Origin of the sequence: Pseudomonas sp. B21_DOA, from assembly GCA_030544685.1 — a bacterium.
Lineage (GTDB): Bacteria > Pseudomonadota > Gammaproteobacteria > Pseudomonadales > Pseudomonadaceae > Aquipseudomonas > Aquipseudomonas fluorescens_AO.
In genome coordinates, this window is sequence record CP086683.1 from 3,739,867 (window position 1) to 3,797,537 (window position 57,671).

Here is a 57,671-nt window from a genome sequence, read left to right on the forward strand (position 1 = left end):
AGCATTCCGACCAGCGCGGAAAGCGAGCAGAACCTGCGCATGCAAAAGGGTGAAAAATCCCTCGCCGACATCAAGCGTCACGCCGCCGAGTGGATCAAGGCCAATCAACAGGCTTATGACGGCTGGCTGAGCGACGCACGCGCGGCTGCAAAGTAAACGGTTCGTCTGCTGTTGGCGGCGGCTCAGCCAGTCGCCAACAAGCGATCGCAGGTGTCAGTGAACGGTAGCGAGTGAGCGAAGATGGAAACCTTTCAGAGTCCGTTGAAGCAGCAAAACATTGGCTTTCGCCAGTCTGCGTCAGTGTCCGGACAAGCGCGGGTGGTGCGAGTGGCGTTTGTGCTGCTCGAGCATTTCTCCCTGACGACCCTGTCCACGGCGATGGACGCGCTGGCCACCGGCAACCTGATCAACGCCGAGACGCTGTACATGGTCTCGACCTGGTCGCTCAAGGGCGGACAGGTCGAAAGCGATGTCGGCGTATCGGTGTCTTCACAACGACTGGTCGCAGAAGGCTTCAACCAGGATGCACTGATCGTGATCGGCGGTCAGCGCGTCCGCCTGGCGCCGCAACCGCTGCTGCGCCGAGTGCTGAAGAGAACTGCCGGCAAAGGCATCGTTGCCGGCTGCTGGAATGCGGCGTTCCATCTGGCTGATGCAGGTTTGCTCGGCGCTGAGGAATTCGCCTGTCACCGCGACAGCTGCGGTTTGATCAGCGAGTACTTCCCGCAGTTGAAAGCCTCCAGCCGTGAATTCATCGTCGCTCAGCGCCGAGCCACTTGTGCCAACGCTCATGCGGCACTGGATATGATCCTGGCGATCATGCAGGAACTGGGTTCGCACAACGATGCGGCGCTGCTCGATGAAATCAAACGGGTCCATCAGCCGGCACAGGGCAAACCTGTGGGAGCTGCCGACAGTGTTCGGCCTGCAGCGATTCCCAAGCCGCTGAACGTCGCCATCGACCTGATGGAAAACAACATCGAGGAGCCGATGGAAATCGATGCCATCGCCAGTCACGTCGGAGTCTCGCGCCGACAGCTGGAGCGCCGCTTCGCGCGCTATCTGAACGCTGCGCCCAACCGCTATTACCTGGAGTTGCGCCTGACCCGAGCGCGGCAACTGATTGTGCAAAGTGATCGCTCGATGACCGACGTGGCACTGGCGACCGGTTTTGTCAGTTATCCGCACTTCTACAAACGCTTCAAGGATCTGTTCGGCTTACCGCCGATGACGTTCAGGGATTACCACTACGCCAGCGACTCTGCCAGCAGCGAGCGCTATGCCGTAGCCGCCACCTACTGAACAGCGCGCGAACTGACTGTTTGCGCCGGTCACGGTTTTTATCAGTTCCGGATCAACGCCACTGCGTGCGTTCGCTTTGTGCCGCGTGCGTTTTGCAACTTCAACGATTAACGGTTCAACACTATGAAAGTCAGTTCATTACCCGCCGATGATGACAGTTGTGGCTGGTTTCATCTGAGCAAACCGCGCAGCCCCGAGCCTGCGCACCGTGGGCAGCGTTCGGCGCGGTGGGTGATCATCGGCGCCGGTTTCACCGGACTCGCCTGCGCGCGGCAACTGGCGTTGAATTTTCCCGATGACGAAGTGGTACTGGTCGAAGCACAGGAAGTTGGATTGGGGCCATCGGGGCGCAATGCCGGTTTCGCGATTGACCTGCCGCACGATATCGGCGCCGATGATTACATCGGTGACATCGCACTGGCGCGCACCAGTCTGAAACTCAATCTGGCCGGCCAATCGATCCTGCGTGATCTGGTCGATCAGTACCGTATCGACTGCCAGATGAAGGCGTGCGGCAAATATCAGGCCGCCGTGGAGAATCGCGGTATCGCCGTGCTCGATGCCTATCGCCGGGGCCTGGAGAAACTCGATCAGCCGTTTCAAATGATCGATGCGGAGGAGTTGCCTGAACATCTCGGCACGCATTTCTATCGCAAGGCATTGTTCACGCCGGGCGCGGTGTTGCTGCAGCCATCCGGGCTGGTCAAAGGCTTGGCCGATAATCTGCCGGCCAATGTCACGCTGTATGAGCGCACGCCGATCCTCGAAGTCGAGTACGGGGCGAAGACTGTGCTCAAACATGCCCACGGCAGCATCACGGCCGACAAACTGATTCTGGCGAACAACTCGTTCGGCATGCGTTTCGGTTTCCTCCAAGGGCGCATGTTGCCGATCTACACCTACGCCAGCATCACCCGGCCGCTGACCGAGGAAGAGCAGGCGCGCCTGGGCGGCAAACCGTTCTGGGGCGCCATTCCGGCTGACCCGTTCGGCACCACAGTGCGCCGCACCCCCGACAACCGCTTGCTGATCCGCAACAGCTTCACCTTCAACCCCGATGGTCGCAGCAACCGCAAATACAACGAGCGTTTCGTGCGCCGGCACAAGGCGTCGTTCGACCAGCGTTTCCCGATGCTGCCGGACGTGACGTTCGACTACACCTGGGGCGGCGCGCTGGCCATGTCGCGCAATCACAACGGCTTCTTCGGCGAGCTGGCGCCCAATGTCTATGGCGCGCTCGGCTGCAACGGCCTCGGCGTCACGCGCGGCACGGTCACCGGCAAGTTGCTGGCCGACTGGCTGGCCGGGCAGCGCGACGGGTTGATCGATTTCCTTCTGCAAACCCCGGCCCCAACAGCAACCCGCCCGAACCATTCCTTTCGCTTGGGGTGAACATGAACCTCAAGTGGGGGCAGTACCGCGCCGGCAGAGAAAGCTGAATTACCTGAAGCCCGAAATCCTGAATATTGACCCCTGGAGAAAACGCGATGAACTTTGATGGAATCTTTACCCCGGCCATTACGCCGTTGTCCGCCGATGGCCAGATCGACTATGCGGCGTTCTCCGAGGTGATCGAATACCTGATCGAGTCCGGGGTGCACGGCATCGTGATCGGTGGTTCGACCGGCGAGTATTACGCGCACACGGCAGAGGAACGGGTCGCCGTGGCCCAACGCGCGAAAGAGGTGATTCGCGGGCGCCTGCCGCTGGTGGTTGGCACCGGCGGCATCCGTACCGAGGATTCGGTGTATTTCGCCGAGCAGGCCAAGGCACTGCAGGCAGACGCGATCCTGGTCGGCTCGCCGCCGTATGCCTTGCCGACGCAGAAAGAGATCGCCGTCCACGTGCTCGCCGTGGACAAGGCCGCCGGTCTGCCGATCATGCTTTACAACTATCCGTCGCGGATGGGCGTGGCGATGGGCGATGAGTTCTTCGCCGCCATTGCCGATTGCAAGAATATCGCCGCAATCAAGGAAAGTTCAGGCGAGACCAGCCGCCTGCATCGCTTGGCTCACTCACACCCGGACATCCAGTTGTCCTGCGGCTGGGATGATCAGGCGCTGGAATTCTTTGCCTGGGGCGCACGCAGCTGGGTCTGCGCCGGCTCCAACTTCATACCGTGTGAACACATTGCGCTCTACGAAGCCTGCGTACTCGAGAAGAACTTCGACAAGGGCCGGCGGATCATGTCGGCGATGTTGCCGCTGATGGATGTCCTCGAGAGCGGCAAGTTCGTCCAGTCGATCAAGCATGGCAGCGAACTCAGCGGCCTGCGTGCCGGTGGTGTACGTGCGCCGATGCAAGCGCTGGAACCTGCCGAGAAAGAACAACTGAAAAGCGTGATCGAAACCCTGCAGAAGAACGTCGCACGCATTAATAAGGAGGCTTGAAATGGCAGACCTGCTGAGTAAAGAGCAATACCGTGAACTGGCGGCGCGGCTGGAGTTTCGCCATCAGGCATTCATCGATGGTCGGTTTTCCCCGGCAAAATCCGGCAGGACGTTCACCACCACCAATCCGGCCACCGAGCAGGTGCTGACCGAGATTGCTGCATGTGATTCCGAAGACATCGATCAGGCCGTCGCAGCAGCAAAAGCTGCGTTTGACGACGGCCGCTGGCAGTCACTCGCACCCTCGGCGCGCAAGTCGGTGTTGCTGCGCTTTGCCCAGTTGCTGGAAGACAACGCCCATGAACTGGCGGTGCTGGAAAGCCTGGACAGTGGCAAGCCAATTCGTGAGTGCCGGACCATCGACGTGCCGGAAACCATCCATACCTTGCGCTGGCACGCCGAACTGATCGATAAGATCTACGACGCCACGGCGCCGGTCGGTTCCGGGGCGGTGACCATGGTCGTACGCGAGCCGATCGGCGTGGTCGGGCTGGTGTTGCCATGGAATTTCCCGCTGCTGATGCTCGCCTGGAAAATCGGCCCGTCGCTGGCCGCCGGCTGTTCGATCGTGGTCAAACCGGCCAAGGAAACCACCCTGAGCACCTTGCGTGTCGCCGAACTGGCGCATCAGGCGGGGTTCCCGCCGGTGTTTTCAACGTCGTGCCCGGCGGCGGCAAAGAGGCGGGCGAGCCGCTGGGGCGTCACCCCGATGTGGCGATGGTCAGCTTCACCGGCTCGACCGATACCGGCCGGCTGTTCCTCAAATACTCCAGCGAATCCAACCTCAAACGCATCGTGCTCGAGTGCGGCGGCAAGAACCCGGCGGTGGTGATGAACGATGTCGAAGACATCGATGTGGTCGCGCAGCATGTGGTCAATGGCGCGTTCTGGAACATGGGCGAAAACTGCTCGGCCTCGTCGCGCCTGATTGTCCATTGCGACATCAAGGATGAACTCCTGCAACGTGTGCAGGTGCACCTCGGCGACTGGAAAATGGGCGATCCGCTTGACCCGGAGAACCGCTTGGGATCGATGGTCAGCAAGGCACATTTCGACAAGGTGCGCTCGTATCTCGATATCGCCCGCGACGAGCATCTCAGCGTTTTGGTGGGCGGCCAGACCCGCGACGATATTTTCGTCGAGCCGACCATCCTCGATGGCGTAAGCCCCGACAGTCGCCTGTTCCAGGAGGAGATCTTCGGCCCGGTGCTGAGCGTCACCACCTTTCAGACAGTCGACGAAGCCATCGCTCTGGCCAACGACACCGCCTATGGTCTGGCCGCTTCGGCGTACACCGGCAACCTGCGCAATGCGCTGAAACTGTCACGCGGCATTCGCGCCGGGATCGTCACCGTCAACTGCTTCGGCGAGGGCGATGCCTCGACGCCATTCGGCGGTTACAAGGAGTCGGGATTCGGCGGGCGCGACAAGTCGATCTGGGCGCACGACCAGTACACTGAACTGAAAACCATCTGGATCGACGCATCGTAATTGGCGTCTGGATCTACACAAGGGCCTGCCAGCGAAAGCTGATCCAGGCCCTTGTTCATTTCAGCCCCTAGGTATGCGAAATCAACAAATCACTAATGATGCAGATCGAACCATCTTCAGGCGGCGTGGCTTCGGTGTAGTCGATCTGGTTGTAGACCCCGCCATGGAAGTTGAACACCTGTGAATTCCACGAGGCATCCAGCTGCAAGTCACCCGATGTGCCGATGTTGCCGTTGTAGTCGACGGTGACTCGAGCCACGCCGGCAGAGTTCGCTCGAATGGTCACCTTGAACTTCGCACCCAGCGGCACGCCTTTGAGCACCGTGGTGTTGATCGGAGTGGTCTGATTGAAGCTCTGGCGGAAGCCCATGGTGATGTTGCCTTTTTGCCAGAACACCTTGATGGCCGGGCTGTCGTCGTTTTTCACATGCATCTGCGAGATCACCACTTTCTGCGCTGAGTTGACCTTGGTCACGGTCATCTCCTGATAGTTGAGGTGGTCAGCGGCGCTGGCCAGCGACCAGTAGGTCGCTTCCTTCCATTCGCAGCGGGTGCGGTGAGTGCTCTTGCTCGAGGCGCCTTTGGTGGGGGCGGACAGTTGCAGTGATCCGTCCGGCAGGATCGTGACGATACTGGGGAATTGCGCGATCGCCTGGGCTCCGTTGAGCTCCAGTGCCACCGGATTGGTCGCCGAGACGGGAACCGGAGTGGAGAGGGTGAGATTGCTGATGTTTACGGCCATGGTTTCTACTCCTGACGATAAAAATCATTGGCGCTCCAAGTCTCAGGCCATTCCTGATCCGCACATTTGCCTGCGCGGATTTTCACCACCTCGGGGGCTCAGGAGCATGGCGACGCAGGCGGCCGCCGCAAAAACACACAGGGCAACGGTCACACCTGTCGCCTCCAGCACTGCTCCGAAAATCGGTGTGCCGGCGGTCTGACCGAGTGCCAGCACCAGAAACGGGATGCCCAATCCCAAGTCCGGGCGATCCGGGAACAAGCGGATGCCTTGCAACAGATAAACGCCTGAAGAAACGATGTAGGCCGCGCCAAACAGGCTCATCGCGGCGAGGCCGTAAATGGCAGAAGCGCCAGTGGCGACAAGTCCCAGCGTGCCGGCCGCGATCCCTGCGAGCGCCAGATGTTGCATGCGCGCGACACCAAAGCGGTCGGTCAGCACACCGGTTGCGCAACCACTGATGCCCGCGGCGCCCAACACGATCCAGGCCCAGGCAATCGACTGATCGGAAAATCCAGCCTCGCTGCGCAAAATGTCAGCGCCGAATGTCCAGATCGCCGTGCTCGCCAACCCCATCAGAAAGGCACTGACGCACAGCGGCAGTACGCCCGGCCGACGCAACATTGGCAGAGAAAAATTCTGCGCGACGTCATGTACCACCCGGCGCGGTACCGCAAACCAGAGCCACACCGTTACGCCGACGCCGATCAAGGCGAAAAGCGCGTAGAGCTGCCGCCATTGTCCTGCAGCCACTATCGCTGCCACGCCGGAAAAGACAATCCCGGCCGCCGTCCCGGCATTGATGAAACCATTGGCCCGCGGACGGTCGGCATCATCAAGACGCGCCGCCACTGCGCTGGCCAATGGCGGCGAGGTCAGACCGGTGCTCAATCCCGCCAGCGCCACGCCGCAGCCCAACGCCAATCCGGACGCCGCGAGCACAATCAACCCCATCCCGAGCGCCGCCGCCGCGCCGGCCATGACCGTCAACCCGCGTGGGCTGACTTTGCCACTGCACACAAACGTCGCGACGATGCCCACGCAATACGCCGCAAACGCACTGCCGCCGATCCATCCGGCAGCGGACACACTCAAGGCCAGATCCTGACGAATCTGCGGCAGCAGCAGTCCATAGGCGAAGCGCGCCAGACCGTAGGACAACGCCGTCAGCGCGAACGCCGCCAGCACCAGATTGATGCCGCGCTTCACGAGCCCATTCCTCCCGCCAGCACGCGGCTTTGAAGATCGATCATTTGGCAGCAGACGTGGTTTTCTTGCGCGTCCTGGTTGCAGGAGCAGCGCTGGCTGCCTTGGCCTTTTTCCGTGGTGCCGGCGGCGCTACGCTGCTGGCGACCGAACCCGGCAAGCCATCGGAATCGAACGCATCCAATTCGGCGCGCGCCTGCAACCAGTGCTCGAAATCATTACCGTGCGGCCGACCTTGTTCTTCCCAAAGCCTGTAGGCGATTTTGCGGATGGTTTCCTCGTCCATTTCGTTGTCTCCTGCTGATGTAAAAAAGTGCCTCGAAGGCGAGCAACCGGGGCGGATCAAGGTGAAATCGGATCGCTGGCGGGGAAGGTTTCTTCAACCGCTTGATCCAGTTTCGAGTCACTCACATTGCGCTCATCGGCCCCAAGGTTCTGCTCGCAATGGCAAGCCGAAGAGGGGCAGGGTTGGCCCTTTGGGTGCAGATCCGCGCAGGCCTGACTGCAAAACTGCTTGCCGTCACGCTCGAAGGTTTGCTCGCCGCTGCATTTGCAGGTGCAGCCCGGGCAGGCGCAATCAATTGTTGAAGGATCGTTAGCCATGGGTTTCCTCCAGGTGGTCTGTAAAGGCAGTCGTTACCGATTCTGATAACCCGCCCCGCACCTGCGTTTGATGATTTTCCCCACGCCCGATGAGTGGTAGAGCGCAGAGGGCGAGGGCAGTACGGCGTTCAACGCCAGGGAAAGATTCAGCGCCAGAATCAGCAGGATCGATACGCTGAAGATGCGTCGCGCCCAGACTTTCGCATTGGCATTGCGCACCGGTCGCAACGTCAGATAAAACCAGTAGCCGCCCAGCCCGAGCACCACCAGCGGATAGGAAACATTGATAGCCGCCACCCAGCCCAATATCGCCGCGCTGATCAGGAATGCGACCATGTAGAGGTTGATCTCGCGTCGGGCTTGGCTGAGGGTCAAGGTCGGTAACCCGGCGGCGCGAAAGTCTTCGTGGCGCATGACGGTGATCGCGTGGGAGTGGGGCATCTGCCAGCAGCAAAACACCACGATCAGCATCAGCGCCGTGGCATCGAAGCTGCCGGTGACCGCGCAATAACCGACCACCGGCGGCATGGCCCCGGACAGGCTGCCGACCAGCGTGCCCCAATGCGAACGGCGTTTCATCAGGCAGGTATAGACGCCCGCATAAACCATCAGACCGACTGCCGCCATGGCGCAGGCCAAGGCTGTTGTGCCGACCCACAACAAGCCGAAGCCGATCACACCCAGTACCGCCGCGTAGCAAAACGCACTGGGCAACGACACAGCGCGAACCGCCAAGGCCCGATGACAGGTGCGCACCATTCGCCGATCGATGTCGCGGTCGACGCAGTTGTTGATCACGCAACCGCAAGCAATGACCAGCGCGGTGCCGAGCAGGGCGGCCAATAAATGCGCCAGGGACACCGGGCGGCCACCGGCGGCAAGCAGATAGCCGCCGAACACCGAAGCCAGATTGCCGACGATGATGCCGGGCTTGGTCAGTTCCAGCCCGACATTCAGCGACAGCCGCCATTGCTTCAGTGCGCCAGCATGTTGTGGTGAATGCTGTCCATGATCCATAGCGAAAGCCCAACCAGCAGAAGAATGATCACCACCGAGAAGATCAGCGCTCTGAGGTTCCAGCGTTGCTCCTTGGCGGTGTCCAGATGCAGGAAATATTTCAGGTGGGCGAAGACCTGCACTACGCCAAGTGCGACCACCACCCAAGCGGTGACGCTGCGTGGCAACGTCGGGTACATGACCAAACCAAAGGGAATCACCGTCAGAATCACCGAAATGATGAAACCGACCATGTATGAACGACTGGTGCCATGGCTGGTGCCGGCACTGCTATGAATCGGGCTCTGGTTATACATGTCACACCACCCCCAGCAGATAAACCACGGTAAATACGCAGATCCACACCACATCGAGGAAATGCCAGAACAGACTCAGGCAACTCAAGCGCGTGGTGTTGGTATTGGTCAGGCCACGGCTGCGCACTTGCAGCATCAACACCGCCATCCACACCAGCCCGCTGAGCACGTGCGCGCCATGGGTGCCGACGAGGGTGAAGAACGCGGTGAGGAAACCGCTGCGATCCGGCCCGTAGCCTTCTGCGATCAGATGATGGAATTCATTGATCTCCATGGCGATGAAGCCGCAACCGAGCACGAAGGTGACGCCGAGCCAGCGCAGCACGTGGGATTTGTCATTGCGGTTCATCGCCAGCATCGCGTAGCCGTAGGTGATGCTGCTCAACAATAGCAACGCAGTTTCGGCAAGGACGTAGGGCAATTCGAAAATGTCGACGGTCGAGGGCCCGCCAGCGACGCTGTCTCGCAGTACGGCATAGCCTGCGAACAGCGTCGCAAAGAGGATGCAGTCGGTCATCAGGTAGATCCAGAAACCGAAAATGCGCATCGAGCCCGCGTCTTCATGGCCATGTTCATGGCTGTGCGCGATGTCTTTATCCAGAACGATATTGGACATGTTCAAGCCTCCGCCAAGTCTTTGAGACGCGCTTTTTCAATCCGCGCCACTTCCTGCGCCGGGACGAAATAATCGATGTCTTCGTCGTAGCTGCGCACGATCATTGCCACCACCGAAGCGACCAGACCGAAGATCGCCAGCCACCAGATATGCCACACCAGGGCGAAGCTGCAGATCAGCGCGAAGACACTGATCACCAGGCCGGCGGAGGTGTTGCGCGGCATGTGAATGGCGCGGTAGTCGGTGTGACTGAGGGTGCTGACGCCGCGCTCCTTCATGCCCCAGTAGGCGTCGAGGTCGTTGACTTTCGGTTGCTCGGCGAAGTTGTAGAACGGTGGCGGCGAGGCCGTGGCCCATTCCAGCGTACGGCCGTCCCACGGGTCGCCGGTGAGGTCGCGCAGTTTCGCGCGGTTGCGGATGCTCACGTAGAGCTGCAGCGCCTGCGCGGACACACCGCAGAGAATAATGCCGACGCCAAACAGTTCCAGCAGCAGCCACGGTTGCCAGGCCGGGTTGTCGAAATGGTTGAGGCGCCGGGTCATGCCCATGAAACCGAGCACGTAAGACGGCATGAACGCGAAGTAGAAACCCACCAGCCAGCACCAGAATGCAATGCGCCCTAGCCGGTCGTTGAGGCGGAAGCCGAAGGCTTTCGGGAACCAGTAGGTCAGCCCGGCCATGTAGCCGAACACTGCGCCACCGATGATCACGTTATGGAAGTGCGCGATCAGAAACAGGCTGTTGTGCAACAGGAAGTCGGCACCGGGCACCGCCAGCAGCACGCCGGTCATGCCACCGATACTGAACGTGACGATAAAGCCCAGCGTCCACAGCATCGGCGTTTCGAAGCGCACGCGGCCGCGATACATGGTGAACAGCCAAGTGAAGATTTTCACCCCGGTCGGCACTGCAATGATCATCGTCATGATGCCGAAGAACGCGTTGACGTTGGCCCCCGCGCCCATGGTGAAGAAGTGGTGCAGCCAGACGATGAACGACAGGATCGTGATCGCAATCGTCGCCCACACCAGCGAGACATAGCCGAACAGGCGCTTGCTGCTGAAGGTCGCGGCGATCTCCGAGAAGATCCCGAACGCCGGCAGGATGAGGATGTACACCTCCGGATGCCCCCAGGCCCAGATGAGGTTGACGTACATCATCGGATTGCCGCCGGCCTCGTTGGTGAAGAAGTGCATGCCCAGATAACGATCGAGGGTCAGCATCAGCAGGGTCGCGGTCAGAATCGGGAACGCAGCGAGAATCAGGATCGAGGTGCACAGTGCATTCCAGGTGAACACCGGCATCTTGAACAGGGTCATGCCTTCGGTGCGCATCTTCAGGATGGTCACGAAGAAGTTGACCCCGGTTAACAGCGTCCCTATACCGGATATCTGTAATGACCAGATGTAGTAATCCACCCCGACGCCGGGGCTGTAGCCAAGTTCGGACAGGGGCGGGTAGGCGACCCAGCCGGTACGGGCAAACTCACCGACGCCCAGGGAAATATTCACCAGCGCCGCGCCAACCACGAACAGCCAGAAGCTCAGCGCGTTGAGGAATGGATAGGCGACATCGCGGGCGCCGATCTGCAGCGGCACGACGATATTCATCAGGCCGACCACGAACGGCATGGCCATGAAGAAAATCATGATCACACCGTGGGCAGTGAAGATCTGGTCGTAGTGTTCCGGCGGCAGATAACCCGGCCCACCACTGGATGCCATGGCCTGCTGGGTGCGCATCATGATCGCGTCGGAGAAACCGCGCAGCAGCATCACCAGCGCGACGATGATGTACATGCAGCCGATCTTCTTGTGGTCGACCGAAGTGAACCACTCGCGCCACAGGTAGCCCCATTTGCGCTTCCAGGTGACGGTACCGACCAGGGCAAAACCCATCAGGCCGACGATAGCCAGGGTGTACATGACAATCGGCTCGTGCAATGGAACCGCGTCCCATGAAAGTTTCCCGAACATGATTTAACGCTCCTCGGCCAGCAGACTCGGTTGTTGATTGACGCGCACATCGTCGCTGTTGCGTTGCACCTGGGTTTGCTTCTTGCGTGGTGCTTTGTTCATCCCTTCATACTTGTCGACGATGTCGAGAAACAGTCGCTCCTGCACAGCCGAGTAATAAGTAATCTTGTGCGCGACAGAGGGCTTGGCCAACTCGGCGTAACTGGCCTGATCAAGTTGCCCGGGCGCCGCTTTGACTTTGTTGACCCACGCTTCGTAATCCGCGCCGCTGAGTGCCAGGGTGCTGAAGTGCATGTCGGAGAAACCGTGGCCGTTATAGTTCGCGGCAATCCCGCGGTACTGACCGATTTCATTGGCGATCAAGTGCAACTTGGTCTGCATGCCGGCCATGGCATATATCTGCCCACCGAGTGCAGGAATAAAGAATGAAGTCATGGCAGCGTCAGAAGTGACGGTGAAACTTACCGGCGTATTCACCGGTATCGCCAGTTCATTGACCGAGGCAATGCCCAGATCGGGGTAAATGAACAGCCATTTCCAGTCCGTTGCCACTACTTGCACATTGAGGTGCGGCACGTCGGAATCCAGCGGGCGGTAGGGATCGAGTGCATGGGTGGTTTCCCAGGTCACCCAGCCGAGTACGCAAATAATCAGGAACGGCACACCCCAGACCACCGCTTCGATCTTGTGCGAACTGGCCCAGCGCGGCGAATAACGCGCCTTCTTGTTGGTCGCGCGGTAGCGATAGGCGAACAGGAAGGTCATGACGATGACCGGGATCACCACCAACAGCATCAGGCCCGTGGCGAGGATGATCAGGTCGCGTTCATCTCGGGCGACATCGCCCTTGGGGTTGAACACCACCAGATTGCAACCGGCGAGCAGAACGCTGGTAGCGAGATAGACCAGGCAATAGCTGATTGTTCGCTTCATACATGCTCCTGTTCTTTATATCGATCCTTGTTTTCTTCGGGCAACAGTTGGCCATGGACAGAAAACCCTGTTTCTGTACCGGCTAATCACGCTGGGCTGAATAACGAGTTGTACTTGAGCTCGCCTGGGCCTCGAACTTTTTGAATGAGCATTCCGGCGTTGGTTTTACAGAATGTTACGCAAGCTGACGAACGGTTGAACTAGCGAAACGGCGGGCGCGAATCAACGCGCTATGCTGAAAATGCCTCTTGGCAATCCGTGGAATTATTCCGCCAAAGGAAAGATCTTTGACGTGAGCGAGTTGAGTTCAGGAGTACGACATGTTCAAACGCGGCGAAACCTACAACAAATGGAAGGCGACGGAAAAGGCGGAAAAGTGCCATACCGAAGAAGTTGAAAACGGCTGTCATATCGAGGTACGGGCACGGGAAGCCGATGATGGCGACGTCGAAATGTTCATCAGCGTTTACACCGCGACCGGCGAATGCGCTTACGAACGCATCAGGAAATTGCCCGGCGTGGAATGGGAAGTCGAGGACGCGCTCAAACGTGGCATCGATCAGGCAGAACGAATTGCCGGCGGCGAGTCCGGACGATTGTCCTGTGCCGATGCGCACGGCCACGAGAATGAGTGACCGTGCGCAGCTTTCAATTGGCCTGGCGAACGTCAACCTGGCCGAGTTGATTGCACTGCCAGCGCCAGGCATCGGCGAGCATGCTGTGCAGTGAGCGGCTCGCCTGCCAGCCCAGTTCTTCGAGGGCTTTTGCGGGTCCGCCCAGCATCGCGCGATGTCGCCGGGGCGCCTTGCTTCAATCCGCAAAGGGATCTTGATACCGGTCACTTGCTCGAAGGCGCTGACTACCTCCAGCACCGAATAGCCGCGCCCGGTACCGAGGTTCCAGATGCTCACACCATGGCGATCGCGCAAGGCGTCGAGCGCGCAGACGTGCCCGAGCGCAAGGTCGACGACGTGCAGATAATCACGAATGCCGGTGCCGTCCGGGGTCGGGTAATCGTTGCCGAACACTGACAGCTGCGCGCGCTGGCCACTGGCAACTTCCAGCAGATAGGGCAGCAGATTGTTCGGCGTGCTGGTGGGGGCCTCGCCGAGCAGGCCGGAAGGGTGCGCACCAATCGGATTGAAATAGCGCAGCAGGCCGATCGACCAGCGCGGGTCGGAACTGGCGACGCTCTTCATGATGTTTTCCGACATCAGTTTCGACATCCCGTAAGGGTTGGTCGGCTGGCCGGTGGCACAGGCTTCATTGATCGGCAGGGTAGCGCAGTCGCCGTAAACGGTCGCCGAAGAGCTGAATACCAGATGGAATACACCGGCCTGGGCCATGGCTTGGCACAGCGTCAGGCTGCCGCCGACATTGGTGTCGAAGTAGCGCAGGGGTTCACGCACGCTTTCGCCGACCGCTTTCAACCCGGCGCAATGCACCACGGCATCAATTGGATAATCGTGCAGAAGATTGTCGAGCAGTCGTCGATTGCGTACATCGCCCTGGATGAACTCCGGTCGTTTGCCGGCCAGCGTACTGATGCGCTCGATTGCCGCGCGCTGGCTGTTGCACAAATTATCGAGGATCACCACATCCTCGCCGTTGCCCAGCCATTGCAATGCGACATGCGCACCAATGTATCCCGTACCACCCGTAATCAAGATCATGCGCCCGCCCTCACCAGTGACGCCATCGGCCGATGGCTTTGTGCATGGTTTCGAGGCGCCTGTGCGGCGGCAAAAACCATGTTGTCCTGGACGGTAGGGGATGGATTGTGCGGCGAGTTCAACCTTGTTTGCCAGCCGGTATGTGCAGTTCATCGGCTGCGTTCAAGGTTGGGCTGAACGTCGCGTGAACACCGCGATTCCAACCTTCAAGAGCCTTACGGCCTCATCGAGAAATGCCCTGCACTTGCAGTGTCGACAAGTGTGACGGCCCGGTGGCTCGTCACTGAGTCTTCTTTTATTCCTTGATGAGGATCTGGCCATGAACCTTGCAGAACAAACCGAGGCGCTCGCACGGGCGAGCGCGCAAAGCGCAGTTGAGGCATCGCTGCAGGTGCGCCCAACGTTGGTGTGCCTGTCGCATCTGCGCTGGGGCTTCGTCTATCAGCGGCCGCAGCACGTCATGTCGCGATTGGCCAAGCACTACGACGTGGTGTTTTTCGAAGAGCCGGTATTTGTCGAAGACGCAATGCCCGGACTCGAGCTTTCGAATCCGGCGGCGGGAATAGAAGTGGCGGTGCCGCACTTGCCTATGGGCATGAGCGGCGAGGCGATCGAGCAGGCGCAGAGACAATTGCTCGATGAGCACCTCGCCGGGCGCGTTCAGGGCGATCTGCTCCTATGGTATTTCACGCCGATGAGCCTGCTGTTTACCGAGCATCTCGATGCACGCGTCACCGTTTACGACTGCATGGATGAACTGTCCGCCTTCATGGGCGCACCTGCGCGATTGATCGACCTGGAGCAACAACTGCTGGCCCGGGCCGACGTGGTATTCACCGGCGGCGTCAGTCTGTGGGAGGTCAAGCAGCGCCAGCACGGCAATGCTTATCCGGTGCCGAGCAGCGTCGACATCGCGCATTTCGCAGCCGCGCGGCAAGCTTTGCCGGAACCGCCAGATCAGGCATCCATAGCGCGGCCACGCCTGGGCTTTTTCGGCGTGATCGATGAACGCTTTGATATCGAATTAATTGATCGCGTGGCGGCGATGCGCCCCGACTGGCAGATCGTGCTGATCGGCCCGGTGGTGAAGATTGACCCGCAAACCCTGCCGCAACGGCCGAACATTCATTATCTGGGGGCAAGCAATATGCCGAGCTGCCGGATTACCTGGCGGGATGGGACGTCGCGCTGATGCCATTCGCACTCAACGCTTCCACGCGCTTTATCAGCCCGACCAAGACTCCGGAATATCTGGCCGGCGGTTGCCCGGTAGTGTCGACGCCGATTCACGACGTGGTCAGCGGCTACGGCCAGAGTGGTGCGGTGTTCATTGCCGACACCGCCGAGGCCTTCGTCGAGGCGATCGAAAAAGCTTTGCCACTCAAAGGCACCATCGAATTTCTGCAGCGCGCCGATGCCGCCATCGCCGGCATGTCGTGGGACAACACCAGCCGCTTCATGCAGGAGCAGATCGAATGCCTACGATAAGCCTTGAGCGTACAAAGTCCGGCCAAACCTACGACTATCTGATCGTCGGCGCCGGGTTCGCTGGCAGTGTCATTGCCGAGCGTCTGGCTGAAGGATTGGGCCGACGTGTGTTGCTGATCGATCGGCGCCCGCACATCGCCGGAAACGCTTACGACCATTACGACGAGGCCGGGGTGCTGGTGCATCGTTACGGCCCGCACATCTTCCATACCAATGCGCAGCGAATTGTCGATTACCTGTCGCGCTTCACCGAATGGCGACCTTACGAGCATCGAGTCCTCGCCCAGGTCGACGAGAAACTGGTGCCGATTCCGATCAATCTGACCACGCTGAATGCGCTGTACGGATTGTCGATGTCCTCCGAAGAGGCCGAGATATTCCTCGCCGAACGCGCCGAACCGGTGGCGACCATTCGCACCTCCGAAGACGTAGTGGTCAATCAGATCGGCCGTGAACTCTACGAGAAGTTCTTTCGTGGCTATACGCGCAAGCAATGGGGGCTGGATCCCTCGCAGCTGGACAAATCGGTGACCTCGCGGATCCCGACGCGGACCAGCGACGACGACCGCTATTTCGGCGACACCTTCCAGATCATGCCCACGGATGGCTACACGAAAATGTTCGAACGCATGCTTGATCACCCGAACATTGATCTGTTGCTCAGCACCGATTTCAAGGAAGTGCGCGACGAGGTGAAGTACGAGCATCTGATCTACTGCGGCCCGATTGACGAATACTTTGATTTCCAGTTGGGCCGCTTGCCGTATCGGTCATTGCGCTTCGAACACCAGACGCTCGAGCAGGAGCACTATCAGCCGGTGGCGGTGGTGAATTATCCGCACCCGGATGTGCCCTATACGCGCATCACCGAATACAAACACCTCACCGGGCAAACCCACCCGTGCACCAGCATCACCTACGAATATCCGTGTGACGACGGCGACCCGTATTACCCGGTACCCCGCGCGGAAAACGCCGAGCTGTACAAACGCTATCGCGCACTCGCCGAGCAAACGCCGAACGTCACATTCCTTGGGCGACTGGGCACTTACAAGTACTACAACATGGATCAGGTGGTGGGGCAGGCGCTGGCCCTGTACCGGGATATTCAAACAGCGCAGGCAGAAACCACCGCTGAAACCGAGATCGATGCTCCATGACCGCGCAGCCGAAAGGCGACGAGGCCGGTGCAGGCATCCCTTCGATTTTCAGCAGCTGGGTGATGGCCGGTTTCGAATGTTCCAGTCAGCGCCGCCAGGACGGTCGGCGCCTGGATCTGCTGGCCGACACCGGGCATGCGCGCTGGGCCACCAAGGACTACAAGCGACTGAGCGAGTTGAACATTCGTTGCGCCCGCGACGGCCTGCGCTGGCACCTGATCGAACGCAGCCCCGGGCGCTATGACTGGAGCAGTTTTCTGCCGATGCTCAAAGCCGCGCAAGCGCAGCGGGTGCAAGTAGTCTGGGACTTGTGCCATTACGGCTACCCGGATGATCTGGATATCTGGCGCCCGGCGTTCGTCGAGCGCTTCGCCCGTTTCGCCGCTGCTGCAGCAAAGCTGATGATGAACGAAGGCGTAAGCGTGCCGTTCTACTCGCCGATCAACGAGATTTCCTTCTGGAGTTGGGCGGGAGGCGAGGTGGCGTACTTCAACCCGAATGCACGCGGGCGCGCGCAGGAACTCAAGCATCAACTGGTGCGAGCCAGCATTGCTGCGATCGAAGCGATTCGCGAGCAGGCGCCGAATGCGCGATTTGTACAGTGCGACCCGTTGATCAATGTCATCGCGGGCTCCCGGCGCAGTGACGAAATCGAAGCCGCCGAAGCTTATCGGCTGTCGCAATTTCAGGCGTGGGATTTGCTCACCGGGCGCGAGTGGCCCGGTCTCGGTGGGCAGGAGCATTATCTGGATATCATCGGCGCGAATTTTTATGCGCATAACCAGTGGTATTTCCAGGGCCGGCGGATCCTTCGCGGCGAGCGAGACTTCCGTCCGCTGTCGGGCATGCTCAAGGAACTGCACCAGCGTTATCAGCGGCCCGTGCTGATCGCCGAAACCGGTGCCGAAGATGATGAACGCCTGCCGTGGCTGGCTTACATCGTCGAGCAGACGCTGCAGGCACTCGAACGCGGTGTGCCGGTACAGGGGATTTGCTGGTACCCGTTTCTCGATTATCCAGGTTGGGACAATGGCCGGTATTGCCCCACTGGTGTGTTTGGCTATCCCGATGGCGAGGGCGAGCGCGCGGCGTTTCACCCGTTGCACGTCGAGCTGGCGCAGGTGCCCGAACGGATTGCCGCGTGTCTGCGCCGGGTCAATGGCCGGCGCATTGAGGGGCAGGGGAGATGAACTTTCAGCGCAGGCGCGATGAACCGTTGCCGGCGTCAGCCGCCGCGTTTCTATGGCGCTACATAAGCATCCGCCCGGCGCACTTCGTCGCCATGGTCGCACTGGTGACCGGCGCGGCGTGCTGTGCGGTGGTGGTGCAGTACGGCATGAAACTGCTGGTGGATGCCATGGCTGCCGGCTCGGCGGCGGAACAGGTGTGGCACGCGTTCGGCCTGTTCATGGCGTTGATCGTGATGGAAAACCTGCTGTGGCGCCTCGGCGGCTGGGTCGGTTGCCACACCATCGTCGGCAGTTGCGCCGATCTGCGCGTGGACCTGTTCCATCACCTGACTGGCCACCCGATGCGTTATTTCCGCCGACATTTCTCCGGTTCTCTGGCCAATCGCGTCTCGGCAATCGGCGCTGCTGCCGACAAGGTCTATGGCGGGCTGACCTGGCGCATCGTGCCGCCGTGTGTGGACTTCATCGGCGCCGTGGCTTTGCTGTTGTCGGTGCATGGGGCGATGGCGCTGGCGCTGGTCGGTTGCGTGATAGTCGTCGCCGCGCTGATTACGCTATTCGGCGTTCGCGGTCGCAGCCGCCACATCGCGTTCGCGTCGCAGTCGGCGCGGGTCGGTGGCGAGATTGTCGATCTGGTCTCCAACGTGTGGACGATCAAGGCCTTCTCCGGCCGCGAACGCGAGCGCCTGCGACTCGAGCGCGAGATCGGCATCGAGGCCGACTCCCACCGCAGCAGCTGGATGTACATGGAAAAGGCCCGCGTGCTGCACGACATCTGCCTGACCGTGATGGCCGGCGGCATGCTCGGCTGGGCGATTCTGCTCTGGCGTGCGGGGCAAGTCACGGCGGGGGACGTGGTGATGGTCAGCGCGTTGACCTTCCGCATCCTGCACGGATCGCGCGAACTGGCGCTGGCCCTGGTGGAAACCAGCCAGCAGATGGGCGTCATCAGCGAAACCCTGGGCATCGTCGCCCAGCCCCACGAGCTCAGCGACGCCCTGGAGGAACTGGCGCCGACGCGCGGGCACATCAAAATGCTCGACGTCAGTTACGCCTACCCGGACGGGCGCAAGGTCTTCGAGCATTTCTTTCTCGATATCCCGGCCGGGCAAAGCGTCGGCATTGCCGGCTCCTCGGGCTCAGGCAAATCGACCTTGCTCGGCCTGCTGCAACGTCTGGATGACGTGCGCAGCGGGGTGATCCTGATCGACGACCGCGACATCCGCTCGGTCAGCCAGGACAGCCTGCGTCGGCAGATCGCCGTGGTGCCGCAGGATCCGGCGCTGTTCAATCGCAGCATTCTGGAAAACATCGGCTACGGCCAACCGCACGCCACCGAGCAGCAGATCATCGAGGCGGCGCGTCAGGCGTTTTGCGATGACTTCATCCAGGCGTTGCCGCAGGGTTATCACACACTGGTGGGTGAACGGGGAGTGACGTTGTCGGGCGGGCAACGCCAGCGTCTGGGCTTGGCGCGAGCGTTTTTGAAAGACGCACCGATCCTGATTCTCGACGAGGCGACGTCGGCACTGGATTCCGATTCCGAAGCGATCATCCAGCGTGCGCTGAGTAATCTCATGCGCGGCCGCACGGTGCTTGCCGTGGCCCACCGGCTCTCGACCATCGCCAACTTCGATCGGGTGCTGGTGCTGGAGGACGGCGAGATTGTGCAGGACGGCACTCCCGAAGACCTGCGCGAGAGCCAAGGACGGTTCCGCACGCTGTGGCAGATGCAGGCGATGGTGCACAACCGTTGAACGCGCTGCTATTGCGCTGAGCGCGTCCAGACCCTGACGTAGTCGATGCGAAACACCGACGGCAGGTCAGCATCGTCGACCACGCCGAACCAGTCCCACATCGCTTCACTGTCGAAGACGATCTGCATGGGAAAGTGCCAATAGTTGTTCTTCGCTTCCCGGACCAATACGCCGTCGACGTACCAGCGCAAGGTTTCAGGTTGCCAGTCAAAGCCGTAGACATGAAAAGTATTGGCCAGCCGCCACGGTGCGATCCAGGTACTGCCGGAACTCAGGTGTTGATCATTCTGCGGTCTGGCCCAGACATGCGCATTCATGTTGTAGCGACGATCAAACGCCTCGTTGCGGGTCTTGCCACCGATTTCAAAAATGTCGATTTCCGTGGCATTGTCCGGCAGCCCCGTCCAGGCCAGCCAGAAGGCACTGGAGCCGGCGGAATTCATCGGTTTCGCCCGCGCTTCGTAATAGCCGTAAAGCCCCCGTTCGTTGGTGCGGACCATCGCCGAGCTGTAATCCTTGTAGCCTAGCGCTACGTATTTTTCCGGGAGGGTCTGCTTGCGGAAGGTGATGTTCAGGTTGCCGCTGCCGACCTTGGCGTTCTCCGGCAGAAACAGCGCCGGTTTGCGCCCGAGGGAATCGGTGCCGGTGGCGTTGTTGACGTGCCAGCGTTCGGCATCGAGGGTGCTGCCGTTGAACTCATCGGACAGGCGCGTATCGAGCTTCCAGCCGCCGCCATTGGCCTGATCCGATAACGGCAGATCGGGCGTAACGGGTGTCGGAGTCGGGCCTAGCGGGCCGACGCGGGTCCAGGCATCAGCCTGTTGAGGAACGCTGACCGCCCATTTCTGCGCCAGATAATCGAACACATTGCGACGTTCGTCCTGGTTGCTGAATGGGCGGTCATACACCAGCACTTCGGCGATGTCGCCACGCAGGATTTCCGAGGTGCCCACCACGTTGCGCGCCACCGCGAACGGGCCGATCGGCACGTCACTGGTTTCCAGCAATGCCAGTGCCGGCTCGTACGCGCTGGTCTGCTGCACGCTGATGCCGAAATTCGGCGCGACGTTATCGTTATCCGCCAGTTGCGGCCGCGAGCTGAACAGGCGCTGCCAGGCCTTGCCGCCGGCCTGCTCGGGCAAGCGCCTCGAGACGACGAAGACGGTCACCGGCCCCTTGCTGGTGCGAATCGCCTGACCCATGAACGCCGCCGTGCCACTGAAACGCACCACACCGTGGCCGTTGAGCGCGTTATCGACGTGCGTCGGTAAAGTCGTCGCCGCGCGGTTGTCGACGGTGACGTCGTTGCCCTTGCCGGATTTATCCAGCCAGCGCACGACCTGATTTTGCCCCTCCAGAGTCATCGAGGCGGGATCATTGCCGTCGAGCCACAGCACCAGTCCTTCAGTGACCGGTCCTGGAATGTTGGCGTTGGCGCCAGCGCTCAGCAGCAGCAAAACCAACAGCAAGCAGCGTGATCTGTTCATGAGTCGTCCCTAACTTGGATTGCGCCGTTACTACGTGCCTACCGCCAGCAACGGCGTCGGTTGCGGGCGATAGCCCCATGGGTTGTGGGTCTGCCAGCGCCAGCTGTCGACAAGCATTTGCGTCAGCTCGCGCTGTGCTCGCCAGCCCAGCTCGCGCCCGGCCTTGCTCGCATCGGCGCGGCACTCGGCGACATCACCGGCGCGGCGCGGCGCGAAGCGGTAGGGAATGCGCAGGCCGGTGACGTCCTCGAAGGCGCTGATGATCTGCAACACGCTATAGCCGCTGCCGGTGCCGAGATTCCACACGTGCAGGCCATGTTCATCGCCCTGCAAAACATGCAGCGCCTTGAGATGACCTTCAGCCAGATCCAGCACATGGATGTAATCGCGAACGCAGGTGCCATCGACGGTCGGATAGTCGTTACCATAGACGGTCAACGCAGCGCGCTGGCCGCTGGCGACTTCGCTCAGGCACGGCAGCAGGTTGTTCGGCCGACCGTTGGGCGCTTCGCCGATCAGCCCGCTCTCGTGTGCGCCGATCGGATTGAAGTAGCGCAGCACAGCGATGTTCCAGCGCGAATCGGCGAGGGCGAGGTCGCTGAGCAGTTCTTCGATGACCAGCTTCGAGCGCCCGTACGGATTGGCCGGTTTGCCGGTGCCGTGCGATTCCACGATCGGCATCACGCTCGGCTCGCCATAGACGGTGGCCGAGGAACTGAACACCAGATTGAACACGTGGGCGCGGGCCATCGCCTGACACAGGCTCAGGGTGCCAACGACATTGTTGGCGTAGTAATCCAGCGGCCGGCGCACGCTCTGCGCAACGGCTTTGAGGCCGGCGAAATGCAGCACTGCATCAATCGCGTAGGTGCTGAAAATCTCGTCCAGCAGCGCCGCGTCGCGGATATCGCCCTCGATGAAATCGATGTTCGAGTGACTCAACAGCTCTAGCCGTGCGACTGCTTCGCGGCTGCTGTTGCACAGATTGTCGAGGATCAGAACCGAGTGTCCAGACTCGATCAATTGCAGTGCCGTGTGCGAACCGATGTAGCCGGCACCGCCCGTGATCAACGTGGTTTTGCGCATGACGACGTGCTCCATTGCGAGGAAATCCGGCTCAGCGGGCGGTGAACACCAACTTGAATTCTTGCGGCCAACGCGGGTGCAGCAGGCTGTAGGCCAGGGCGTAGGTCAGCGCGCCGATGGCGATGTCACCGGCCAGGTGGGCGTTGCCGGACAGGCCGGTTAGCCGCGACGTCCACGTCACCACGGCGACCATCACCAGTGAGGCGAACAGGCTGCGGTAGCTGGACTGAAAGAAGCCGCGCCATTGATAACCGATGGCGGCGTGCAGGCCGCGCACCTGCAGCGGCGTGATCAGCAGCATGCGCAGCAGCAATGCCAGCGCCGCCGCCATGCCGCCGTAGCTCGCGCCGAGCAGATAGACCAGCGCCAGCGCGAGCAGGGTGGTGGCGACTTCCGCCCTGAGGGTCAAGTGCGTGCGATTGACCGCCACCAGCGCGGTGGTCGCGTACAGCGCCAGATTGCCCAGCGCTGCCGTGCAGGCCAGCACTTGCAGCAAGGGAATCGCTTCGGCCCATTTCGCGCCGAAGATCAGCAGGATGATGTCTTTGGCGGTCAGGGCGATGCCGAAGAACAGCGGTGTCAGTACGAAACCGCTGATCGCCGTGGAATCGCCGATCACCCCGATCAGCCGCGCCGGTTCGGCACTGCGCCGGGCGAACACCGGCAGGGCGTAACTCATCAAGCCGTTGTAGATCGCCGAGCGCGGCAGGTCGATGATGCGCATCGCCAGGTTGAACATGCCCACCGCGTGGGCCCCGGCAGTCAGGCCGAGAATCAGATTGACGCCACGTTGCAGGGTTTGCGAACTCATGACGTTGACGCAGACCGGGAGGCCGGCGCGCAGCAGTTCGCCCAGCACCTGACGGTCGATAAGAAAGGGAATGCGCCGACGCTCGCTGCGCATCAGTACCAGTGTGGAGATGCCGTCCATGATCAGCGCCTGAGCGATCACCGCCCACGGCCCGAAACCCAGCAGCGCCACCGCCACGCCGCCAACACCGCCAGCGACTTTGCCGAGCAACGTGCGCGAGGCCAACAGCTTGAAATTGCCTGAGCGGCGCATCTGCGCGACGTACACCCGCGCCATCAGGGTGAAAAGGATTTTCACCGAGGCCACCGCGGTCATCCAGCGCAGCGTGGTGGACGGCGTATACAGCACCACCGCCAGTGAAATCAACGCAATCGACAGCAGACTGACCAGCACGGCAGACCAGAACACGCTGCTGATGTGTTTGTCCTCGACACGTTGCAGGCGCACCAGCGGGTCTTCGAGCATCGACGAGAACAGAATGCCGATCACTTCGACCACGGCGATGATCAGCGTGCCAATGCCCAGCTCTGTCGGCGTCAGCAAATGCGCGTAGACGACAAAGGTGATCATCGACAGGAAAATCAGGCCGAACTTCTCGGTGAAAATCCATACGAGGGTCATCAGGCGACGGTTGGCCATGGCGCGATCCCTGAAATTCAGCGGCTATTGCCCAGGCTTTTCAAGCAGGCGTAGAGGTAGCGCAGGGTCGGTTTGCCCTGAAAGAAAAACAGCGTCTGCCACGAATGCCCGAGCATCTGCCGGAACACCTCGATAACCCGTCGATGATCGCCGCGCCGGGAAAACGCATTGAGAAATTCGGCGTGGTTGGCGAGGACGAAGTAGATCCGCTGCTGTTTGTTCAGCCGCGTGCCGTAACGCGCCAGGTACAGCTGGATGAAACGCAGTTTGTGCGGGTAATACTTGTGCGGTTGCGCGGTGATATTGGCGGCGTTGACGGCGCGCCAGTGCAGGATCTGCGGCACGCTGTGGATCTCGCTGTTTTCGGCGATGCGCGTCCACAACAGGCGATCCTCGGCAAAGCGCAGGCTCTGATCGAAGCCGCCAATGGCGACGATGATCTCGCGCACGGCGAGCACGCCGGAGGTGCCGTTGATGATGTTCTCGCGCATGAAATCGGCAAAGTGCTCGCCGTGTTTGCAGCGATCCTCCAACTGCCGTTTGCCGTCACTGAATTCGCTCATCTGAAAGCAATCGATCAAACCGACTTTGCGTCCCTGTCGGGTCAACTCCGCGTGCAGCGCCAGTTGTTTTTGCAGTTTTTCCGGATGCCAGCGGTCATCGGCATCGAGGAAGGCGATGAAGGTTTCTTCGGCACTGAACACGCCGCGATTGCGCGCACTCGCCGGGCCTTGATTGGGCTGCGGCAACAGCACGATGGGGAAAGGCGCGGCGTAGTGCTTGACGATCTCTGGTCCGGCATCGCTGGAGCCGTCATCGACGACAATGACTTTGTCCGGCAGGCGAGTCTGTGCAGACACCGAATCCAGTGTGCGCTGAATGCTGGCGGCGGCGTTGTACAGCGGAATCACCACACATACGGTGACGGCCGAGGGATCATTCAGCATGGGCGTTGCTCCCGGAAAGTGGTGCGCATAGGCCGAGGTTTAACGACTGGAAGCGGCTGAGTACGGGTGACGAGGTGATGGCGGAAGGTCAGGCTGAGCACGCAGAAAATCAGAAACTCGCCCGAGCGATAGTTGGGGATCACGTAGGCGACGTAATTGGTCACCACAAACAGGCCGATGACCACCAGCGCACACGCCTGATAGCGCGCCGACTGATCTGCAGTGATTGCCCGGTAGCGCTTGCTCAGGGTCTGGGCAAACATCAGCAACAGCGCGATCAACTGAATCAAGCCGCCATTGAGCAGGGTTTCGACGTAGCCGCTGTGCGCATTGCCGATGTAGCCCCAGCGCGTAATGAACGCATCGGCATCGGCACTGGCCCAGAACGCACCGAAGCCATAGCCCTTGAGAAATTGCGCATCGATCAGCGGCTGCAACAGCTCCCAGATCAGCGTGCGGTCGGTCAGTGACGGGTCACGGCCCACCAGTTCCAGCAGCATCGCGTAGTTGGCGTAGAGCACGCCACACAGGAGGAAGAACACCAGCGTCGCCGCCATGAACGCCAACAGTGAGCGGTTGATGCGCAAGCGGATCAGGGTGATGAAGTACGCGTAACTGGCGGTTCCGGCGACGATCAAGGCAATCGCCGTGGCCGACTGCGCCAGGCCGATGGCGATCAGCGCGAACAGGCCGTAGAGCATGGCCATTGGGTTGCGCTGGCGGATCATCGGCAGCAGCAACAGGATCGCAATGGCGTTAAGGCGTGCGCCGGCATTCTTTTCCGCAAACACCCCGCGAAACGCACCATCGCGAATGCCTCCGGAAATGAAGGCGATGTCGGGGCGAATCAGGGCGAAGATCAACCCGACCAACGCCGCCGCGCCGATCACACAGCCGAACAGAAACGCAATGCGTTCCAGGCTGTAGCGCCAGGCAATGAAACCGGCGAAGAACACCACGCTGAGCAGCGCGGCGAAACGCTTGAGGCTGAGCATCGGCTCGCTCGACCAACTGATCGAGGCCGCCACGCAGCCGAGAAACAGCAGCAGAAACAGGTTCTGCCGGTAGAAGCTCTTGCTGAGGAAAACCTTGTGCCGAATGAAGAAAAACAGCGGCACCAGCAAGGTCAGCAAGCCGCAGACCTGATTGGCCAGATTGCCTTCCAGGTCCTGCTGGGCATCGTCCAGCGTGCTCACATTACCCAGGCGCAGAAAGAAGCCGATCACTTGCGTATAAAACAGCACACCGAACAGGGTGAAGGCGTCGGCCAGCGTCGAATAACGCACTTGCAAACGGTTCATCTCAGCGCCTCCCGAGCAACGCCTTGAGGTAGGTCTGCACCGCGCGAGCATTGACAAAGCGCGAGGCCGCCTCGATGCGCCGCTGGCGATGCGCGGCTCGCGGCGTGGCCAATTGTTGGCTGATGGCGGCGGCGAGCGCGGCGGGGTCGTCGACCTCAACCAAGGGCGCAACGGCGCCATCGGCGAGAATTTCCTGCGGGCCATACGGGCAGCGTGTCGCTACCACCGGCGTGCCGGTCGACAGGGCTTCGACCAGGGCGTTGGGGCTGCCTTCGAAACGCGACGACAAGACGAAACAATCGGCCCGAGCGATTTCGGCGATGGGGTCGCTGGCGTACCCGGGCAGATCGCAACGCCCTGCAACGCCGAGCGCTGTCGCCTGGGCAAGCAGTTCGCCGCGCAAGGCGCCTTCGCCGAAGATGATCAGCCGCGCATCGCGTTGCGGCAGGCGGGCGAAGGCGTCGATCAGAGTGTCGAAGCCTTTTGCTGCGCCAGGCGACCCACGGCGACGATCACCGGGGTGATTTTGTCCTTCAGCCAGGGATGGCTGGGCGCGGCGGCTGGTTTGTCGCGAAAATCGTTGTCGAGCACTGGGTTGTCGGCGGTGGTCACGTCGCGCGGTCGGGCGATGGTGGTGTCGACCAGATCCTCGGCGACACCTCGCGACACGCAGATCACCGGGTTTGGAATCAGCCGGTACAGCCACGGCGCCAGCCAGTAGGCGAGCTTCACCGACAGGGCCGGGTTGACGTGCTTGTCTCGCGAAAAGGCATTGCGCTCGCTGACATGCAGGCGCGCCAGGGTACCGGACAGTGCGGCGGCGGCAATCGCCACGACGTTGACGTGAGTGAGCACCGCCAGTTGCGCGTCGTAGCGGTTGCTGCGCAAAAGCGCATCAAAGCGGGCACGGCAGCGGCGCTGCGCGGGCTGTCGAGCAGCACTTGCCTGACCCGTGGGTCGAGCGCCGGTTGATTGATGCCGGCACCGGTGAGCATCAGCAGCGTCACTTCGTTGCCGGCCTCAACCAAGGCACCGGCGAGGCGCACCATCATTTTCTCCGCGCCACCGGCGCCGAGGTCCTGGAGGATGATCAGCAGCTTTTTCATCGGTTCCACACCTGGTAATAAGCCTGGGCGGCGTATTGGCTGGTATAGGGCAGGATCGCTTCGCTGACTGAACGGCGCGCCGGGGAGGCAGGTTCGCGGTTGGCCAGACTGTCGAGCATTGCCTCGGCCAGTGCCGGAATATCATTCACGCTGACCAAACGGCCGAGGCGTCCATCATCGAGCAACTCGCGCGGTCCGCTGCCGCAATCAGTGGAAATCACTGCCGTGCCCAACGCCAACGCCTCGACCAGCACCGTCGGCAAGCCTTCGTGCAATGAGCTGAGCACCAACAGCTGCGCATGGCGGATCAACGGATAGGGATTGCGCAGATGCCCGGTGAAATGCACCAAGCGTTCGATGCCCAGCCGTTGCGCCTGCGCCTCAAGCTCTTTGCGCAACGGGCCGTCGCCGGCAATCACCAGATACGGCAGCGGGCGTTGTTGTGCCGCCAGCGCATAGGCTGCGAGCAGCAGATCGAAGCCCTTGGTTTGCACCAGTCGGCCGATCCCCAGCCAGTAGTGATGGGGCACGCCACCGGGCAGCGGCGCTTGTGCCGCGTGCATCAACTGCTCGCTGATTACCGCGTTCGGGCAATAACGGATGCGCGGTCGCCCCCACGGCATCAACCCGGCAAGCGACTGGCGCAAACCGTGGGACACCGCGACCACCTTGCCGCTGCCGCACAGGTACAAGGCGTACAACAGCCGCAGGCTGGCGCGCCCGGTGTTCTGCTCGGCGCAATCCAGTGCGGCATGGCGGGTGTAAATGACTTTGCAGGGACTGCCCAAGGTGGCGAACCAGGTGCACAGATTGGCCTGCTCCTTGGCGCCGATCAGGTGCGTTACGCCTTCGCGGCGAATCAGCCGGCGCAGCAGCACGATCGACTTCAGCCAGCCCGCCAGCCCGCTGCCACCACCGGCCATGCTCGGCGCGCCGTCGACGTTGGGCGAGTCGCCGTTCATGACGAAAAACTCACCCGTCGACCGTCCGCCAGAAACTGCTCGGCGAGGCGTTGCTGCACGCACTCGACGCCGCCGCCAGTCTGGTAATCCTTGAGCGTGAACAGAATATGCATCGGCACAATCCTCATGGGGCAGTGACATTGATTGCCACTTGCTGGCGCAGAATCAATTCGGTCAGGCGCAGGGCGTTGCTCGGGTAGTCGAGCAGATAACGCTTGATCGTGTGCGGCTCGCGGTACATGCGGTAGAAGGCGCGCAGGTGCAGGCGATTGATGGCGGCGGGGTAGTAACGTTCGCTGGCATTGGCCTCCTGACGAATGAAACCGCCGCAGGTAAACGCCACGCCGCTGAAACCGCCGCGCAGTGCTTCTAGGACAAAGCGTTCCTGCAGACCGGCGCCAAGGCCGACCAGCAACACGTTGCTCCGTTGTCGGCGAATGTCAGCTTGAATTGCTGCACCTTGTTCGGCGTCGAAATAACCGTTGTGCGCGCCGACCAGTTGCAGGCGCGGATACTGCATACCGAGTTTTTCCACGAAGCGATCAAGCTCTGCCTGCTTCGCACCGACCACATAGACGCGCTTGCCTCGCTGCTCGGACTCGCGCAACACCGGGTCGGCAATCGAGGTGAAATCGAAACTGACCCGCTGCACCGCGCGCCCGGTGATGCGCGACATGAACCCGGACATCAGCATGCCGTCGCAGAAATACGCCAGCGACGGCGGCGGCTGGCGAATGAAACTGCCGATCGAGGCGAAGTTGAGAAAGGAGAACGCCCGGTTCGAGTCCAGCAGGGCCGGCGAATAACGGTCCAGCAGCTCGAGGCGGATCATGACGCGAGATCCTGTGCTTCGGCGGCGCTGGTCGGTCGGCCGACACTGATGTAGGTGAAGCCGCGTGCGCTGAGGCGTTGCGGATCGAACAGGTTGCGCCCGTCGAAAATCAGCGGATTTTTCAGCTGACGGGCGAGCAGTTCGAAGTCCGGCGCGCGAAACGATTGCCACTCGGTGACAATCACCAACGCCTCGGCATTTTTCAGCGCCGCCTCTTTGGTGCCCGCCAGCGTGAGGTCATCGCGCGGGCCGTAAAGCTGCTGCGCCTGCTCCATGGCTTTCGGGTCGAACGCCTGCACATTGGCGCCGGCACGCCACAACGCTTCCATCAGCACGCGGCTGGGGGCTTCACGCATGTCGTCGGTGTTGGGCTTGAAGCTCAGGCCCCACAGCGCAAAGGTTTTGCCTTCCAGCGCGCCGTTGAAGTGCTCGGCGATCTTGTGGAACAGCGTGCTTTTCTGCTCGTTGTTGCGCGACTCCACCGCGCGGAGCAGGCGCGCATCGATGTCGACGCCGTGGGCGGCATGGATCAGCGCTCGCACGTCCTTGGGAAAACACGAGCCGCCATAACCGATGCCGGGGTAGATGAACTGGTAGCCGATGCGCGGATCCGAGCCGATGCCGTGGCGGACCATTTCGATGTCGGCGCCGAGTTTTTCGGCGAGCCCGGCCATCTCGTTCATGAAACTGATCTTCGTCGCCAGCATGCAATTGGCCGCGTACTTGGTCAGCTCGGCGCTGCGCACGTCCATGACGATGATCTTTTCGCGGTTGCGATTGAACGGTTCGTACAGCTCGCGCATCAGCGCTTCGGCGCGCGGGCTGTCGGTGCCGATGATGATCCGGTCGGGGCGCATGCAGTCGTCGACCGCGCAGCCTTCCTTGAGGAATTCCGGGTTGGAAACCACATCGAAGGTCAGTGCACCACGGCCGCTGTCGCCGAGGATGGCGCTGATGCATTCGCGCACCCGGTCCGCTGTGCCCACCGGCACCGTGGATTTGTCGACGATGATCTGCTCGCCGCGCAAGTGCTCGCCGATGGTGCGAGCGACGCTGAGCACGTGTTTGAGATCCGCCGAGCCGTCCTCGTCCGGCGGCGTGCCGACGGCGATCAGCAACACGTCGCCGTGTTTTACCGCAGCGGCCAGATCACTGCCGAATTGCAGGCGACCGCTGTGATGATTGTCCCGCACCAGGCTTTTCAGACCCGGCTCGTAGATGGGCAGGCTGCCGTCATTCAAGGCTTGCACCTTGGCCGCGTCGACATCCACACACAGCACGTTGTGGCCGACCTCGGCCAGCGCGGCGCCCTGGACCAGTCCGACATAACCGATACCGAATACACTCACATTCATGGGAAAACCTCATGCGTGGCGGGGTGGGCCAGAGCGCTGGCCGCTGTCAGTAGATGTTTTTCGAGAACAGGGTGAAGGGCGTCTTCAGCAGGATCTTGATGTCCAGCCACAGCGACCATTGATTGATGTAATTGAGGTCCTGGGCGACCCGGCGCTGCATCTTTTCCACGGTCTCGGTTTCGCCGCGATGCCCGGTGATCTGCGCCAGCCCGGTGATGCCAGGCTTGAGCCGATGCCGCGCCATGTAGGCGCGCACCTTGCCGGTGTAATAGATGTTGTGCGTGACCGCGTGCGGACGCGGGCCGACCAGCGCCATGTGGCCGAACAGCACGTTGAACAGTTGCGGCAACTCATCGATGGAGCTGCGCCGCAGAAAGCGTCCCAGCGGTGTGACGCGGTCGTCGTCGCGGGTGGCCTGGCGCACTTGCTGATCGTCGTGCACGCGCATCGAGCGGAATTTCCATACTCGGATCACTTCGCCGTCGCAGCCATGGCGGTTCTGCTTGAACAGCACCGGCCCCGGCGACGTCAGCTTGACCGCGATGGCGACGCCGAGCAGCAGCGGGCTGAGCAGAATCAGCGCTACCGCGGCGACGCTGCGTTCGAACAGGTCCTTGCAGAACAGGCTGCCGGGGTGCGAGGTGAGCAGGCTTTCGTTGAGATAAATCGCCGGCATCCGCTCGATCTCGGAGATCGAATGATTGAGCAGGACCATGCTGCCCAGATCCGGAATCCACACCACGTCGACGTTCATGTCGAGCAGGTTGATGTACAACGCTTCGATGGTCGCTGCCTCTGCCATCGGTAGCACGATGTACACGCGCCGCGCCTGCAGGCGGGTGATGATTTCGCGGATGTTCTCGACCTCACCGAGCAGCGGCAGGATGCTCGGCGCCGGGCCGCTGTCGGCTTTCGCCGCGACAAAACCGAGCAGCAGCGCACGATCCGGGTCGAGCAGTTTGCGCGCCAGTTCATGGGCGGTCGGGCAGGTGCCGATGATCACCGCGCGGCGCTCGTTGCTGATCATCTTGGTGTAGAGGCGCACGAACAGGTGCAGCGGCAGAAACGTCGCCGCCTGGGCGAGAAAACCGACCACGGCCCAGACAATCACCACCTGGCGGGAGAACAACGCGCTGGTCTGGGTGACGAAGGCGATGCTCATCAGCAGGCCGAGCAGAATCAGCCAGCCGGCCAGCAACCGCCCCAGTCCGACCAGCAGGCCATGGCGCTTGTGGTAGACCTGCACCAGGCCGTAAACCGGCATCGAACCGAGCACCGTGAGGATGATCAGCAGCCGATATTCACTGGGCAACTCGCCGATGCGCCAGTGCACCAGCACGATCAGCAACAGGTTGACCAAAGTCATTGCGCACAACCATTGCACCCAGAAGGTGAGGCCGCGACGGTGTGCCATTTGCGCGGAATATTGCGAGGTCATCGGCGCGATCTCCGATTCGTCGAGCAGGGAAGGATTTGCTGTTGCCGGGCGGCACGGCCCGGAGGATCAGCGCGGGGCGAAGTCGTAGTCGTAGAAGGAACGGGAATGGCCATGGCCGTACTTGCGCGCCTTGCGCAGATCGACCTGATTGAGCACCACGCCGAACACCGGCGCTTGGCTCTGCTGCAACACGGCAATGCTCTTGCGCACCTGGCCGACCGGCGTGCTCTGCGCCTTGACCACGTAGATCACCGCATCGGAATGCTGCGCCAGCAACAGTGCGTCGCTGACGATTTCTGCCGGCGGCGAATCGATGATGATGTGCCGGTAGCGCGACTTGAGAATCTGCAACAGCCGGCCGAGGCGTGGAGAGCTGAGCAAATCCTGAGCGGGCGCCACGGCGTTGCTCGAACTGCTCGAGGCTTTCAAACGCGGCGCCTCGAACGGGTCCAGCGCCGATGGCGACAGGCAGCCGGCTGGGAGCATGTCGAGATTGCCCACGCTGCGGATGCAGTCTTCCAGCCGCGCTGTACCGGCCATGAGGTTGGCGAGGCCGGGGCTCTGGGGCGGGAAATCGAAGTTCAGCGACAGTGTCGGCTGACGCATGTCGGCATCAATCAGCAGCACCCGTTCCAGCGGCGCCAGCGATGAAGCGAGGTTGTTGGCGATGGTGCTTTTGCCTTCACCGGACACCGAAGACGTGACCAGCACCACCTGCGCCGGGCGTTCGTTGTTTTGCAGCATCAGCCAGGTGCGCAGGTTACGGATGGTTTCGCAGAAGCGCGGGTGGTCGTTGTCCTCGAACAGCCGCGCCAACTGCCGCCGGCTCTTTTTCATCACCAGCGGCACGACGCTGAGCAGCGGCACATTGAGCAGGCTCTCGACGGTGTCGTCGGTCTTGAAGGTGTTGCTCAGGGTATCGAAGAGGAAGGCAAGGGCGACGCCGACGACCGTAGCCACCAGCGCAACAATTGCGAGAATCAGGTTCTTGCGCGGTTTGCTCGCTTCCAGCGGCGCGATCGCCGGGTCGACGATGCGCGCCTTGGCTGAGTCCATGTCCGAGGTGGCAGCGGTTTCCTTGAGGCGGGTGACGAAGGTTTCGTACAGCGCCCGGGTGCTGTCGACTTCACGCTGGAATTCGCGCAGCTGGAATTCCTTGCGTGAAATGTCCTGAATCTGCGCCTTGTTGCTGTTGAAGGATTTGCGCAACGCGTCTTCGCTGGCCACTGCCAGTTGATACTGGCGCTCGATTCCGGCGACCACTTGCTGCACTTGCAGACGCAGACTGTTGGCGGCGGTGCGCTGTTCGGAACGGGCGGATATCAGCGCCGGGTGTTTCGGCCCGTAGCGGCCCGACAACTCTTCGACTTTGGCCTGAGCCTTGGCCAGATCAGCCTGGAATTGCTGGATCAGCGGATTGCTCAGCACTGCCGGCACGCTGGACAAACGACTGATGTCGCCATTGCTCAGGGATTGCGCCTGACGGAACTGGCTCTCCGCTTCGGCGCGATCGCGGCGCGCGTCGATCATGCGGTTGCCGGTCATTTGCAACTCGTTGGCACTGATGGTGGCGACGCCGTCGACGTCAACCAGACCCTGTTCTTCGCGGTAGGCCTGCAACTTGTTTTCGGCTATGCGAAGGTTGTCGCGCAGTTCGACCAGGCGGGTGTTCATCCAACTGGTGTTGTTTTGCGAAGACTTCAGGCTGGTGTCCTGCTGGCTGTCGATAAAGCCCTGGGCGAGGGCGTTGGCCACCGCCGCAGCGAGGGTCGGGTCGGGCAGTTCGACGTCGATTTCCAGCAACTGACTTTTGCCGACAAACTTGACGCTGGTGTGCAGCATCAGGTTTTGCGTGACGTCGTTGAACACTTGTTCTTCGGTCGCTGGCGGCTTCGGCGGCGGCAGCAGATCCAGCAATGGCAGCCATTGGTCACGATTGAGGTCGGCCAGCCATTGGCGCGGGGTGAACCAGCTCTGCGCCTGCTGACGTGGATCGGTGATCGGGTTGGTAGTCAGGCCAAGTTTGCGCACGGCGCGCTCGGCCAGCTCCCGGGATTGCAGCAGTGCTTGCTGGGTCTGCAAGTAATCAGTGGTGGTGGCGCCGCCGGATTCGGCGGCTTGCTGAAAACTCAACACCGGCGGCGTCTTGTCCTTGATCAGGAGCGTCGCACTGCCGACGTACTGTGGCGTGATAAACGACAGCGCCACCACGGCCAGCGCGCAACTGAGCAGCACCAGCCAGGCGATGTTCCACTTCGCCGACCAGATCACTCGCCACAGATGCAGCAGATCAAGGGTGTCCGACTCCTCGGCGGCTTGCGTTGGCAAGTGGCCCTGGAGCGGACGTTCGAGGTAGGTGCTTGGGCTGTTGTCCATGATCAGAAAAAGCCTTGTGCAATGGAAATGGTGTCGCCGGGGGCGATGACGGTGGTGCGCGAGATGTTCTCGGTGACCGGCGGGCCACCGCTGCCGCGCAAGATCGTCACGCGTTTCATCGAGGCCCGTTCGGTCAGGCCGCCGCCCAGCGCGATGGCTTTTTCCAGGGTCAGCCCGGGCTGGAACGGATAGCTGCCGGGCTTCTGCACCTCGCCGTTGATATAGAACGGGCGGTATTCGATCTGGCTAAGGCTGACTTTCGGATCGACCAGATAGCCTTGCTTGAGACCGTCGACGATCTTTTGTTCGACCTGATTGGGCGTCAGGCCCTTGGCGACGATTTCGCCGAGAAACGGGTAGGAGAAGGTGCCAGCGTCATTCAGGCGAATCTTCTTGAAGCTCAGTTCCGGCTCGCCGAACACGATGATGCGCAAGACATCGCCAGCGGCCAGGCGGTAATTGGTGTCGGTGTCTGCCGCCTCGACCGTGGGCACTGTCCAGAGCAGCAACAACAGCAGAATCAGGCGCGTGTGCATGGCCAACCCTCCTACAGACTGACGTCAAACGTGATCTGGAAAACATTGCGGGTGAAGCTTTCGTTGTCGGCATCAGAGTCGTTGTCGCGGTGGCGGTAGGCGACTTCGACGTCCAGCCAGCGGCGCATTGCGTAATTCACGCCGAGTTTGTAGTCCTGCAAATCGTCGCTACGGTCCTGGCCTTCGTAGACGTAATGGCCCATGCCGACTTCGGCAATGCTGGTGATGCGTTCGGTCCAGCCGTGACGCCAACCGATCTGGGTGAAGGTGGCTTTCACCGCGTCGGAGCCGTCGTCGCCCTCGGCCATGGCCTGGCGGGCGAGAAAGGTGAAGGTCGAATAGGTGCGCGGTTTCCACGCCAGATCCACTTGCCAGGTCGGGTTGCTCAGGTCGTCGGAACCGCTCTGGTCGAAATTCTTGCGCTCGTAACCGACGCGCAATTTGCCGGTGGTTTTCGCCGTCATGTCCCACTCGGCACCGGCCAGCACTGCGTCGGAGCGACTGCTGCGCGGGCTGTTCGATTGCAGGTAGTCGAAGCGGGTGTGGTCGTATTCGAGCAAGCCACGGGTCTTGCTGCCGAGGCGGTGATACCAGGTGCTGGTCAGATTGCTGGTGTTGCGCTCCTTGTCATCGTTGATGCCATCGGAGTTGTCGTAGCGCAGCTGTGCGTAGCTGGCGCCGAGGTCGATCTGGTTCAGCGCACTGCGCGCGCCAAAGGTGTAGACGCCGCCGACGCGCTGACTCTCGATCTTGTCGTTGATGCCGTCGACGGCGGTCGAGGTGGTGCGCTCGTATTTGCGCGCCTCGGCTTCGAGTTTCAGACGATGCCGATCAGTGAACTCCATGATGCTGTCGGCGCGCAGGCGCTGGGCGGTGTTCGAAGCGTCTGAGGCACTGTGATAGATGTAGCGGGTCGGTTCCCAGATCACCCGCGTGGCGCTGTTGCGGTCCTCGGCCTTGAGCTCGAAGGCCGGCGCCAGACGGGTGACCATGGTCGATTCGACATCGTGTTCGACTTCGCGAAAGTTGTCGTCGTAGCTTTCCGACAAGGCAAAGGTCGGGGTGAAATCGAAGCCGTAGACATTGATCGCTTGCGGCTCAACGCTCCAGGCAGCTTCGGGGGCACAGCAGGCGACGACTAAAACCAGGGAACAGCGAGGCTTCAGAGCCATGGATCACGCTCCTGATTAAGGGGGTCGGGGTCAGGGCGAAGCGGATCCGGACTATTGTCGCTGGCGTTCGAGGTAACTCAGCGGGACGCTGACGTGCTGTTGGCGGTTGAGAAAATTGAGCAGGATCATCACGCGCTCATCGCCCTGCATGGACAGGAACACGCCTTCGAGCGGGGACAGTGGGCCCTGGACGATTTGCAGAGGTTCGCCGGGCTTGAGTGTCGGTTCGGCAGGAAAACCGAGCGACTCCTGGCTGCGTTCGCGTAGTTGCGCAATCACATCTTCGTCGACGCGGGCGGGCACATGGTTGAATTCGACGATGCGGCTGACACCGCGGGTCGAGCGAATCGGTGCCCAGTTGTCGTCGCGGCTCAGTTGAATGAACACGTAGCCGGGAAACAGCGATTCCAGTGTTCGTTGGCGTTTGCCACGAATACTGCGCTCGCTCATCAGCTGCGGCCGAAAGGTCGAATAGTTCTGTTGCTGCAGATTGAGTTGTGCCCGTTCATCCTGGCGGGGCTTGCACTGCAATAAATACCAGTTAGAACCGTTGCGGCAAACCGTTAGCATGCTGGAGTACTCCATACATAGCGATCGTTTAAGCAGGGCGGCCGATAGCGTGGGACGAGCCGTCATGCTTGCTAGTAGGTAGTAGGCTGATCAAGGCAAGGTGCCGAGCCAGATGCATCAATGTTTATTGGCAGAAGAAGTGTTTCAAAAATGAATCAATCGGGTTCGGTTATTGTTATATCCGTGGCCGTCTTGGCTATAACGAGTCCGTGCTTTTGTTTGAGCAAAGCTACCGCACGGTTCGCAGTTGCGACCTTCAGGATCCAATTACATAAGTAGCCAGAAAGCAGGAAAGTGCGCGTCGGCGCGAGCTCATCGGGCAGTGCTAAGTTATCGGCCAGTCTGCGCTAGCTGTCAATTGATAACAGTCAAAAACATTACCTTTCATCCGCTGATGATGGCCATGTTTTGTAGGTCATTGATTCACAAGAGCAAATTCTGTTCGTCGGATTTTTTAAACTTTTATAAGTTATTGAAGTCGTGCCAGCTAGATGAAGCGGGTGATAGCAAATTAGTTTCAACTGTACATCTTTCGGTTCGTAAGAAGTTGGTTTGTTAAACACCTTGCGTCGGATGCTGCTGGCCCTGGCAACTAAGCTCGTCTATGAATAGTTTCCGTCTTTTACGGGCAAATGTTCGACGGTGTGTATCCCGCTGAAGTAAAACCGGTGAGCCGAGGTGATCATGAGTGTTCTGGTAACGGGCGCAGCAGGCTTTATCGGTTACCACACGGTCAAGCGTTTATGTTGCGAAGGTTTTCAGGTTGTTGGTGTCGACAATCTCAACACTTACTACGACGTCGAACTTAAACAGGCGCGTGTACAGAGATTGCAAACGCTGGCCAACTTCACTTTCCATCGGCTGGACATTGTCAACCAGGCTGCGTTGACCGCGTTGTTCGCGCACGGCCACTTCAAACAGGTCATTCACTTGGCCGCGCAGGCTGGAGTGCGATACTCGCTGGACAATCCTGATGTTTATGCGCAATCGAATCTGGTCGGGTTTCTCAACGTTTTGGAAGCGTGCCGTCGTCACCATCCAGAGCACTTGATCTACGCCACGAGCAGTTCGGTGTACGGCGCCAATACCAAGATGCCGTTTGCTGAAGATGACCCGGTCGACCAGCCGGTTTCGTTATACGCCGCGAGCAAACGCGCCAACGAACTGCTCGCGCACAGTTACTGCCATCTCTACGGTTTGCAAGCCACCGGCCTGCGCTTCTTTACCGTGTACGGCCCGTGGGGTCGACCGGACATGGCGTTGTTCAAATTCACCGAAGCCATGCTGCACGGGCGCGCCATCGACCTCTACAACCAGGGGAAATGGCGCGGGATTTCACCTATGTCGACGACATCGTCGAAGCGATTTTGCGCTTGCTCGACAAACCGCCCGCACTCAGCGCCGAGCGCGGCACCAACCGGCTGTTCAATATCGGTCGCGGCAGTCCGGTGGCGCTGATGGGCTTCGTCGAATGCCTGGAGCAGGCATTGGGCATCAAGAGTCAGCGCCGTTATTTGCCGATGCAGGAGGGCGACGTACTGAAAACCTGGGCCGACGTATCGGCGCTGGCACGCTGCATCGACTTCAGCCCGCAGGTGCCGATCGAGCAGGGCGTGCAAGCGTTCGTGCAGTGGTATCGCGAGTTTTATCAGGTCTGATTCAGTGCAAGGTGACGGCCCTGCGACTTTCACCAATGCGGATCCGGTCGAGGGCGCGGTTCAACGCATCCAGCGCATCGAGCAACGCCTTGGCCTCGGCTTCACGCCCGTCGCCCCACAGGCGTTCGGCCATTTTATTCAAGGCCAGAATCGCACGCTCGATGTCTGCAGCGCTGGCGGTGTCGTTAGTTGGAGATGGTTTTGTCGGCATTCAGGGTTCCTCGGCGGTCGGCAAACCACCATACCGCCAAGGCACCGAGCAATATAGTCAGGAAGTGATCCTTGCCTCAGCCAACCAGGCAGTCTTGAAGCCGGCTATGGAGTTACTTCCCGTTGGTAGAGCAAGCCAACCGGTATTGCTCGTAGTTCAAGCCTTCGACCTTTTCCGGCAGCTTGTACGGCACGGGGCAGCTTTTGCCCTGCCACTTGATGGTGATGACACCGTGATCTTCAGTCACCAGCGCCAGGGCTTTGCCCGTCGGGTCTGAGAGGGCCAGTTGTTTGCCTTCGCTATCGAGTAGTACTGCGCCGAATGGAATAGCCTGGCCGTTGGCATCGTACAACTCAAACTGGACGCGTCTGCCTTTGCTGCCTTCGAAGCGTGCGAGAACCACCGAACCGCGTCTTGGCACCAGTTGCTGAGTGGCGTTGTCCAGCTCGATCTCGCCGCCCAGGTTACGCGTGTCCAGCGTTACCCAGTTCACGCGGTACGGTTGCGCGTTAGGCAGAACCGCATAGCCGTTCAGGCCGGTTTTCACACCCGAATAGCTGCTGACTTCGACGCCCGACATGCCGGGGACTTCCACCAGGCCGAACGTTTCACCGACGGTCTGGCCCATATTGATGCCGCCGGCATGAGCCACGATCGATCCGGCCGCACTCAGGTTCTGCGACTCATAGCCGCTGCCTCGGTTGTAGCCAAAGCCCAGATCGCCCATCGACGTACGGGTACTCAGACTGAGCGAGCCAGAGCGCTCGCCCTGGACGCTGCGCCCGGTCTGCACGGAATAGTAGGTGTCGCTGTCCTCGGTCAGATAACCATTGATCCCGGCTTGCGTGCTGGTACCGGCGTTCTGATGGTTACTGGAAACGTAGGCACGCGGTGCGCGTGGTGTCGATCCGAGCGGGAACGAAATTGAAACGCTTAATTGCGTGTCGTTGCTGGTGTCACCGCGTGCGCCGAATTCCTGGGTTTTGCTCAGGCTGATGTTGTAGTTCAGGTCGCGCCAATTGTTGTTATAGCCGGCGGAAAAGCTGCGCGAGCCACCGCGATCCCAATAGCGCTGGTCACTGGCATTCAAATACAGCGAGCCGAACTGGCGCGCTTCGCCAAGGGTCTGGTTGACCGTGAGATCTGTACGGGTTTTGGCATTGCCCGCGCGCCGCGTAGCGCCGGCGCTGGTGTCCTGCACATGGTCGGTCAGCGTGCGGTAACCCTCGGTCGAATAACGATAGGCGGCGAGGGTGAAGCTGGTATCGGTACCGGTGAAGGTCTTTGCATAGAGCGCGCGGACACTGCTGCCCTGGGTGGTTTTGCCGAATGCCTTGCTGGACGATTGCGTAACGTCCAGGGACATCGCGCCAATCGAGGTGTTCTTCGCCGCACCGACGGAAAGCGCCTTGAAGCCGTTGCTCGCCTGAATGCCGGCAATGCCCGTCAGATTGCTGGTCAAGCCGTAGGCGAAAGTGCCCCCAAGGAAAGCCGGTTTGTCATAGCCCTCGCTGTTGTTGTTGAACTTGCCGCTCGACAGGCTGTACTTCAGTTGGCCCTCACGCACCATCGTCGGCAGGGCGGAGAACGCCTGCCGGGTGACCTTGCGCCGACCATCCGCTTCGACAATGGTGATTTCCAGGTCACCGTTGGAGCCCGATGGATAGATATCACTGATCTCGAACGGACCCGGCGGTACATTGGTGGTGTAGAGAATGTAGTTATCCTGGCGGACCTCGATCTTCGCATTGGTTTCCGCCACGCCACGAATGATCGGTGCATAACCGCGCTCACTGTCTGCACGCATGCCTTCATCAGAAGCGATCTTGACGCCTTGGTAGCGCACGCTGTCGAACAGATCCGAGTCGGAAAAGATTTCACCCGCGCTCAGTTGCCCCTTGATCGCCGTGAGGTCGCGCTGGATGAATGTGCGGTTGCTGACAAAACGGTTGGGTCGGCCGGTGGAGCTGCTCAGATTGGACTCGTTGCGCAGACGCCAGGCGCCAAAGTTGATGCCGTTGCGCAGCCCCAGGTTATTGGAGATTTGCGTGGTGTAATCGGTTTTGCTGCGGGTGCTGCTCAGCTGGTAGTTGATGAAACCGGCGGCCACACCTTGGTCCCAAAGCTCTGGATCTACATAGCCGCGCATGCCACGCGCCATGGCGACCTGCGGCACACTGATATTGAGGCGCAGGCGGTTGGCATCGAAATTGAGACTCGCTTGCTCGATCATTGCAGGCAGGTCGTAGTGATCGGCAGGGTGTTGCTCGTCAACCAGACCCTGCTCACGCAGTTTGCGCATGTCCACACCCAGCTGCTGCAACAGTTCCAGGGTGATGCGTGGCTCGACTTTGCCGTTGACCGGGTTGGCCGCGAAATCGATATCGCGACGCCCGACCAGCGTGCCGTTGCTGAACACGTCGACGCGGTATTGGCCTGGCAAGACGCTGTTGGCATTCAGCAACGGTTGCAGATCGACCGCCGATGAACCTTCAAGGAACAGCGTATTGAAAGATTCACTCGCCACTGCGGCCGGGGCTTCGGCGCCCACGGCGAATCCGCAAATGGCCATGTTGATAGCAAAGCACAATGGATGCAGGCAGCCCAACGCCGCTTTGTTTTTCTGGCGCGCAACATGATGCTTAACACAACTTTCAGATGTGTGGTGTTGGGAGGAAAACATGCAATTTGCCTTATCAGTCCGTGTTGCTTCAACCGGAGTCCGGAACTTTTGAATAGCTTGTAAGTTGGCAGGGTGGGGTGGGGATTTACTGGGCGGAGGCATCTTTCACGCGCTCGGCATGGCTTTCGGCAACGCTTAGTGGTGCATCGAATCGTTGTTGTGCGCCGTAATCGTTAATTGCTGAAAAACTCAAATGCGAAGTACCAGCTGGCAGATCTTTCAGATTGAATGAGCGAACTTCCCTGGAACGATCATTGTCGAATCAATTACCAATTCCGCTTTTTTCCCTGCAACGACTTTCAGATCCGCCAGCGACACGTGGTAGTTGCTTTGGTTTTTTACTTTCAGCACCGACTTGCCAGCCTGAGTGACCAATTGCCATGCAAGTTGCTCCGGTGCCTTTGCGGCATCACCGGTGAGTCCGTCCGGGCGGAAGAAGACCTTGATACGCTGACGTACCGCCAATTGCAGCGTGTTGACATCGGCAGCACTGGCCTGGGGGATTTCCTGCACGTTCAGCCATACCACCGACTCCTTGTCCGCAGGCATGCCGCGGCCTTCATAAAGAATCCTCAGTAATTGCTGTTGATTGGGCTCAAGTTTGGCCAGTGGTGGGGTTACCGCGAAAGGTGGCGCGCTGCCAGCCGTGTCGCCGGCATCCAGCCACGATTGCGCCAGAATGGTTTGTCCGCCGTTGCGCACGGTGACATTCGCCTCTTTGTGCGCGCCATCGAAGATAACCCGGGTGGAGCTCAAGGAGATGCTGGCGAATGCCGAGTGCGTCATCAACACCCCGGCAAGCCCCAGGCAAAGCGGAAAGTAGCGACTTAACATAGATTTCACCGATTAATCTGGTCGGGAAGGACGAGGCACAGCGGCCCCGTCCAGGTATTGCGCGCTGCTTATTCGTATTCGAGAACGAACGGCAGAGTGGCGTTACCAGTACCTGCAGTAGCGGTGGTCTTGTCGCCGGTGGTGACGTAAGCGGCTGCGAACGACAGGGTGCCGTCGCCGCCAGTGGTTGCGTCGCCAGTCAGGTTGGTCTGCACTTTGGCAGTGGCTTCGGAGCTCAGGTCGATCAACTGGCCATTGCTGTCCAGCAGGGCGATACCAACGCCTTTGGCCGCGTCTGCACCCTGCAGCTTGAGAACTTTCTTGCCATCAACCAGGCCCGAACCGCCATTGACGGTTGGTTTGAACAGCATCGAAACCTTGGTGCCGGCGTTGCAGTTCACTTTCAGGTTGAAATCGTTGGCAGCCACACGACCGGCGCCCGGGGCAGAGTCGGTGCCCATGTCCTTGATCGAAACGCTGCCCATGTCCACGGCAATCATCTTGTCGTTACCCGAAGCGCCGTCTACCGAGCAGGCGTCGTTATTGATAACGCCGGTGAAGCTGATTTGACCGCTGCCGCCCTTGACAGCTTTGGCGGCTTCTTCAGCCACTGCGCCAGTGGAGGCAGCCAGTACGGAAAGAGTGAGTACTGCGAAAGCGAACTTTTTCATGTTTATATCCGAAGTTATTGTGAAGTGCTGCATTGAAATGCCAGGCCATGTTAGGTCGGCGGTGGTGGTAGGTCTTTGGGATTTGTCTTAAAGCGTGGCAAATGCGATCACGCCAGCAATATCGCTTAACGCGTAACTCTATTTTCTTATTAGTTACTGTGGAGAACCAATTGAGACAATTCTCAAGGTTGCGCAGCCGTGCACTGGGTACTATTCGCTGATGCAGAAATTCTCAGTCAATGCAAAGTTTGTGAGCGAGCGTCCTGCTTGATAGTTGATCCAGACTTTCCACTATTAATGGCTGATAGAAAGAGGTTCTCGGTTAGTGAACACGCTTCGTATATTGGTATTGGAAGACCACGCCTTTCAGCGCACGGCGGCAGTCAGTGCGCTTAATAGTCTGGGGTACAAAAATATCTTTCAGGCGGCTGACGGCAAGGATGCGCTGGCTGTGATATCCCAGGCTGGAGGCGTGGACGTTGCATTGTGTGACTTGAGCATGGCCGGGATGGATGGTTTGACGTTCTTGCGCCTGGCGAGAGAGGCCGGTTTGATTCGTGCAGTGATCATCTGCAGTTCACTGCCTGAAGACTTGTTGCGCACGGTTGACCGGATTGTCACGTTGCAGGGGCTGGAATTGCTTGGCAGTGTCGGCAAGCCGCTGATGGTCGATGTGCTGGGGCCATTGTTGGCTCGTTATCGGCCGCACACTCCCGGCGATGCCAAAGTGGTGGAAAGTCATCTCGATCAGCCTTCGGAGAACGAAGTGCTCGAAGCTATACGTCGTCAGGAATTTCGCGCCTACTTCCAGCCCAAGTTTCATCTGCGCAGTGGTGAGGTGGATGGCGCCGAGGTGCTGGTCCGATGGCAGAGCCCCAGTCGCGGCTTGCTCTCGCCAGGCATGTTCTTGCCGACGATCGAGCGTTGCGGTCTGCTCGACGAAATGTTTTTCAGCCTGCTCACCCAAGGCTTGAGTCTGCAGCGCTTCGTCCAGTCTCACGGCAAGCCATTCAAGTTGGCGTTCAATCTCGACGTGACGCAGATGGCCAACCCGAATCTTGTCGACCGAATCAAGGCGCTGTTACGCATCCATGGCGCGTCGCCAGCCGGTCTCATCTTCGAATTGACCGAAACCGGCCTGCTGCAGATGCCCGAGATCAGCATGGAAAACATGGTGCGTCTGCGCATGCTCGGCTTCAGTCTGGCGATCGATGATTTCGGTGTCGGCTATTCTTCACTTGAGCGGCTGTGCCAGATGCCGTTCAACGAAATCAAACTTGACGCCGGCTTCGTGCAGAATTTCCATCAGGCTCGGTACAGCGCGGTAATCCACGGGGCCTTGGCTCTGGCACGCGAGCTGGACATGCGCGTGGTCGCAGAAGGCATTGAAACCGCCGACCAGGTTCATCATCTGGCGCGGCTTGGTTGTCAGTGGGGGCAGGGCTTCTTCTATGCTCGCCCGATGAATTGGGCGCATTTGGTCGACTGGCGTTTCGAGGGTCAGAAGTCATCCTGGCGCCGCGCAATAGGCACATCCGACCGCTGATGTGAGCGGGCATTCTGACTTTTGGGACAAAGCCCTATTTCGTCACGCCTTTAAAACACTCATCATGTGCCGAGAAATCAATCAGATGCACCTGAATGCTTCGGTGATGCCCGGGATTTGCTGCGGTTGCCAAGTGCTGATGGTCCTCCAACCCTCCTCATCATGGAGCTGTTCATGCATTGGTCAGTCGTGAATCCGTTACGCGTTGCCATCCTTGATGATCATTCGCTCATACGTCTGGCGATGAAATCACGGCTGACGCGTGAAGCCGAGTTCAGTGTGGTGGGCGTGTACGGCAGCAGCGCGCAGTTGCTCGCCGGGTTGCGCGAGGTCGACATCGACCTGCTGATCCTCGACTACAAGCTGCACGATGGAGAGCTGGACGGGCTCAATCTGATCCGCCTGCTGCGCAAGCAATATCCGGGCATGCGCATTCTCGTTTCGTCCTCTGAAGAGCGTCCGGCAGTGGTGAATATGGCGATCGGGGCGGGCGTCAGCGGATTCTTTGGCAAATCCCAGTCGGTCGATGACCTGATCACTGCCATCCGCAGTGCCGCGTCCGGGCAGTTGTACCTGTCGCCGGCAATGGCCTTCGAGCTTGACGTGCTGCCTGCGTCGGTCGAAGAACCGTCGGGCGTCAGTGATGACGGCGCGGCGCACAGCGACGATTTCCTCAGTAATCCTTTGCTCTCACCGAAAGAAAAAGAAGTCTTGCGCTGCTGTCTCGAGGGTATGGGCGTGACTCAGATCGCTTTGAAGTTCTCCCGCAGTCGCAAAACCATCAGTGGGCAAAAACAGGCCGCTTTCAAAAAGCTTGGCATTCGTGGTGACGCAGAGCTGTTCAAGTTGCAGCACAGCCTGACAGCCGACAACCAGGGATAACTCGCTTATGTTTCATCTGTTGCGCGGTGTTTTGCTAGTCAGTGTGCTTTTCGTGTTCGGTAGCGGGTCGTTGTGGGCAGCAGAGCCGCGCACTCTGCAGGTGTTCGGTCGATCGGACTGCAAGGAACTGCAAGTCGATCTGGCCAATGAAGACTGGAGTTGGTTGCGGCAGAAGCGCAGCCTGGTGTTGGGCTCGGCGCTCCCGGATTTCCCGCCTTATGTCATGACCGCCAGCGGTACGCGCTATGAGGGGATTGCCGCCGATATCGCCTGCATTATCGGTCAGGCCCTGCACGTTGAAATCACCGTCAAGGCCTACCCCGACAGGCGTGACGCAATGGCCGCACTCGAACGCGGTGACATTGACTTGTTGGGCAGCTCGAACAGTTTCGAATTGATCGATGGCCTCGTCACACTGAGCAAACCTTATGTCGATGACGTGCCGGCGATATTCATGCGCGGCGATGATCGGCGACCGATGCCGGCCAATCTGGCCGGTTTGCGTATTGCGGTTGCCGACGATTACCTGCCATCCAGTCAATTGCACGGGTTATACCCCAACGCCGAGTTCGTGCTTTTTCCGTCCAACGAGTTGGCACTGGCTGCGCTGGCTTTTGGCAAGGTCGACCTGTTTCTCGGCGATACGGTGTCGAGCAATTACCTGATCAACCTCAACTACTTCAACTATGTGCGCCTGCACTCTTTCGTCAAAACCCAAACCAGCGGTTTCAGCTTTGCCTTGCGCCGGGGCAACGACCAATTGCTGCGTCTGATCGACTCGACCCTCGAGTCGCTGGGTGATGCGAAGATTGCGGAGATCACCAAGCGCTGGTCCGGCGGCGGCGGGGCGCTGACGCCCAAACGTATTGATCTGACACCCGGCGAAGCCCGCTGGCTTGAGCTGCATCCGGTCGCGCGCTTCGTCATCAATGACGATCAGGCGCCGTTTGCGTTCTTTGATGGCGATGGCAATTTTGGCGGGATCGGTGCTGATCTGCTGGAGCTGATTCAACGGCGTACCGGTTTGCAGATCAACGTAGAACGCACTGACAGTTTTTCCAGCCTGAGTACGCGTCTGCTGGATGGCAGTGCCGATATCTCGCTGCTGACGCCAACCGTCTCGCGGGAAGTCGGCATGCGTTTCACTCATCCGTTCCTCGCCAGCCCATTTGTGATCGTCACCGCCAAGGACCCGGGCGCGCCTTCAAGCCTGCAGGAATTGCGCGGCAAGCGAGTCGCGGTTCCCGAAAGCTCGGCGGAGCGTGAGCTGCTCAAGGACTACCCCGACATCGAGATCGTTGATAACGAAACAGTTCTGGGCGCCTTGGCTGACGTGAAGGACGGACGTGCGGACGCGATGATTACCACGCTGCACAGTGCGCGTTACTACATCGCCCACATCTACAGCGACAGCTTGCGTATCTCCAACATCGTCGGCATGAACAAAGGCTTCCTCGCTTTCGCCGCGCGGCGTGCCGATACCGAACTGGTCAGCATTCTGAACAAGGCACTGCTGAGCATTCCGCCGGATGAGCTGGACGTGATTCTCAACCGGTGGCGTCCCATTGCAGCATTTTCCGGATTGTCGTGGCGCGATTACAAGGCGCTGATCTACCAGATCAGCGCTGCCGCGTTCCTGATCATCCTCGGGTCGGTCGCATGGAATTTCTACATCCGCCGGCAGATCCGTGAACGCAGTCGGGCAGAGCGCTTGCTCGGCGATCAGTTGAAGTTCATGGGCGCGTTGATCAACGGCACGCCGCACCCCATTTACGTTCGTGATCGGGAAGGTCGACTCGTCACCTGCAATAACAACTATCTGCAGACATTTGGCCTGATAGAAAAGGATGTGATCGGCAAGACCGTGCTCGAAAGCGGCAAGCGCAATCGCCAGGAGGCGTTGCAATTTCACGACGACTACCTGCGCGTCATCGAGCAGGACGAACCTTACGAGGTGGATCGCACGCTGCATGTCGGTGATACTCGGCTGATCATTTACCACTGGATCCAGCCTTATCACGACACCGCCGGTGAAGTCAGAGGCGTGATCTGCGGCTGGATCGATATCAGCGAACGCCGTGAACTGATCGAGGAGTTGCGTGCGGCGAAAGAGCTCGCTGACGAGTCGAGCCGCGCCAAAACCACGTTCCTGGCGACCATGAGCCACGAGATCCGTACGCCGATGAGTGCCGTGATCGGCATGCTCGAACTTACCCTCAAGCGTGCCGAGCAGGGACACTTCGATCGGCCGGCGATTGAGGTGGCGTATGACTCGGCAAAAGGCCTGCTGGAACTGATCGGCGATATTCTCGATGTGGTTCGCATCGAGTCCGGCCATGTCAGCCTTTCGCCCAAGCGTGCCAACCTGCGCGAACTGGTCGAATCGGTAGCGCGGGTGTTCGACGGCTTGGCCAGGCAGAAGAGTCTGGTGTTGAAGCTCGACATCGACGCCACTGTCGGCTGTGACGTATTGGTTGATCCGATGCGCTTCCAGCAGGTGCTCTCGAACCTGGTGGGTAACGCGATCAAGTTTACCGACACCGGTCATGTCAGCGTCTCGATTCGTGGTCAACGCCTCGCTGACGAACGCCTGCAGGTCGACCTCAAGGTCGAGGACACCGGCATCGGCATTTCCAGCGCGGATCTGCAGAACCTGTTTCAGCCGTTCTCCCAAGCCAACCATGGTCCGTCCAACAGGGGCGGCACCGGTCTGGGGCTGGCCATCTCACGTTCGTTGTGCGAGTTGATGGGCGGGCGGCTGAACATCACCAGTACGCTGGGCAAAGGCACCTGCCTGGAAGTGTCGCTGTTCTTCAACATTCTCAGCCCGCTCGGCGGCAAGGTGCTGCCTGTTTCGGTTGTTCAGGACAAACCGGTCCCGACACTCAGGATTCTCGTAGTCGATGACCAGAGCGCCAACCGCCTGCTGTTGACGCAGCAGCTGAGTTTCCTTGGCCAGGCGGTGCGTGATGCCGCCGACGGTGCCCAGGCATTGGCGCTGTGGCGCTCGGAGCCGTTCGACATTGTGATCACGGACTGCAACATGCCGGTCATGAACGGCTATGAGCTGGCCCGCACCATTCGCCAGGACGAACGCGAAAGTGGTGGATCGCCGTGCATCATACTGGGCTTCACGGCCAACGCGCAGCCGGAAGAAAAAGTGAAATGCCGGGAGGCCGGGATGGATGATTGTCTGTTCAAACCGATCAGTCTCGGCACTTTGTCGATCATGCTTGCAGGCTGGGAAAAAATGTTGAAACCCAGCCATTTGAAAGCCCGCCTGCGGCGACTATCAAGGAGCTGGGTTCGATTCGCGAGCGTCTTGACGAGCTCACCGGCGGCGACCTCGACATGATGAAAGAACTCCTGCGTGAGGCGCTATCGAGTTGCGAAAAGGATCTGGAGGAATTGCATTCGCTGATACCCGAAAGCGATCCTGGGCTGTTGGCTGACCTGGCACACCGGATCAAGGGGCGGCGCGCATTGTTGCCGAGCATCAGGTCATCGAGGCGTGTAACGAGCTTGAGGCCGAATGCGAAGCGCCGGTCATCGATGCCCTGGATCTCAATCGCAGCGCAGCGAAGCTGGAGCATGCACAGGCTGATCTGATCAAGAAAATCAAAAGGGTCGAGTTGTAAGCGTCTCGGCTCATGCCCCTGAAACTGGCCGCGCATTGAAGAGGGCGTTAAAGATCATTTCGCCACGGGCGATACCTTGGTTAATAACCATGGAGTTTCGCGATGATCATTCGACGTCCTTTATTGATTGCCTGCCTTTGCCTGCTCGGTGTCGACACCGTCAGCGCAGCCCAGTCTGCGCCGGTCAGCGGAGTGATTCGCTTCAGCGGGCAGATTGTCGAGACGAGTTGCATGGCGAGTGGCAGCAGCCATTTTTCTGTCGAACTGCTTGACTGCCCGCAGGCAAGCACCGGGCAGATTTTCACGGTAAAAAACGTCAGTGCGGCAGGGCGGGGTGAGCCGCGCCAGCAAGTGTTCGTGAAAATGATTGCCGATACTCATGAACAGGAAAAATACTACGACCAGCGTTTGCTGCTGACGGACAACAAGGGCCACCAGATAACGACCGGTAACTACGTCGTGACGATGACGCTGCCTTGATGGCTTGGAAAGAATGAATCTGCGCCCCTTGTTTCAAGGTTACTGACAAAAAGGGGCGTCACTAATGAGAATTGTCTGGTTCGTGCAGAACCGTCCCGCGCTTCAGGCTTGCCGCCACTCCCTGCGTTGCAAAATCCCCCTTCAACACTCTCTGAACCAGACCATGCGTCGCTGCCATGGACTGTCGTCCAGGTGTGGCTTTTCGTTCGGCGATCCTTGCCGTCATTTTGAGACAAGTCTCATTTCAGCCAGACGCGCCCTTGGCTATTTTCTTGAAAGGAAGAATGGAGCTGCCAAAGGTGTCCGATGTTTCTTGAAAATAACCGCAGTCGATCCTTGCGGATCCTGATCGCTGACAGCGATGTGCGCAGAGGCCAGTCGATCGAACAGCAGTTCAACAAGCTGGGCTGTCTCAGCGTATTGAACGTGTGTACCTATCGTGACCTGAGAGTCCTGACGTATTACTGCCCTCAACGGTTGAGCCTGGTCGTCGTCAATGCTCAGTTGCTCAGCGAAATGGCGATGGATCCGCTCGACTTTTTCGGGGAAAACCCGCTGATTCGTCATTTGCTGATCTTCAATCCCGACGATGATCACCAGTGGTCGAAGACCTTCTTCAACCCGCATCCGCAGCGCTGGATGCGCCTGGTGTCGAAAATCGATCTGCCGCGATTGGCAGACTTTCTGATGCTGGCCGACCCGGCGCTCAAGGAACTCGCGGAGCCGGCCTCAACCGACCCTTCGCTTTCCTCGTGCGCCAACCGCTAGCTACCGCACCTTCCCGCGATGATCCACGCAGGCGCTGAGGTGCTGCTGCCCAGCGCCTGCTTTGCTGCCCACTCGTTTGCCCCATTGTCTTGAATACACTCTAAGGTAAGGCATCATGCTGCTTCGTAAACTCAATCTCGCGCCGCGTTCGGCGCTGTGTTTTGGCTTGTTCTGTCTCATGATTATCGCGATCGGATTGATCGCCCTGCAGCAAGTCGACTTGCTCAACAAGGCAGAAACGTACGTCGAGACGACGATCGTGCCGAGTATCAAACTGCTCGGCCAACTGGATCGTGAATTCGTCGAGATCAAGGGCAACAACGCCCGCTTGCGCAATCCCATCGAAACGCCCGAGCGCAAGGCGCAGGCCCTGATGGATATTCAGCAGTCCCGTCAGCTCATCAAGAAACATCAGACAGCGCTCATTGAGCTGCTGGCCACTGACGCTGGACGCGAGGCGTTCGAGGAGTTTGCCAAAGCGCAAAAGGTCAACGATCTGGCGCAGGACCAGTACCTTGAAACAGTGGCGAGCGGGCAGCTCGAGGCGGCCATCGCGCTGTCCAAGAATCAGATGCGTGTTGCCTCGGATGGCGTACAAGTCGCGCTCAAGAAGCTGATTGCACTCAACGAGATCGAAGCTTACGAAGCCGGCAAGCAGGCCGACAATGTCTACGAACACACGCTGTTGATCGTCAGTGTGTTCATTATCATTGCCATCGGTGCTTCGTTGGCTCTGGCCGTGTTGTATACCCGCAGCCTGACGGTACCCATTGCAGGCTCGCTAAGGGTGGCCGAATGCATCGCCGCCAATGATCTGAGCGAAACCATTGCGCTGGATGGCTCCGATGAGGCGGCGCAAATGCTGTCGTCATTGGCGGCGATGCAAACCAGTCTGCGAGATGCCTTGATCATGATCCGTGATTCGTCCACGCAGTTGGCCGAGACCTCGGAGGTCATGCACGGCGTCACTGAAGATATCTCGCGTATCACTCAACGTCAGAGCCATGAAATCGAAATGGCCGCCACCGCCGTCACTGAAATGAGTGCAGCGGTGGAGCAGGTGGCAGACAACGCCGCATCGACCTCGCAGCTGACGTCGGAATCAAGTGCGGCAGCCATTGCCGGTCGAAGTCAGGTCAGCGACACGGTCGCCGCAATCAACCTGATGGTGTCCAGCGTGCACAGCACCTCGGCTGAGGTGCAGGCGCTATCGACCATGGCGAGCGATATCAGCGGCGTGCTGGACGTTATCCGAGAGGTTGCCGAACAAACCAATCTGCTTGCCTTGAACGCAGCGATCGAAGCAGCGCGGGCGGGGAGGCGGGTCGCGGTTTTGCCGTGGTTGCCGATGAGGTGAGAGGGCTGGCGCAGCGTACTCAGAAGTCGACCGAGGACATCGAGTCCATGGTCAGCTCCATTCAGTCGGGCACCAGCCGCGCAGTTTCCTCCATGAGCCACACCCGCGCTCAGGCCGAGAGAACGCTCGAAATGGCCAATATCGCCGGCGAAGTGCTGACCGACATCACTGGCTCGCTGAATCTCATCAACGAGCGAAACCTGCTGATGGCAACCGCTGCAGAAGAGCAGGCTCAGGTTGCGCGTGAAGTGGATCGCAGCCTGATCAGCATTCGCGACCTTTCGTGTGAAACCGCTGAGGGATCGAAACAGACCGCAGTCGCATCGGCGGAGCTGTCGCAATTGGCCGCGTCGCTGAACAAACTGACCAAGGAATTCAAACTTTAATCAGTAAACGTAAAGCCCTGGCTACCAGGGCTTTTTGATCAGCGCTCTATCGGCGCAGCAAAGTCCTGCGCATGGGGTGCAGAGTCAGTTTGTGCTGGCGATGCGGTTTGTGCTGTCAACTGCTCAATGCAGCTGGCGAGTTGTTTTTCATAGCTTTCAAGTACCGCTTCGGCTTCAGCTTCGCGCTCATCACGCAGGCGGAAGAAATCGTCGCGATTGAGTTGGTCCGCAACAAGTCTGATGTTTTGCTCGATGATCGCGCACAGTGAATCTTCATCCTCTAACACCGCGCTGGTCAGGGCTGCCTGTCGATTGTTTTCGAGTTCGGTTTTTGCGTGCTCAGCGGCCTTCGCCTGTTCCTTTGCGCTAAGCAGGTCGGTTTCCAAAACCTGTTTCTGTTCCGCCAGGCGCTTCAGTTCTGCGCTCATCGACTGGATTGCATCGGCGCGTTGGGTGAGTTCGACCTCCTGTTGTTGCACCACAGCCTTCAGTGGAAACAGTTCATTGAGTTGGTAGCCGGCGACCACAGTCATGGCGATCAGTGCCAGCGCAAGAATGGTCAGGCAGTAGATGGCGGCGTTGCTCTGGGGTTTTGAGCTATTGAGGGTATCGAGGGCTCTCACGGAATCGTTTCTCCTATCAAGAGTAGACAGTTTAATAACCTCGATTCGCTGGGCCTTTAAGACGAGTCTTAAATTGTGCTCTGTTTGCGTATGTCGATAACGGCTAACATTTGTTAACGAATTCGCAGAAGGCTTCTTGTTTAAACCGACTATCTAAAGTTTCTTGTGGGTCCATGAGAATTGTCTTGTTTGCGAATAAATAAACTTTTTGCTCAAGCTCCTTTTTTCATTATCGTCTGCTGCCGCTTTGGTGGCGTTACTGCTGATAGTTCACGCAATCGTCCGCCATTCAAATGTTTGCAAACACGGCGAGTTCAGAGAGATTGCTATGAAGTTTTCCCATGTTTTAATTGTCGGGTTTTTGTATTTACTGTCACTTAACGCAATGGCTGCAGTTTGCGAATTTTATCCCGACCATTCCAAGGGCAGTGTCAGGGTGGTTCTTCCAGCCACGATCTCGGTGCCTCGTGACACGCCCAACGGCACGGTTATCTATGAAAGCCCGATCGTGTCCCTGAGCGCCATACCCAGCTCATTCAGGTGCTCTGCGGTACACAACGAAGGTGTACGCAATACTGTCGGCGTTACTCAGCCGGGCGCGGAGATTTTTCCTATCGGAAATACCGGAATCGGCTGGCAATGGGTCCGACCGCCATCGGGGAAAGCGTGGAAAGGCTTTCCAGGAACTACTGACACTGCTGGCGGTTGGGGTTGGAATGGTTCTGAGCACATCTTGCGTTTTGTAAAGACGGGAACTATTTCCGGCAGTGCGACGATACCCTCAGGCCAACTTGGGACCTTCGTCGCTGCAGAAATCGAGCCTCTGGCAATGAATACAAATGGCACGCGGATCGTCTCGCAGTCTTGTGAAACGCCTGATGTGAAAGTGGATATGGGCAGCTACACCATGAGCGATTTTTTGCAGAACGGTGACTATGCCAAGGAGAAATACTTCTTTCTTGATATGAAAAACTGTCCTCCCGGAATCAATAACTTCAGGTACTCCTTTTCGCCCACTGCGGGCAGCCCTGCATGGAGCGCTGATACCGGCGTGGTACACCTCAACAGTAATTCCACTGCCAAAGGGCTGGCATTGCAAATGCGCTTCAGTGACAGGACGATACTCAAGCTGAACCAGAATTACATAATGAAAGCGCCAACATCGAGCGGCGGTAATGCATCCGTTTCCTTGCAAGCCCGCTTCGTGCGCATCGAGCCTTCCAATGCGCAAATGCGAGCGGGCGATGCCAATGCCGAAATTGCCTTTGTCGTCGAGTATCTATGAGCCCAACAGCCTCTTTACCTCAGCCACAATCACCGCAATATCAAACGGCTTGGGCACCACCACATCAAACAGATCCGAGCGCTGCATGCCGATGTGCGCTTGCGCGCCACTCATGAGGATGATCGGCAAGTGTTTGACGGACGGCTGGGCACGCACGGCTTCGGCGAATTCGAGGCCGTCCATGATCGGCATCATGAAGTCGGTGATGACCAGCGCCGGACGTTCTCTTTCCAGCACCTCGAGCGCTTTCTTGCCGTTGCTGGCGGTCACTGTCATGAAGCCCTCATCCTCAAGCGCAAAGCCAAGAATGTCAGCAATCAGATACTCGTCGTCGACTACCAGGATGGTGGTCATGTTATTTCAACCCGCTTGAAGACTTACGAAATTGAACCAGGCAATGACTCAGCTGCGACTGAAGGTTCATTTTTCAAAGCCTTTTCCAGGAACACATCTTGATCACGGACAACCACCTCGAACCGCGACGGGTTGTAGGAGCTATCACGTACCTTAAGAATGGAAAGCGTCCTGCGAAGTTCAGCGTGATTCTCAAAGAAACGCATGAGTATCAGGTTGTCGACAATACTGGACAGGTCAGAGTTCGGTGCGCTGACCTCGGAGCCGAACAAATCGCGCATTTCCCAGGAGGCGAACACCGTCACGCCTCTGGAACGCAGTTCGTTCATCAATGCACTGAAAAAGTCGGTGATGCGTTCCGGGGTGGTTGACACCCGTGTCATGCCGCTCAGGCTATCGATGAACAGGCGCTTGATGCCTTTCTCATCGACCAGGCTCAGCAGGCGTGCGCCGAGGCCGTCGAGCAAACCCTCGGTGGTGGGCTGCCAGGCAATGCTCAATGCGCCGCTGTGTTCCATGTGTTCAATATCGATGCCCAGCGAACGGCCTTTCAGGCGCAGGCGCTGCGGGCTTTCATAGAAACCGAAATGCAGGCCAGGCGCTTCGGCCGTAGATTGCGCCAGAAACTTCAGGCCCAGCGTGGTTTTGCCGATGCCGGAAGGCCCCATGACCAGCGTGACGCTGGAGCTGTGCAAGCCGCCACCGAAGATCTCGTCGAGCGACGCAATGCCGCTTGGAATGCGCGTCATGTCCGCGCTGTCAGGGGCGGAAGGGCGCTTGTAGAGACTTTCGAGGCGCGGGTAGACGACCAGGCCGTTATCGGTGATTTCGCATTCGTGAAGACCGGTCAACGCGCCGCTGCCGCGAGTCTTGCGCAAATGAATGCGGCGTACCGAACGGGTACCGAAAAGCTCTTCGCCCATTTCGATGACGCCGTCGACCATCGTGTGTTCCGGGCTGCCGTCATCCAGGCGTGAGCTGGTGAGAAACAGCACGGTGCAACCGGCGAAGGCTGCGTGGCCTTGCAGCTCGGAGATGAATTTTTCGTGTCGATCGGCGAGTCGGCTTTGGAGCGTGCATTGAGCAGGCCGTCGACGACCATGACGGTCGCCTTCTGCCGAGTGATTTCGCGTCGCAGCAGCTTCACGACTTCATCGAGGCCTTCGTTTTCCAGCGTATCGAATGCGCTGACAAATTGAATTTCGGCTCCCACTCGCGATGAATCAAAAAACTCATCGTCGACAGGAACTGGAACAGCCGGTCGTGCGACTCGGCCAGCAACGTGGCGACCAGTACACGACCGCCGTTACGGGCATGGTGAAAACCGAGCTGGTTGGCAAGGATGGTTTTGCCGGAACCCGGGCGGCCTTGAATGATGTACGAAGCGCCGGCGACAAAGCCCCCTGAAGCAGCGCGTCGAGCCCTTCGATCCCGCTTTGAAGGCGTTTTAGCTTTTCCACAATGCGACCCTGATCTGAAAAACAGGCTTGTTCAGCCCAATGGGTGAAATGCTAACGCCATTTCCGGTTAAGGGCCATAAAGGCTGGGGAAAAGTAGCGTTTTTGCAATGTGAACCTGGCACGTGACTGCTCGGGATCAGGGAGTAGGGACAAGCGCCGCACAGGAAGATTCGATTTTTCGAAACCCGGAAGCCGACATACATATGCGCTGCTGCGGACCATGAGGGTAACGCTTGCCACTTTGCTTTCATGAAATCGTCACAAAACTGCTGCAGAGTTCGGGAGCCCGTAATCACTAGGTGTCATTTAATGAAAAGTTTGATGAAGTCTGCTGCGCTCGCCATTGCGGTATCTCTTTGTGCCACCTCGGCCTCCTTTGCAGCAGAAAATGTTCGCCTGACGGGGTCCGGAGCAAGTTTCCCGGCGCCGATCTACCTGACCTGGTTCAAGGATTTCAGCAAGAAGTCCGATGGCGTCACTGTCGATTACCAATCCAAGGGCAGTGGCGCGGGCGTACAGGACTTCTTGAACAAAACCGTGGATTTCGCTGCCAGTGACTCGGCAATGAAAGACGAAGATATCGCCAAGGTCGCCGAAGGCGTGCAGTTGCTGCCAATGACCGCCGGGGAAATCGTGCTGGCCTATAACCTGCCGGGCAATCCCAAGGGTCTGAAGCTGCCACGCGACGTCTATTCCAACATTTTCCTGGGCAAGATCACGCGCTGGAACGATCCGCAGATCGTCGCAGCCAACCCGGACCTGAAACTCTCCGATACCCCGATCACCGTTGTCGTGCGTGCAGATTCCAGCGGTACGACCGCGGTATTCACCAAGCACCTGGCAACCGTCAACGCCGAGTTCAAGCAGGCGTTGGGTGAGGGCAACACCGTCAACTGGCCGGCCAGTGACAAGTTCATCAAATCGCCGAAAAACGATGGCGTGACGGCGACCGTGCGCCAGACCCCAGGTGCGATTGGTTACATCGAATATGGCTTCGCCAAGCTGGCCAAGGTCGACTTTGCGCAGTTGCAGAACAAGGCTGGCAATTACGTCGTGCCAAACGCCGAAAGCGGTGCCGAGGCCCTGGCGGCGGTGAAGATGCCGGAAAACCTGGTGGCCTGGCTGCCTGATCCGGACGGTGCCAAGTCCTATCCGATCACCTCTTATACCTGGATGATTTTCCGCAAGGACAATGGCAACCCGGCCAAGGCCAAAGCCATGCGTGAAATGGTCGAATACAGCCTGACCGAGGGGCAGAAGATTGCCGATTCGATGGGTTACATCCCGTTGCCGCAATCGGTCGTCGAACAGGTTCGTAAAGCGTCCGCCAACATTCAGTAACGCCATGAGGTCTCTCTCGGCGTGTGCGTCTGCGCCACGCCGGGAGAGTTTTCCCCTGTTCCGGACTTAGCCCATGAACAAACCTTTTGTCGTACCGGTTAATCCCGACTCTGCCTGCCAGCCACCCTCGACGAAGGATTTCCTGGTTGATCGCACCTTCCGCGCGCTCGCACGCATCGGTGTGGTACTGATTCTGGCGCTGGTATTTGCACTGGTTTTCGAAGTCGGACGCAAGGCACTTCCCGGTATGGAGAAGCACGGCTTCGATGTGCTTCTGGGCAGCGTGTGGGACGTCAACCAAGGCAAATACGGCATCCTGCCGGCCATCTGGGGCACGCTCTACAGCGCCTTCATCGCTTTGCTGATCGCCGGTGTCTTTGGCGTGAGCATGGCGATATTCCTGACCCAGGATTTCCTGCCGACCAAGCTCGCTGCGCTGTTTCGTACCATCGTCGAACTGCTCGCAGCCATTCCCAGCGTGGTCTATGGCCTGTGGGGGATCTATGTGGTGATCCCGGCAATTCGGCCGCTGACCACCTGGTTGAACAGCGAATTGGGCTGGATACCTTTTTCGGCACGTCCCTGAGCGGTCCGGGCCTGCTGCCCGCAGCGCTGGTACTGGCGATCATGATTCTGCCGACCATTGCCGCCGTGTCGCAGGACGCGCTGACGGCTGTGCCGATGAAAACCAAACAGGCCGCATACGGCATGGGCACTACGCATTGGGAAGCGATTCTCAAAGTAATGGTGCCTTCGGCCGCCACCGGCATCTTCGGCTCGCTGGTGCTGGGCCTCGGACGCGCGCTGGGTGAAACCATGGCGCTGGCCATGCTGGTCGGCAATGCCAACAACATTTCCCTCTCGCTGTTTGCACCGGCCAACACGCTTGCCGCTCTGCTGGCGCTGAACTTCCCCGAAGCCGGGCCGAACGAGATCGAGGTGTTGATGTATGCCGCGCTCGTGCTGATGTTGATTACGCTGATCGTGAACATTTTCGGCTCGATGATCATGATGTACGCCCAACGGGGTAACAAGT

General features: G+C 59.5%; 44 protein-coding genes and 9 pseudogenes (2 of these 53 only partly in view). 21 read left to right on the top strand and 32 right to left on the bottom strand.

Translation table 11 applies throughout. The annotated features are described in order from the left end of the window. The 5 genes and pseudogenes from proX to LJU32_17420 form a co-directional block, all read left to right on the top strand. Positions 1-156, top strand: the 3' end of a protein-coding gene (proX, locus tag LJU32_17400; protein WKV87479.1) for a glycine betaine/L-proline ABC transporter substrate-binding protein ProX. 855 nt of this gene lie to the left of the window's left edge; the window shows 156 of its 1,011 coding nt (coding positions 856-1,011); its start codon lies off the left edge, out of view; it ends in the stop codon at positions 154-156. A gap of 84 nt (positions 157-240) precedes the next feature. Beyond that, a complete protein-coding gene (locus LJU32_17405; GenBank protein WKV87480.1) occupies positions 241-1,302 on the top strand; it encodes a helix-turn-helix domain-containing protein in 1,062 nt (353 codons plus the stop codon). Between the two features lie 123 nt (positions 1,303-1,425). Next, positions 1,426-2,741: pseudogene (locus tag LJU32_17410) on the top strand (FAD-binding oxidoreductase). Between the two features lie 48 nt (positions 2,742-2,789). Continuing rightward, positions 2,790-3,692: a dihydrodipicolinate synthase family protein gene (locus tag LJU32_17415; protein WKV87481.1), complete on the top strand. Its 903-nt coding sequence runs from the start codon at positions 2,790-2,792 to the stop codon at positions 3,690-3,692. A gap of 1 nt (position 3,693) precedes the next feature. After that, a pseudogene (locus tag LJU32_17420) lies at positions 3,694-5,183 on the top strand (aldehyde dehydrogenase). Positions 5,184-5,250: 67 nt separating this feature from the next. On the opposite strand, the gene LJU32_17425 reads toward LJU32_17420, so the two are convergent. The 9 genes from LJU32_17425 to cyoA are packed head-to-tail and all read right to left on the bottom strand — an operon-like array spanning position 5,251 to position 12,572. Continuing rightward, positions 5,251-5,925, bottom strand: a complete 675-nt coding sequence (locus tag LJU32_17425) for a polysaccharide lyase family 7 protein (GenBank protein WKV87482.1) — start codon at positions 5,923-5,925, stop codon at positions 5,251-5,253. Between the two features lie 42 nt (positions 5,926-5,967). Further along, positions 5,968-7,134 (bottom strand): MFS transporter, encoded by a 1,167-nt coding sequence (locus LJU32_17430; protein WKV87483.1) that lies wholly within the window; start codon positions 7,132-7,134, stop codon positions 5,968-5,970. Between the two features lie 40 nt (positions 7,135-7,174). Then, positions 7,175-7,417, bottom strand: coding sequence for a DUF2934 domain-containing protein (locus LJU32_17435; protein ID WKV87484.1), 243 nt, complete (start codon positions 7,415-7,417; stop codon positions 7,175-7,177). A gap of 56 nt (positions 7,418-7,473) precedes the next feature. Beyond that, positions 7,474-7,734 carry a metallothionein gene (locus LJU32_17440; protein WKV87485.1) on the bottom strand — a complete coding sequence of 87 codons (261 nt, stop codon included), beginning with the start codon at positions 7,732-7,734 and terminating at the stop codon, positions 7,474-7,476. Positions 7,735-7,767: 33 nt separating this feature from the next. Continuing rightward, a complete protein-coding gene (gene cyoE, locus LJU32_17445; GenBank protein WKV87486.1) occupies positions 7,768-8,751 on the bottom strand; it encodes a heme o synthase in 984 nt (327 codons plus the stop codon). Continuing rightward, a complete protein-coding gene (gene cyoD / locus LJU32_17450) occupies positions 8,709-9,047 on the bottom strand; it encodes a cytochrome o ubiquinol oxidase subunit IV (protein WKV87487.1) in 339 nt (112 codons plus the stop codon). Before cyoD ends, cyoE begins: the two co-directional genes overlap by 43 nt. 1 nt (position 9,048) lies before the next feature. After that, entirely contained in the window at positions 9,049-9,663 is a 615-nt protein-coding gene (locus tag LJU32_17455; protein ID WKV87488.1) for a cytochrome o ubiquinol oxidase subunit III, read from the bottom strand. A 2-nt stretch (positions 9,664-9,665) separates the two neighbouring features. Continuing rightward, the gene (gene cyoB / locus LJU32_17460; protein ID WKV87489.1) at positions 9,666-11,639 is read right to left on the bottom strand and encodes a cytochrome o ubiquinol oxidase subunit I; all 1,974 of its coding nucleotides are present in this window, start codon (positions 11,637-11,639) and stop codon (positions 9,666-9,668) included. 3 nt (positions 11,640-11,642) lie between these two features. Next, the gene (gene cyoA, locus LJU32_17465) at positions 11,643-12,572 is read right to left on the bottom strand and encodes a ubiquinol oxidase subunit II (protein WKV87490.1); all 930 of its coding nucleotides are present in this window, start codon (positions 12,570-12,572) and stop codon (positions 11,643-11,645) included. Between the two features lie 320 nt (positions 12,573-12,892). On the opposite strand from cyoA, the gene LJU32_17470 reads away from it, so the two are divergent. Beyond that, positions 12,893-13,207, top strand: coding sequence for a hypothetical protein (locus LJU32_17470; GenBank protein WKV87491.1), 315 nt, complete (start codon positions 12,893-12,895; stop codon positions 13,205-13,207). A 13-nt stretch (positions 13,208-13,220) separates the two neighbouring features. Here the strand turns inward: LJU32_17470 and galE (LJU32_17475) are convergent. Next, a pseudogene (gene galE, locus LJU32_17475) lies at positions 13,221-14,245 on the bottom strand (UDP-glucose 4-epimerase GalE). A 319-nt stretch (positions 14,246-14,564) separates the two neighbouring features. Between galE (LJU32_17475) and LJU32_17480 the strand changes: the two are divergent. From LJU32_17480 to LJU32_17495, 4 genes and pseudogenes are all read left to right on the top strand, one after another. Further along, a pseudogene (locus LJU32_17480) lies at positions 14,565-15,733 on the top strand (glycosyltransferase family 1 protein). Further along, the gene (gene glf / locus LJU32_17485; protein ID WKV87492.1) at positions 15,721-16,893 is read left to right on the top strand and encodes a UDP-galactopyranose mutase; all 1,173 of its coding nucleotides are present in this window, start codon (positions 15,721-15,723) and stop codon (positions 16,891-16,893) included. Before LJU32_17480 ends, glf begins: the two are co-directional and overlap by 13 nt. Before the next feature lie 35 nt (positions 16,894-16,928). Further along, the gene (locus tag LJU32_17490; protein ID WKV91138.1) at positions 16,929-18,083 is read left to right on the top strand and encodes a beta-glucosidase; all 1,155 of its coding nucleotides are present in this window, start codon (positions 16,929-16,931) and stop codon (positions 18,081-18,083) included. Next, positions 18,080-19,840: an ABC transporter ATP-binding protein/permease gene (locus tag LJU32_17495; GenBank protein ID WKV87493.1), complete on the top strand. Its 1,761-nt coding sequence runs from the start codon at positions 18,080-18,082 to the stop codon at positions 19,838-19,840. The genes LJU32_17490 and LJU32_17495 overlap by 4 nt, the downstream gene beginning before the upstream one ends. An 8-nt stretch (positions 19,841-19,848) precedes the next feature. On the opposite strand, the gene LJU32_17500 is transcribed toward LJU32_17495, so the two are convergent. From LJU32_17500 to LJU32_17530, 7 genes are read right to left on the bottom strand one after another with little or no spacing between them, the layout of a single operon-like run. Beyond that, positions 19,849-21,327, bottom strand: coding sequence for a family 16 glycosylhydrolase (locus tag LJU32_17500; protein WKV87494.1), 1,479 nt, complete (start codon positions 21,325-21,327; stop codon positions 19,849-19,851). 30 nt (positions 21,328-21,357) lie between these two features. Then, positions 21,358-22,413 carry a UDP-glucose 4-epimerase GalE gene (gene galE / locus LJU32_17505; protein WKV87495.1) on the bottom strand — a complete coding sequence of 352 codons (1,056 nt, stop codon included), beginning with the start codon at positions 22,411-22,413 and terminating at the stop codon, positions 21,358-21,360. A 31-nt stretch (positions 22,414-22,444) separates the two neighbouring features. After that, on the bottom strand, positions 22,445-23,863 hold the full coding sequence (locus LJU32_17510) for an oligosaccharide flippase family protein (protein WKV87496.1): 1,419 nt from the start codon (positions 23,861-23,863) through the stop codon (positions 22,445-22,447). A gap of 17 nt (positions 23,864-23,880) precedes the next feature. Next, a complete protein-coding gene (locus LJU32_17515) occupies positions 23,881-24,810 on the bottom strand; it encodes a glycosyltransferase family 2 protein (GenBank protein ID WKV87497.1) in 930 nt (309 codons plus the stop codon). Then, entirely contained in the window at positions 24,804-26,111 is a 1,308-nt protein-coding gene (locus LJU32_17520) for an O-antigen ligase family protein (protein ID WKV87498.1), read from the bottom strand. The genes LJU32_17515 and LJU32_17520 overlap by 7 nt, the downstream gene beginning before the upstream one ends. Position 26,112: 1 nt before the next feature. After that, positions 26,113-26,652, bottom strand: coding sequence for a glycosyltransferase (locus tag LJU32_17525; protein ID WKV91139.1), 540 nt, complete (start codon positions 26,650-26,652; stop codon positions 26,113-26,115). Then, positions 26,577-26,999: a hypothetical protein gene (locus LJU32_17530; protein WKV87499.1), complete on the bottom strand. Its 423-nt coding sequence runs from the start codon at positions 26,997-26,999 to the stop codon at positions 26,577-26,579. Before LJU32_17530 ends, LJU32_17525 begins: the two co-directional genes overlap by 76 nt. Before the next feature lie 53 nt (positions 27,000-27,052). On the opposite strand from LJU32_17530, the gene LJU32_17535 reads away from it, so the two are divergent. Next, positions 27,053-27,235: a hypothetical protein gene (locus tag LJU32_17535; protein ID WKV87500.1), complete on the top strand. Its 183-nt coding sequence runs from the start codon at positions 27,053-27,055 to the stop codon at positions 27,233-27,235. Here the strand turns inward: LJU32_17535 and LJU32_17540 are convergent. The 8 genes from LJU32_17540 to rfaH form a co-directional block, all read right to left on the bottom strand. Then, positions 27,214-28,179, bottom strand: a complete 966-nt coding sequence (locus LJU32_17540) for a glycosyltransferase (protein ID WKV87501.1) — start codon at positions 28,177-28,179, stop codon at positions 27,214-27,216. The genes LJU32_17535 and LJU32_17540 overlap by 22 nt on opposite strands. Before the next feature lie 124 nt (positions 28,180-28,303). After that, a complete protein-coding gene (locus LJU32_17545; GenBank protein ID WKV87502.1) occupies positions 28,304-29,011 on the bottom strand; it encodes a WecB/TagA/CpsF family glycosyltransferase in 708 nt (235 codons plus the stop codon). Further along, positions 29,008-30,366 (bottom strand): UDP-glucose/GDP-mannose dehydrogenase family protein, encoded by a 1,359-nt coding sequence (locus tag LJU32_17550; protein ID WKV87503.1) that lies wholly within the window; start codon positions 30,364-30,366, stop codon positions 29,008-29,010. Before LJU32_17550 ends, LJU32_17545 begins: the two co-directional genes overlap by 4 nt. Before the next feature lie 46 nt (positions 30,367-30,412). Next, positions 30,413-31,804, bottom strand: a complete 1,392-nt coding sequence (locus tag LJU32_17555) for an undecaprenyl-phosphate glucose phosphotransferase (GenBank protein WKV87504.1) — start codon at positions 31,802-31,804, stop codon at positions 30,413-30,415. Between the two features lie 66 nt (positions 31,805-31,870). Then, positions 31,871-34,180, bottom strand: a complete 2,310-nt coding sequence (locus LJU32_17560; GenBank protein WKV87505.1) for an AAA family ATPase — start codon at positions 34,178-34,180, stop codon at positions 31,871-31,873. 2 nt (positions 34,181-34,182) lie between these two features. Then, complete coding sequence (locus LJU32_17565; protein ID WKV87506.1) at positions 34,183-34,716, bottom strand: polysaccharide export protein; 534 nt, start codon at positions 34,714-34,716, stop codon at positions 34,183-34,185. An 11-nt stretch (positions 34,717-34,727) separates the two neighbouring features. Next, on the bottom strand, positions 34,728-35,888 hold the full coding sequence (locus LJU32_17570) for an outer membrane beta-barrel protein (GenBank protein WKV87507.1): 1,161 nt from the start codon (positions 35,886-35,888) through the stop codon (positions 34,728-34,730). A 51-nt stretch (positions 35,889-35,939) separates the two neighbouring features. Continuing rightward, positions 35,940-36,458 carry a transcription/translation regulatory transformer protein RfaH gene (gene rfaH / locus LJU32_17575; GenBank protein WKV87508.1) on the bottom strand — a complete coding sequence of 173 codons (519 nt, stop codon included), beginning with the start codon at positions 36,456-36,458 and terminating at the stop codon, positions 35,940-35,942. Positions 36,459-37,142: 684 nt separating this feature from the next. Here rfaH and LJU32_17580 point away from each other — a divergent pair. After that, positions 37,143-38,116, top strand: a pseudogene (locus tag LJU32_17580) (SDR family NAD(P)-dependent oxidoreductase). Position 38,117: 1 nt separating this feature from the next. Here the strand turns inward: LJU32_17580 and LJU32_17585 are convergent. The 4 genes and pseudogenes from LJU32_17585 to LJU32_17600 all read right to left on the bottom strand — a co-directional run bounded on the left by LJU32_17585 (position 38,118) and on the right by LJU32_17600 (position 42,515). Then, entirely contained in the window at positions 38,118-38,327 is a 210-nt protein-coding gene (locus LJU32_17585; GenBank protein ID WKV87509.1) for a hypothetical protein, read from the bottom strand. 112 nt (positions 38,328-38,439) lie between these two features. Further along, positions 38,440-40,899 carry a fimbrial biogenesis outer membrane usher protein gene (locus LJU32_17590; GenBank protein ID WKV87510.1) on the bottom strand — a complete coding sequence of 820 codons (2,460 nt, stop codon included), beginning with the start codon at positions 40,897-40,899 and terminating at the stop codon, positions 38,440-38,442. A 196-nt stretch (positions 40,900-41,095) separates the two neighbouring features. Beyond that, positions 41,096-41,844, bottom strand: a pseudogene (locus tag LJU32_17595) (molecular chaperone). Positions 41,845-41,912: 68 nt separating this feature from the next. Continuing rightward, entirely contained in the window at positions 41,913-42,515 is a 603-nt protein-coding gene (locus LJU32_17600; protein WKV87511.1) for a type 1 fimbrial protein, read from the bottom strand. Between the two features lie 325 nt (positions 42,516-42,840). On the opposite strand from LJU32_17600, the gene LJU32_17605 reads away from it, so the two are divergent. The 6 genes and pseudogenes from LJU32_17605 (at position 42,841) to LJU32_17630 (ending at position 51,572) form a co-directional block, all read left to right on the top strand. Then, positions 42,841-44,061 (top strand): EAL domain-containing response regulator, encoded by a 1,221-nt coding sequence (locus LJU32_17605; protein WKV87512.1) that lies wholly within the window; start codon positions 42,841-42,843, stop codon positions 44,059-44,061. 174 nt (positions 44,062-44,235) lie between these two features. Then, the gene (locus LJU32_17610; GenBank protein WKV87513.1) at positions 44,236-44,943 is read left to right on the top strand and encodes a response regulator transcription factor; all 708 of its coding nucleotides are present in this window, start codon (positions 44,236-44,238) and stop codon (positions 44,941-44,943) included. Positions 44,944-44,950: 7 nt separating this feature from the next. Then, positions 44,951-48,298, top strand: a complete 3,348-nt coding sequence (locus tag LJU32_17615; protein ID WKV87514.1) for a transporter substrate-binding domain-containing protein — start codon at positions 44,951-44,953, stop codon at positions 48,296-48,298. Positions 48,299-48,683: 385 nt separating this feature from the next. Next, entirely contained in the window at positions 48,684-49,061 is a 378-nt protein-coding gene (locus LJU32_17620; GenBank protein WKV87515.1) for a type 1 fimbrial protein, read from the top strand. Positions 49,062-49,367: 306 nt separating this feature from the next. Beyond that, positions 49,368-49,829: a hypothetical protein gene (locus tag LJU32_17625; protein WKV87516.1), complete on the top strand. Its 462-nt coding sequence runs from the start codon at positions 49,368-49,370 to the stop codon at positions 49,827-49,829. Between the two features lie 115 nt (positions 49,830-49,944). Continuing rightward, a pseudogene (locus LJU32_17630) lies at positions 49,945-51,572 on the top strand (methyl-accepting chemotaxis protein). 38 nt (positions 51,573-51,610) lie between these two features. Here LJU32_17630 and LJU32_17635 read toward each other — a convergent pair. Continuing rightward, complete coding sequence (locus LJU32_17635; GenBank protein WKV87517.1) at positions 51,611-52,195, bottom strand: hypothetical protein; 585 nt, start codon at positions 52,193-52,195, stop codon at positions 51,611-51,613. A gap of 328 nt (positions 52,196-52,523) precedes the next feature. On the opposite strand from LJU32_17635, the gene LJU32_17640 reads away from it, so the two are divergent. After that, positions 52,524-53,480, top strand: coding sequence for a type 1 fimbrial protein (locus tag LJU32_17640; protein ID WKV87518.1), 957 nt, complete (start codon positions 52,524-52,526; stop codon positions 53,478-53,480). Here LJU32_17640 and LJU32_17645 read toward each other — a convergent pair. Continuing rightward, positions 53,475-53,834 carry a response regulator gene (locus tag LJU32_17645; protein ID WKV87519.1) on the bottom strand — a complete coding sequence of 120 codons (360 nt, stop codon included), beginning with the start codon at positions 53,832-53,834 and terminating at the stop codon, positions 53,475-53,477. The two genes, LJU32_17640 and LJU32_17645, sit on opposite strands and share 6 nt — an antisense overlap. 23 nt (positions 53,835-53,857) lie before the next feature. Then, positions 53,858-55,294: pseudogene (locus tag LJU32_17650) on the bottom strand (serine/threonine protein kinase). A 309-nt stretch (positions 55,295-55,603) separates the two neighbouring features. Here LJU32_17650 and pstS point away from each other — a divergent pair. Both pstS and pstC read left to right on the top strand, forming a co-directional pair. Further along, positions 55,604-56,635 (top strand): phosphate ABC transporter substrate-binding protein PstS, encoded by a 1,032-nt coding sequence (pstS, locus tag LJU32_17655; protein ID WKV87520.1) that lies wholly within the window; start codon positions 55,604-55,606, stop codon positions 56,633-56,635. Positions 56,636-56,708: 73 nt separating this feature from the next. Then, positions 56,709-57,671: pseudogene (pstC, locus tag LJU32_17660) on the top strand (phosphate ABC transporter permease subunit PstC); it runs 2 nt beyond the window's last position.

Excerpts from the sequence above, each read along its gene's own strand:
- LJU32_17620 (WKV87515.1), top strand. The coding sequence starts at position 48,684 with ATGATCATTCGACGTCCTTTATTGATTGCCTGCCTTTGCCTGCTCGGT.
- LJU32_17550 (WKV87503.1), bottom strand. The coding sequence starts at position 30,366 with ATGAATGTGAGTGTATTCGGTATCGGTTATGTCGGACTGGTCCAGGGC.
- LJU32_17500 (WKV87494.1), bottom strand. The coding sequence starts at position 21,327 with ATGAACAGATCACGCTGCTTGCTGTTGGTTTTGCTGCTGCTGAGCGCT.
- galE (WKV87495.1), bottom strand. The coding sequence starts at position 22,413 with ATGCGCAAAACCACGTTGATCACGGGCGGTGCCGGCTACATCGGTTCG.
- glf (WKV87492.1), top strand. The coding sequence starts at position 15,721 with ATGCCTACGATAAGCCTTGAGCGTACAAAGTCCGGCCAAACCTACGAC.
- LJU32_17510 (WKV87496.1), bottom strand. The coding sequence starts at position 23,863 with ATGGCCAACCGTCGCCTGATGACCCTCGTATGGATTTTCACCGAGAAG.
- LJU32_17610 (WKV87513.1), top strand. The coding sequence starts at position 44,236 with ATGCATTGGTCAGTCGTGAATCCGTTACGCGTTGCCATCCTTGATGAT.
- LJU32_17600 (WKV87511.1), bottom strand. The coding sequence starts at position 42,515 with ATGAAAAAGTTCGCTTTCGCAGTACTCACTCTTTCCGTACTGGCTGCC.
- cyoB (WKV87489.1), bottom strand. The coding sequence starts at position 11,639 with ATGTTCGGGAAACTTTCATGGGACGCGGTTCCATTGCACGAGCCGATT.
- LJU32_17545 (WKV87502.1), bottom strand. The coding sequence starts at position 29,011 with ATGATCCGCCTCGAGCTGCTGGACCGTTATTCGCCGGCCCTGCTGGAC.
- LJU32_17640 (WKV87518.1), top strand. The coding sequence starts at position 52,524 with ATGAAGTTTTCCCATGTTTTAATTGTCGGGTTTTTGTATTTACTGTCA.
- LJU32_17570 (WKV87507.1), bottom strand. The coding sequence starts at position 35,888 with ATGGCTCTGAAGCCTCGCTGTTCCCTGGTTTTAGTCGTCGCCTGCTGT.
- LJU32_17415 (WKV87481.1), top strand. The coding sequence starts at position 2,790 with ATGAACTTTGATGGAATCTTTACCCCGGCCATTACGCCGTTGTCCGCC.
- LJU32_17470 (WKV87491.1), top strand. The coding sequence starts at position 12,893 with ATGTTCAAACGCGGCGAAACCTACAACAAATGGAAGGCGACGGAAAAG.
- pstS (WKV87520.1), top strand. The coding sequence starts at position 55,604 with ATGAAAAGTTTGATGAAGTCTGCTGCGCTCGCCATTGCGGTATCTCTT.
- LJU32_17520 (WKV87498.1), bottom strand. The coding sequence starts at position 26,111 with ATGAACCGTTTGCAAGTGCGTTATTCGACGCTGGCCGACGCCTTCACC.
- LJU32_17625 (WKV87516.1), top strand. The coding sequence starts at position 49,368 with ATGTTTCTTGAAAATAACCGCAGTCGATCCTTGCGGATCCTGATCGCT.
- LJU32_17495 (WKV87493.1), top strand. The coding sequence starts at position 18,080 with ATGAACTTTCAGCGCAGGCGCGATGAACCGTTGCCGGCGTCAGCCGCC.
- LJU32_17645 (WKV87519.1), bottom strand. The coding sequence starts at position 53,834 with ATGACCACCATCCTGGTAGTCGACGACGAGTATCTGATTGCTGACATT.
- cyoA (WKV87490.1), bottom strand. The coding sequence starts at position 12,572 with ATGAAGCGAACAATCAGCTATTGCCTGGTCTATCTCGCTACCAGCGTT.
- rfaH (WKV87508.1), bottom strand. The coding sequence starts at position 36,458 with ATGCTAACGGTTTGCCGCAACGGTTCTAACTGGTATTTATTGCAGTGC.
- LJU32_17615 (WKV87514.1), top strand. The coding sequence starts at position 44,951 with ATGTTTCATCTGTTGCGCGGTGTTTTGCTAGTCAGTGTGCTTTTCGTG.
- LJU32_17590 (WKV87510.1), bottom strand. The coding sequence starts at position 40,899 with ATGGCCATTTGCGGATTCGCCGTGGGCGCCGAAGCCCCGGCCGCAGTG.
- LJU32_17540 (WKV87501.1), bottom strand. The coding sequence starts at position 28,179 with ATGAACGGCGACTCGCCCAACGTCGACGGCGCGCCGAGCATGGCCGGT.
- cyoD (WKV87487.1), bottom strand. The coding sequence starts at position 9,047 with ATGTATAACCAGAGCCCGATTCATAGCAGTGCCGGCACCAGCCATGGC.
- LJU32_17515 (WKV87497.1), bottom strand. The coding sequence starts at position 24,810 with ATGCTGAATGATCCCTCGGCCGTCACCGTATGTGTGGTGATTCCGCTG.
- LJU32_17555 (WKV87504.1), bottom strand. The coding sequence starts at position 31,804 with ATGACCTCGCAATATTCCGCGCAAATGGCACACCGTCGCGGCCTCACC.
- LJU32_17560 (WKV87505.1), bottom strand. The coding sequence starts at position 34,180 with ATGGACAACAGCCCAAGCACCTACCTCGAACGTCCGCTCCAGGGCCAC.
- LJU32_17425 (WKV87482.1), bottom strand. The coding sequence starts at position 5,925 with ATGGCCGTAAACATCAGCAATCTCACCCTCTCCACTCCGGTTCCCGTC.
- LJU32_17585 (WKV87509.1), bottom strand. The coding sequence starts at position 38,327 with ATGCCGACAAAACCATCTCCAACTAACGACACCGCCAGCGCTGCAGAC.
- LJU32_17405 (WKV87480.1), top strand. The coding sequence starts at position 241 with ATGGAAACCTTTCAGAGTCCGTTGAAGCAGCAAAACATTGGCTTTCGC.
- LJU32_17565 (WKV87506.1), bottom strand. The coding sequence starts at position 34,716 with ATGCACACGCGCCTGATTCTGCTGTTGTTGCTGCTCTGGACAGTGCCC.
- cyoE (WKV87486.1), bottom strand. The coding sequence starts at position 8,751 with ATGGATCATGGACAGCATTCACCACAACATGCTGGCGCACTGAAGCAA.
- LJU32_17440 (WKV87485.1), bottom strand. The coding sequence starts at position 7,734 with ATGGCTAACGATCCTTCAACAATTGATTGCGCCTGCCCGGGCTGCACC.
- LJU32_17435 (WKV87484.1), bottom strand. The coding sequence starts at position 7,417 with ATGGACGAGGAAACCATCCGCAAAATCGCCTACAGGCTTTGGGAAGAA.
- LJU32_17455 (WKV87488.1), bottom strand. The coding sequence starts at position 9,663 with ATGTCCAATATCGTTCTGGATAAAGACATCGCGCACAGCCATGAACAT.